This is a genomic window from Porphyromonas sp. oral taxon 279 str. F0450 (assembly GCF_000292995.1).
GTDB classification, from domain to species: Bacteria; Bacteroidota; Bacteroidia; order Bacteroidales; family Porphyromonadaceae; genus Porphyromonas; species Porphyromonas pasteri.
This window is the reverse complement of the sequence record NZ_ALKJ01000016.1, coordinates 1-57,671: the sequence shown is the minus strand read 5'-3', so window position 1 is coordinate 57,671 and position 57,671 is coordinate 1. Positions and strand designations below refer to the sequence as shown.

39 protein-coding genes, 1 tRNA gene and 1 riboswitch (1 of these 41 running past the window's edge) are annotated in these 57,671 nt (G+C 57.8%); of the genes, 10 read left to right on the top strand and 30 right to left on the bottom strand.

The window, feature by feature from the left end:
• The 3 genes in view from HMPREF1323_RS03155 to lpxA are tightly spaced (at most 12 nt apart) and all read left to right on the top strand, a layout consistent with a single transcriptional unit that may run on beyond the window.
• A protein-coding gene (locus tag HMPREF1323_RS03155; RefSeq protein WP_009432789.1) for an efflux RND transporter permease subunit crosses the window boundary here: on the top strand, positions 1-575 show its 3' portion. 2,629 nt of this gene lie to the left of the window's left edge; only the last 575 of its 3,204 coding nucleotides appear in the window; the start codon falls outside the window, past its left edge; its stop codon occupies positions 573-575.
• On the top strand, positions 559-1,935 hold the full coding sequence (locus HMPREF1323_RS03150; RefSeq protein WP_009432695.1) for an efflux transporter outer membrane subunit: 1,377 nt from the start codon (positions 559-561) through the stop codon (positions 1,933-1,935). Before HMPREF1323_RS03155 ends, HMPREF1323_RS03150 begins: the two co-directional genes overlap by 17 nt.
• Positions 1,936-1,947: 12 nt before the next feature.
• Positions 1,948-2,715 (top strand): acyl-ACP--UDP-N-acetylglucosamine O-acyltransferase, encoded by a 768-nt coding sequence (gene lpxA, locus HMPREF1323_RS03145; RefSeq protein WP_009432682.1) that lies wholly within the window; start codon positions 1,948-1,950, stop codon positions 2,713-2,715.
• Between the two features lie 742 nt (positions 2,716-3,457).
• Here the strand turns inward: lpxA and HMPREF1323_RS03140 are convergent.
• From HMPREF1323_RS03140 to spt, 6 genes are all read right to left on the bottom strand, one after another.
• On the bottom strand, positions 3,458-4,213 hold the full coding sequence (locus HMPREF1323_RS03140; protein WP_009432722.1) for a succinate dehydrogenase/fumarate reductase iron-sulfur subunit: 756 nt from the start codon (positions 4,211-4,213) through the stop codon (positions 3,458-3,460).
• A 19-nt stretch (positions 4,214-4,232) separates the two neighbouring features.
• A complete protein-coding gene (locus HMPREF1323_RS03135) occupies positions 4,233-6,176 on the bottom strand; it encodes a fumarate reductase/succinate dehydrogenase flavoprotein subunit (protein ID WP_044123974.1) in 1,944 nt (647 codons plus the stop codon).
• 43 nt (positions 6,177-6,219) lie between these two features.
• Entirely contained in the window at positions 6,220-6,927 is a 708-nt protein-coding gene (locus HMPREF1323_RS03130; protein ID WP_044123973.1) for a fumarate reductase, read from the bottom strand.
• A 320-nt stretch (positions 6,928-7,247) separates the two neighbouring features.
• Entirely contained in the window at positions 7,248-8,276 is a 1,029-nt protein-coding gene (locus tag HMPREF1323_RS03125; RefSeq protein WP_009432814.1) for an acyltransferase family protein, read from the bottom strand.
• A 260-nt stretch (positions 8,277-8,536) separates the two neighbouring features.
• Positions 8,537-8,770, bottom strand: a riboswitch (cobalamin riboswitch).
• A gap of 4 nt (positions 8,771-8,774) precedes the next feature.
• Positions 8,775-9,746 carry an ecotin family protein gene (locus HMPREF1323_RS08955; protein ID WP_009432794.1) on the bottom strand — a complete coding sequence of 324 codons (972 nt, stop codon included), beginning with the start codon at positions 9,744-9,746 and terminating at the stop codon, positions 8,775-8,777.
• A 105-nt stretch (positions 9,747-9,851) separates the two neighbouring features.
• Positions 9,852-11,051, bottom strand: a complete 1,200-nt coding sequence (spt, locus tag HMPREF1323_RS03115) for a serine palmitoyltransferase (RefSeq protein WP_044115721.1) — start codon at positions 11,049-11,051, stop codon at positions 9,852-9,854.
• A gap of 697 nt (positions 11,052-11,748) precedes the next feature.
• Between spt and HMPREF1323_RS03110 the strand changes: the two genes are divergently transcribed.
• From HMPREF1323_RS03110 to HMPREF1323_RS03095, 4 genes are all read left to right on the top strand, one after another.
• On the top strand, positions 11,749-14,958 hold the full coding sequence (locus tag HMPREF1323_RS03110) for a S41 family peptidase (protein WP_044123989.1): 3,210 nt from the start codon (positions 11,749-11,751) through the stop codon (positions 14,956-14,958).
• 95 nt (positions 14,959-15,053) lie between these two features.
• Positions 15,054-16,166, top strand: coding sequence for an A/G-specific adenine glycosylase (gene mutY, locus HMPREF1323_RS03105; RefSeq protein ID WP_083845338.1), 1,113 nt, complete (start codon positions 15,054-15,056; stop codon positions 16,164-16,166).
• A 617-nt stretch (positions 16,167-16,783) separates the two neighbouring features.
• Positions 16,784-16,930 (top strand): 50S ribosomal protein L34, encoded by a 147-nt coding sequence (gene rpmH, locus HMPREF1323_RS03100; protein ID WP_009432805.1) that lies wholly within the window; start codon positions 16,784-16,786, stop codon positions 16,928-16,930.
• Positions 16,931-17,138: 208 nt separating this feature from the next.
• Positions 17,139-18,710 carry a transporter Ompp1/FadL/TodX family gene (locus tag HMPREF1323_RS03095; protein WP_009432721.1) on the top strand — a complete coding sequence of 524 codons (1,572 nt, stop codon included), beginning with the start codon at positions 17,139-17,141 and terminating at the stop codon, positions 18,708-18,710.
• A gap of 83 nt (positions 18,711-18,793) precedes the next feature.
• Here the strand turns inward: HMPREF1323_RS03095 and purL are convergent, their stop codons facing one another.
• The 11 genes from purL to HMPREF1323_RS03040 form a co-directional block, all read right to left on the bottom strand.
• Positions 18,794-22,507, bottom strand: a complete 3,714-nt coding sequence (gene purL, locus HMPREF1323_RS03090; protein ID WP_009432747.1) for a phosphoribosylformylglycinamidine synthase — start codon at positions 22,505-22,507, stop codon at positions 18,794-18,796.
• Positions 22,508-22,703: 196 nt separating this feature from the next.
• Positions 22,704-23,717, bottom strand: coding sequence for a peptidoglycan DD-metalloendopeptidase family protein (locus tag HMPREF1323_RS03085; RefSeq protein WP_052312352.1), 1,014 nt, complete (start codon positions 23,715-23,717; stop codon positions 22,704-22,706).
• Positions 23,718-24,017: 300 nt separating this feature from the next.
• Complete coding sequence (locus HMPREF1323_RS03080; RefSeq protein WP_009432756.1) at positions 24,018-26,039, bottom strand: TonB-dependent receptor; 2,022 nt, start codon at positions 26,037-26,039, stop codon at positions 24,018-24,020.
• A 698-nt stretch (positions 26,040-26,737) separates the two neighbouring features.
• Positions 26,738-27,190 (bottom strand): hypothetical protein, encoded by a 453-nt coding sequence (locus tag HMPREF1323_RS03075; RefSeq protein WP_009432741.1) that lies wholly within the window; start codon positions 27,188-27,190, stop codon positions 26,738-26,740.
• Positions 27,191-27,204: 14 nt separating this feature from the next.
• Positions 27,205-27,621 (bottom strand): hypothetical protein, encoded by a 417-nt coding sequence (locus tag HMPREF1323_RS03070; protein WP_009432813.1) that lies wholly within the window; start codon positions 27,619-27,621, stop codon positions 27,205-27,207.
• Between the two features lie 61 nt (positions 27,622-27,682).
• Entirely contained in the window at positions 27,683-28,252 is a 570-nt protein-coding gene (locus HMPREF1323_RS03065; RefSeq protein WP_009432686.1) for an RNA polymerase sigma factor, read from the bottom strand.
• Between the two features lie 2 nt (positions 28,253-28,254).
• Entirely contained in the window at positions 28,255-30,921 is a 2,667-nt protein-coding gene (locus tag HMPREF1323_RS03060) for an AAA family ATPase (protein ID WP_009432781.1), read from the bottom strand.
• Positions 30,922-30,933: 12 nt separating this feature from the next.
• Positions 30,934-32,790 carry an ABC transporter ATP-binding protein gene (locus tag HMPREF1323_RS03055; RefSeq protein WP_044123969.1) on the bottom strand — a complete coding sequence of 619 codons (1,857 nt, stop codon included), beginning with the start codon at positions 32,788-32,790 and terminating at the stop codon, positions 30,934-30,936.
• A 246-nt stretch (positions 32,791-33,036) separates the two neighbouring features.
• Positions 33,037-34,473, bottom strand: coding sequence for a hypothetical protein (locus HMPREF1323_RS03050; protein ID WP_044123968.1), 1,437 nt, complete (start codon positions 34,471-34,473; stop codon positions 33,037-33,039).
• Positions 34,474-34,753: 280 nt separating this feature from the next.
• Positions 34,754-36,190 carry a pyruvate kinase gene (gene pyk, locus HMPREF1323_RS03045; protein ID WP_009432768.1) on the bottom strand — a complete coding sequence of 479 codons (1,437 nt, stop codon included), beginning with the start codon at positions 36,188-36,190 and terminating at the stop codon, positions 34,754-34,756.
• Between the two features lie 19 nt (positions 36,191-36,209).
• Positions 36,210-36,656 (bottom strand): type II 3-dehydroquinate dehydratase, encoded by a 447-nt coding sequence (locus HMPREF1323_RS03040; protein WP_009432697.1) that lies wholly within the window; start codon positions 36,654-36,656, stop codon positions 36,210-36,212.
• A 70-nt stretch (positions 36,657-36,726) separates the two neighbouring features.
• On the opposite strand from HMPREF1323_RS03040, the gene HMPREF1323_RS03035 reads away from it, so the two are divergent.
• Positions 36,727-37,635 (top strand): site-specific tyrosine recombinase, encoded by a 909-nt coding sequence (locus HMPREF1323_RS03035; protein ID WP_009432807.1) that lies wholly within the window; start codon positions 36,727-36,729, stop codon positions 37,633-37,635.
• A gap of 89 nt (positions 37,636-37,724) precedes the next feature.
• Here the strand turns inward: HMPREF1323_RS03035 and HMPREF1323_RS03030 are convergent, their stop codons facing one another.
• From HMPREF1323_RS03030 to HMPREF1323_RS02965, 13 genes are all read right to left on the bottom strand, one after another.
• The gene (locus HMPREF1323_RS03030; protein ID WP_009432764.1) at positions 37,725-38,600 is read right to left on the bottom strand and encodes a hypothetical protein; all 876 of its coding nucleotides are present in this window, start codon (positions 38,598-38,600) and stop codon (positions 37,725-37,727) included.
• A gap of 884 nt (positions 38,601-39,484) precedes the next feature.
• Positions 39,485-40,885 (bottom strand): tRNA (N6-isopentenyl adenosine(37)-C2)-methylthiotransferase MiaB, encoded by a 1,401-nt coding sequence (gene miaB, locus HMPREF1323_RS03020; RefSeq protein ID WP_009432792.1) that lies wholly within the window; start codon positions 40,883-40,885, stop codon positions 39,485-39,487.
• Positions 40,886-41,111: 226 nt separating this feature from the next.
• Entirely contained in the window at positions 41,112-41,744 is a 633-nt protein-coding gene (locus HMPREF1323_RS03015) for a polysaccharide deacetylase family protein (protein ID WP_009432691.1), read from the bottom strand.
• 15 nt (positions 41,745-41,759) lie between these two features.
• Positions 41,760-45,056 carry a glycosyltransferase family 117 protein gene (locus tag HMPREF1323_RS03010; protein WP_009432760.1) on the bottom strand — a complete coding sequence of 1,099 codons (3,297 nt, stop codon included), beginning with the start codon at positions 45,054-45,056 and terminating at the stop codon, positions 41,760-41,762.
• Between the two features lie 280 nt (positions 45,057-45,336).
• Positions 45,337-45,864 (bottom strand): hypothetical protein, encoded by a 528-nt coding sequence (locus HMPREF1323_RS03005; protein ID WP_156795187.1) that lies wholly within the window; start codon positions 45,862-45,864, stop codon positions 45,337-45,339.
• Positions 45,865-45,965: 101 nt separating this feature from the next.
• Positions 45,966-46,041: transfer RNA gene (locus tag HMPREF1323_RS03000), tRNA-Lys, on the bottom strand.
• Between the two features lie 576 nt (positions 46,042-46,617).
• Entirely contained in the window at positions 46,618-49,116 is a 2,499-nt protein-coding gene (locus HMPREF1323_RS02995) for a bifunctional UDP-N-acetylmuramoyl-tripeptide:D-alanyl-D-alanine ligase/alanine racemase (protein WP_009432770.1), read from the bottom strand.
• Complete coding sequence (locus tag HMPREF1323_RS02990) at positions 49,104-50,099, bottom strand: GSCFA domain-containing protein (protein WP_009432727.1); 996 nt, start codon at positions 50,097-50,099, stop codon at positions 49,104-49,106. The genes HMPREF1323_RS02995 and HMPREF1323_RS02990 overlap by 13 nt, the downstream gene beginning before the upstream one ends.
• Before the next feature lie 29 nt (positions 50,100-50,128).
• On the bottom strand, positions 50,129-50,536 hold the full coding sequence (locus tag HMPREF1323_RS09070; RefSeq protein ID WP_009432765.1) for a YraN family protein: 408 nt from the start codon (positions 50,534-50,536) through the stop codon (positions 50,129-50,131).
• Complete coding sequence (locus HMPREF1323_RS02980; protein ID WP_009432698.1) at positions 50,494-51,492, bottom strand: GNAT family N-acetyltransferase; 999 nt, start codon at positions 51,490-51,492, stop codon at positions 50,494-50,496. The genes HMPREF1323_RS09070 and HMPREF1323_RS02980 overlap by 43 nt, the downstream gene beginning before the upstream one ends.
• Positions 51,492-52,367 carry a 1-acyl-sn-glycerol-3-phosphate acyltransferase gene (locus HMPREF1323_RS02975; RefSeq protein ID WP_009432703.1) on the bottom strand — a complete coding sequence of 292 codons (876 nt, stop codon included), beginning with the start codon at positions 52,365-52,367 and terminating at the stop codon, positions 51,492-51,494. Before HMPREF1323_RS02975 ends, HMPREF1323_RS02980 begins: the two co-directional genes overlap by 1 nt.
• A 10-nt stretch (positions 52,368-52,377) precedes the next feature.
• Entirely contained in the window at positions 52,378-55,002 is a 2,625-nt protein-coding gene (locus HMPREF1323_RS02970) for a valine--tRNA ligase (RefSeq protein ID WP_009432779.1), read from the bottom strand.
• 225 nt (positions 55,003-55,227) lie between these two features.
• Positions 55,228-55,521 (bottom strand): hypothetical protein, encoded by a 294-nt coding sequence (locus HMPREF1323_RS02965; protein ID WP_044123961.1) that lies wholly within the window; start codon positions 55,519-55,521, stop codon positions 55,228-55,230.
• A gap of 592 nt (positions 55,522-56,113) precedes the next feature.
• Here HMPREF1323_RS02965 and HMPREF1323_RS02960 point away from each other — a divergent pair.
• Positions 56,114-56,983 carry an RsiV family protein gene (locus HMPREF1323_RS02960; protein ID WP_009432723.1) on the top strand — a complete coding sequence of 290 codons (870 nt, stop codon included), beginning with the start codon at positions 56,114-56,116 and terminating at the stop codon, positions 56,981-56,983.
• 6 nt (positions 56,984-56,989) lie between these two features.
• Positions 56,990-57,619 (top strand): 16S rRNA (guanine(527)-N(7))-methyltransferase RsmG, encoded by a 630-nt coding sequence (gene rsmG, locus HMPREF1323_RS02955; RefSeq protein WP_009432699.1) that lies wholly within the window; start codon positions 56,990-56,992, stop codon positions 57,617-57,619.
• The last annotated feature ends 52 nt before the right edge of the window (positions 57,620-57,671 follow it).

Genomic DNA, 57,671 nt, shown 5'->3' with positions numbered 1-57,671 from the left:
TCTGTCTGCTCTTCGTCTACCTCATCCTGAGTGCGCAGTACGAGAGCTACCTTCTGCCCTTCTCGGTCATCCTCTCCATCCCCTTCGGGCTCTCGGGTGCCTTCATCTTCTCGAATATCTTCGGGCATACGAACAATATCTATATGCAGATCGCTCTGATTATGCTCATCGGTCTCTTGGCAAAGAACGCCATCCTCATCGTCGAATTCGCTCTGGACCGCCGCCGCACAGGTATGACGATCACGTGGAGTGCGATCCTCGGGGCGGTGGCTCGTCTGCGCCCCATCTTGATGACCTCGCTTGCGATGATCGTGGGGCTCCTCCCGCTGATGTTCGCCAGTGGTGTCGGGGCTAATGGGAACTCCACGCTCGGTGCCAGCACCGTCGGCGGGATGCTCATCGGGATGATCCTGCAGATCTTCATCGTCCCCGCCCTCTTCGTCGTCTTCCAGAGCCTGCAGGAGCGCTTCAAGCCCCTACGCTTCGACGACATCATCACCTCGAAGCCCTCGGGTGAGATCCTTCAGTTCTCCAACACCTCCAAGACCGAATCACAAGATGACGCTCAAGCATAGCCTTCCCCTCCTCGCCCTCAGCCTCACACTCACAGGCTGTGGCGTCTACAAGAAGTATCAGCGTCCCACGGTAGACACCTGCGTCTACCGTGGCGACAAGATCGACACGCTGAGCCAAGACACGACGTCCTTCGGGCAGACGCCCTGGCGTGCGCTCTTCACCGATGCGCCCCTGCAGGCACTCATCGAGAAGGCCCTCCAGCAGAATGTCGACCTACTCTCGGCGAACCTCTCCACCCAGCAGGCAGAGGCCCAGCTCAAGGCCGCCCGCCTCTCCTTCTTCCCCTCGCTGACGCTCGCCCCCTCGATCTCGGCAGGTAAGACCGAGGGCGCACCCGCCAGCTACAGCTACACGCTGCCCGTGCAGGCCAGCTGGCAGGTGGATCTCTTCGGCTCGCTGCTGAATGCCTCCCGCTCGACGCAGGCCCAGCTCCTCCGTGCTCAGGCCTACCAGCAGCTCGTCCGTGGCCGTGTCATCGCGAGCGTGGCGAATAGCTACTACACGCTGCTGATGCTCGACCGCCAGCTCCAGCTCACCCGCTCGGCTGCCGAGCTCGCCGCCCACACCCTCGAGGTGATGCAGGCGCAGAAGGACTTCGGCCGGGCTATGGAGTCCTCCGTGCAGTCCGCCCGTGCCAACCTCCATCAGGTAGAGGCCTCCATCCCCGAGATCGAGCGCCAGATCACCACGACGGAGAATGCGCTGGCCCTCCTCCTCGGCGAGTCGCCTCGCACCTATAGCCGCTCCACGCTCGAGGCGCAGCAGCTCCCCAGCACCTTCGCCGTCGGTGTACCCGCTCAGCTACTCTCGGCACGCCCCGATGTGCGCGTAGCGGAGATGGCTCTGGCCAGCTGCTACTATCAGACGAATAGTGCACGTGCCGCCTTCTACCCCTCGCTCAACATCTCGGGGAGCGCAGGCTGGACGGGCGCCCTTGGGCAGGCCGTATCGAACCCGATGAAGTTCATCGCCTCGGCTCTTGCCTCACTGGCACAGCCCATCTTCGCCAATGGTAAGCTCGTCGCAGGCCTTCGCGTAGCTGAGGCGGAGGAAGAGAAGGCACGTCTGGCGTTCCAGCAAAGCCTCTACAATGCCGGTGCTGAGGTAAGCAATGCCCTCGCCCTCTATGAGGCCTCCGAGGCGAAGATCAAGGCCGAGACCCTACAGATCGAGAGCCTCGAGAAGAATGTCGAGATCGTCGAGACCCTCTTCAAGACGGGGAAGACCTCCTCTTATCTCGAGGTCATCACCGCCCAGCAGGCACTCCTGCAGGCCCAGCTCTCGCAGATTCAAGACCGCTTCAGCAAGATGCAGGCCGTCGTCAACCTCTATAATGCCCTCGGCGGAGGCGCCCAGTAATCCCCTATCGCTATGATCAGTCCACAAGCCTTCATCGCACCTGGCGCCCAGATCGGCGCCCGTGTGACGATCTATCCCTTCGCCTACATCGAGGACGACGTCGTCATCGGTGACGACTGCACCATCTACCCGCACGTCAGCCTGATGAATGGCACACGCATCGGTAGTGGCAACACCATCTATCAGAATGCCGTGCTCGGTGCCTCGCCCCAGGACTTCTCCTACAAGGGCGAGAAGTCCACACTCATCATCGGCGACAACAACGTGATCCGTGAGAACGTAGTCATCAGCCGTGCCTCCCGCAGCGACGTCTCCACCGTCATCGGCAGTGGGAACATCCTTATGGAGGGCACCCACATCTCGCACAACTGTCAGGTAGGTGATCAGAATGTCTTCGGCTATGCCGTCAAGATCGCCTGCGACTGCACTATCGGTAGCCGCTCGATCTTCAGTAGCGGCGTCACGGCCAAGCCCCGCTGTCGCATCGGTGATCTGGCGTTCATCCTCACGGGCTGCCGCTTCGGCGAAGACGTACCGCCCTTCATCACCGTCAAGGACAACCCCGCCGTCTACGCTGGGATCCATGCGGGCATGCTCTCCAAGGCAGGTATCGACGAGCGCACACAGCGCCATCTCGCTATGGCTTATCGCCTGGTCTTCAATGGTAAGATCAGCCTCTACGACGCCATCCTGCAGATCGAAGAGCAGGTACCTGACGGTCCCGAAGTCCAGCAGGTCATCGCCTTCCTCCGCTCTTCCGAGGGCCTTATTATGAAGTAAGGCCCCGCTGCTCTCTCCCCGTCGGGCAGGCTGAGATATGCCCTACCCATACAGTCCGAGACCCTGCCGTGCGATGCACAGCAGGGCCTCGGACTATCTATGTAGCCGTGTACAGGGACGGAGATTCACCTGCCGACCAATATAGCTTCGCACTACCCTCCTCTATGGAGACTGTTGCTCCGCGTAGGGATAAAAGTTGTGGACGAGTGGCAAATAAGTTTGGGCTACGTACGTGGCTCTAATATCTACGTACGTGGACATTTGGATTTACGTGCCTAGTCTTTAAGACTACGTGCGTAGACAGAGGAAAACCACTATATGAAGGCGCTTTTTCCTTCACGAGAAGGACACTTTTCCCTTCGCAGGATAAGAGGAATACGCGCAATAAGGCGAAGGGCTTGCGTGTCGCTTCGGAGAGGTGTATCGGGGAGCTGGGCGCACGATGCCTTAGCACTCTAAATGGAGGGCAGGACTCTACCGCAACTGTCTCCTATGGGTATGGTCAGCGCCTTTCGGGAAAACAAAGAAGCCTCCCCGCAGACGAAGTGCAGGGAGGCTATAATGCGATCGCCCGTCCTCAGGAGCCGTGGGCTCAGGAGGGCGGGCGATACTACACCAATCTAACCTATTCAATCCAGGAGGTGAATCCTGAAGAGAGCGATGGTAGTCGGCTCCGAAGGACTTCTCCCGCGAAGGGGAGAAGCCGCCACAGGAGGCCGAAGAGAGGGATTCGTCTCGGAGCTTAGTCCTTGAACTTAGCAGCGAGGAACTCGCGGTTCAGACGAGCGATATTGGAGATCGAGATATTCTTGGGGCATTCGACTTCGCAAGCACGAGTGTTCGTACAGTTACCGAAGCCCAGCTCATCCATCTTAGCGACCATAGCCTTAGCACGGCGGGCAGCTTCGACACGACCCTGTGGGAGGAGAGCCAGCTGGCTGACCTTAGCAGAGACGAAGAGCATAGCCGAGCCGTTCTTACAAGCTGCTGCGCAGGCACCGCAACCGATACAAGCAGCAGCGTCCATAGCCATGTCGGCGTTAGCCTTAGGGATGGGGATAGCGTTAGCATCGGGTACACCACCTGTATTGACCGACACGAAGCCACCAGCCTGGATGATCTTGTCGTAGGCCGAGCGGTCTACCATGAGGTCACGGATGATGGGGAAGCCAGCCGAGCGCCAAGGCTCGATGGTGATCGTATCACCATCGTTGAAGCGACGCATGTGCAGCTGACAGGTCGTGATGCTATCATCGGGCCCGTGGGGATGCCCATTGATGTAGAGCGAGCACATACCGCAGATACCTTCGCGGCAGTCGTGGTCGAAGACAACGGGCTCCTTGCCTTCGCGTACGAGCTGCTCGTTGAGGATATCGAGCATCTCCAGGAAGGAGCTACCCTGAGAGATATTCTGCAGGTCGTAGGTTTCGAACGCACCCTTTACCTCGGGGCCACGCTGACGCCAGACCTTAACCTTGATATTTATATTCTTGTCCATTGTGGATGTTGGCTTGGGGTTAGTTCTTATAGTTACGCTGCTGACGTACGACGAACTCGTAGTCCAGAGGTTCCTTCAGAAGGACGGGATCCTGATCTTCGCCCTGGTACTCCCAGCAGGAGACGTAAGCGAACTGATCATCGTGGCGCAGGGCTTCACCTTCGGGCGTCTGGTGCTCGAGGCGGAAGTGACCACCGCAGCTCTCTTCACGGTCGTGAGCGTCACGAGCCATAAGTTCGCCGATCTCGATGAAGTCAGCCAGACGAAGAGCCTTCTCGAGCTCCACGTTGAGGTCATCAGCCTTACCAGGGATACGGACGTCGCTCCAGAATTCCTTCTTCAGAGCCTTGAGCTCGACGATAGCCTTCTCGAGGCCTTCGCGCTCGCGACCCATACCTACGAAGTCCCACATGATGTGACCGAGCTTCTTGTGGAGGCTGTCGACGGACTGCTTACCCTTGATGCTCATCAGGCGAGCGATACGATCCTGGATACCCTTTTCAGCTTCGTCGAACTCAGGACGGTCCGTGCTGAAGCGGGGCACCTGAATCTGGTCAGCCAGATAGTTCTGGATCGTGTAGGGCAGTACGAAGTAGCCGTCAGCGAGCCCCTGCATCAGAGCCGAAGCACCGAGGCGGTTAGCACCGTGGTCGGAGAAGTTAGCTTCACCGATAGCGAAGAGGCCAGGGACAGAGGTCATGAGCTCGTAGTCCACCCAGATACCACCCATCGTGTAGTGGATAGCGGGATAGATCATCATCGGCGTCTCATAGGGATTGTCGTTGGTGATCTTTTCGTACATCTGGAAGAGGTTACCATAGCGAGCTTCTACGACATCCTTACCAAGACGCTTGATAGCGCTGGAGAAGTCGAGGAAGACAGCCAGACCCGTGTTGTTGACACCGTAGCCAGCGTCGCAGCGTTCCTTAGCAGCACGGCTGGCGACGTCACGAGGCACGAGGTTACCGAAGGCGGGATAGCGACGCTCGAGGTAGTAGTCACGATCCTCCTCCTTGATATCGGTAGGACGAAGCGTACCTGCCTGGAGCTTCTTAGCGTCTTCGATATTCTTGGGGACCCAGATACGGCCGTCATTACGGAGCGACTCAGACATCAGCGTAAGCTTAGACTGGAATTCGCCGTGGACGGGGATACACGTGGGGTGGATCTGTGCCATACAGGGGTTAGCGAAGTAAGCACCCTTCTTGTAGCACTGCCATGCAGCTGAGCCGTTAGAGGCCATAGCGTTCGTGGAGAGGAAGAAGGCGTTACCATAGCCACCGGTACCGATGACGACAGCGTGAGCGGCGAAGCGCTCGATCTTACCCGTGACGAGGTTACGGGCGATGATACCACGAGCACGGCCATCGATGATGACGACGTCGAGCATCTCGTGGCGGGTGTACATCTTCACCGTGCCCTTACCGACCTGGCGGCTCAGTGCAGAGTAAGCACCGAGGAGGAGCTGCTGCCCCGTCTGACCACGAGCGTAGAATGTACGAGAGACCTGTGCCCCCCCGAAGGAGCGGTTGTCGAGAAGGCCGCCGTATTCGCGAGCGAAAGGCACACCCTGAGCGACGCACTGGTCGATGATGCTATTAGCCACTTCGGCCAGACGATAGACGTTTGCTTCGCGAGCACGGTAGTCACCACCCTTGATCGTATCGTAGAAGAGGCGGTAGACGGAGTCACCATCGTTCTGGTAGTTCTTAGCAGCATTGATACCCCCCTGAGCAGCGATCGAGTGTGCACGACGGGGAGAGTCCTGGATACAGAAGTTCAAGACGTTGAAGCCCATCTCAGCGAGCGAGGCAGCAGCGGAGGCACCAGCCAAGCCCGTACCGACGACGATGATGTCGAGGCGGCGCTTGTTTGCAGGGTTGACGAGCTTCTGATGGTCCTTATAGGAGGTCCACTTCTCGGCCAATGGGCCGGCGGGGATCTTCGAATCTATCTTAGACATAATCTTAGAGGTATGGATAGCTTACTTGTGGGATGAACTGTGGTTAGCAATACCACAAGGAGCCCCCGCAGAGGGCTTGGATGAAATAATAGATCACGACGACAGCGAAGCCGAGGACGATGATCGTCGTATAGATGTTGGAGATGCAACGCAGACGCTCGAACCAGACGCGGTTGTTGAAGCCGATGGTGTGCAGTGAGCTCCAGAAGCCGTGTGACAGGTGGAACCACAGTGAGCCCAGCCAGATGAGGTAGAGGACTACGAAGATGGGATTAGAGAAGGTGTAGCGGATCAGGCCAGCACCATCCGTAGGACCAGTGACGCCATCGATACCGAGGTCATGCTGACCGATGATCTCTGCGAGCTGCATCTTTGCCCAGAAGTTGAAGAGGTGCAGGAAGATCCCGAGGACGATGATGACACCGAGAGCCATCATGTTCTGCGACGCCCACTCGACCCCCTTAGGCTTGTCGACGACATCATAGCGGTCGTTACCGCGAGCCTTGCGATTCTGAAGCGTCAGGATGAAGGCATAGACGATGTGGACGATGAAGAGGACTGCCAGCCCCATCGAAGCGACCAGAGCATACCAGTTAGCTCCGAGGAACTCACACACGGCGTTGTAGGCTTCTTCAGAGAAGAGCGCCACAAGGTTCATCGACATGTGGAAGGTCAGGAACAGGATAAGCGCAAGGCCTGAGATGCTCATGACCAGCTTACGCCCGATCGAAGATTTAATTAACCACGACATAAAGTTGCTATTTAATTGATTCTATGTTATTGCCTTCTTGTGGAGATATATTGCTATTGTGCAAGACATTAGGGCGCCCCATAGCTGTGTCGGGACACACCTCCTCATGCAATGCACGCTACAAAGATAGCTTAATTAGGTATATGCCGTACTAACATTAGCGAAAAAAAGGCATAATCCTACCACTGCATATACCTCATAGTAGGTACATACACCACAAAACTGACGCACCACAGCGCGGCTACCTACCTATATATAGCTAACCATATCGCTGTATCAGCGAGAAGAGAAGAGGGGGAGAAAGTAAAAATGAGACTACCTCAAGCACGCACCAAGACGCGGAGATAGCGAGCAATGAGATAGGCGCCGAATATAGTGGCAGTATAAACCACTACAAGGTAAAGTAGTGGCGACTGAATATAGATGACTGGGCTCCTAAAGAAGTTCACGAAGGACATATGCAGAAGGTAGGTCTCAAGCGATATACCACCGAGCCACATCAGAGCACTCCCAAGGGGGCCGTGCGCACGTCGCATAAACAAGTCCGTCATCCCCCAAGCTTTGCTAAGAGCCGTGAGCATCACAGGCAGGGCGAAGTAAGCAAGATGGCTGATGAAGATCAGCACTATAGACTGATTCGGGAAGGTCAGCACACTCCATGTATATACCCCCATCAAGAGTAGTACTGCAGGAAGGCAGAGGATGCGATACGACTTTATCTGCTTATATATACTCCTCTCGTAGATAGCATAGGCCACACCCACCGAGAAGCAAAGAGGATAGCGGAGCCAGTAGTATCCGAAGCTGGCCTGCCATGCGGCTAACATAAGGAGGAGCGTAAGCAAGATGAGCACGAGTACAGCCCTACCCCAACGTCGGACATATCGGAAGGAGAAGTAGAAGAACACATAGAGCAGTATCAATTCCAAGAGATACCACGCAGCCGTCTCAGGGCCAGGAATGCCAAACTTCCAAATCAAGAGGTTAAACTTAAGTCGCTCCAGCGCTTGAGGAATATGATTAAATCCCTCTCCGGCAAAGAGGAAGAAGAGTGCCACAGCATAGAAGAAGAGGAATGGCTTAATGAGCCCCCAGAGCCTCCGAGGGAGCCAACCCGTCCAAAGAGCAGACGGTGTAGGAGTAGGTGTACGAAGGGTACGCAGACGCAGCTGGGTCATCAGCCCATAGCCCGAGAGGAAAAAGAAGAAGACCAGGGCAAGCGGTGTGAGGAAATTGCACACACGTAGCCACAGGAGCGCCTCATCAGGCTGGCACAGTGAGCTGATATGCGTCCCTACAATAAACAAGGAGAGGGCTCCCTTTAGAGCTACCGAAAATTCCTTGGGCAAAGTCGAATCTACCACGTCGATGATTACTTATTAGACATCTGCTATAGTACAAAGATATAGCATCCGGAGGCATCACAACGAATAAGCCTCAGGCAGGAGTCCTGACCCGCGAGTTTCCCCACCGTCCTGGACGCCACCTGAGGCATATCCACTAAATCATTACGGCAAAAGTACCACTGCCCACTTTATTCAAAAGAGCGGACATCCTCTTTGGGGAATAAATTCCAAGCATAGAGACCCACACTTGTAGCTTTCCTCGAAGCATTTTGAATGAGCGTTGCAGGTCTTCTGACTCGCGCACCTTGTCTCCCAGCCACCCTTCCCAGAGACACAGAACCTCCAGTGGTCAGGGCTTCGACATAGCCCTCGGCAGGGAGCAGTATGATGCACATACAGCAGCGGGACTGTTCGAGATTCTCACTCGATTCCCTTTTAAGCCCGACACACAGCACACAGATCTTCGCGTGTCAGGCACAACGCCTTTACAAAGATACGATATTATCTCTGATCACCATCCATCTGCGCACTCAGATTGCGCTGTGGCTGTCTGTCGCTGGTCAACAGCTCGCGCTTGCCCTCTGGACGGTAGCAGCGAGTGAGCAACGTGAAGCGATCGGGTATATACACCGTGACCGATTCGCCAGCATTACGCAGGACCACGAGGCCCATGTGCCGGATGAGTTTTTCTTCCAGTCGAGCATCAGGGCAGCCCATGCGAGTGGACATGGTCTTGCCATCACTCTTGAAGATGTAGGGAAGGTTCAGCCCTTCAGCTTCCATATCGAGCTCGAACTTTCCGCTCAGTACATGGATATTGCAGTCGACCTTCTTCCGTATGCACGGGATCAGCTCAATATAGTAGTCTGGGCTATTGCCCTTATGACGCTCGGGAGCGGTGATGACGTAGGCCGTATAGCCTCGCTTGCGGGGAAGCTTACTGGCCGCGGAGTCTGGGCTGACCTTCGTCGCCTTGCCCATAGCGCGCCAGATACGGTAGACGACACGCACACTATCATTGATCGTGATAGCCAGCTCCTTATTACCACGGAAGGGCAGAAGGAGGGGCTCACCATAGAGGAAGGGCTTAGGATCCAGACCCTTGATAGGCTTGTCGAAGGCTGAGATAATCCCCTCGCCATGCTGATAGCGGTAGGAGGAGAAGACATCCACCTGGGTACTGGGTACGAAGCGCCCATCGAGGCTGGTGTGCGTCGGGTCGGTATTGGGAAGAGCCGGTACGATCTCCACTCGGAAGTCCTCGAGGGGGCTGGCATGTGGGAGCGTCAGGCGGTAAGTATGCGGGGGGAGCGGGACCTTAGAGTAGTCTTCGGTATAGCTGACGACTCCCTCGCGAGCCTGATCACCCTCTTCACCATTCTGCCCATCGTGGGCAGCTCGACAGCTGGGGCTAAGCAGGACAAGAGCAATAAAAGCTAAGAGGGAGGTTAGGTGGGCGCTTGAAGTAGTCATACATCGTCGATAGATGAGCTATCTACTAAGATCAACGGGTATCCCCCCGAATTTATTTCGATAGGATACCCGTAATAATCTTTTTCTTCTGAGCGACGCTTGTTTCTAAGCCTGAGGATGGAGTGGAATGTCCAGGGCCTTGAAGACCTTGACGAGCGCCTCGATAGCGCGGTCAAGCTGCTCATAGGTATGGGTAGCCATGAGCGAGAAGCGGATCAGCGTATCGCCAGGAGCGACAGCTGGAGCCACGACGGGATTGACGAAGACACCTTCCTCGAAGAGCAGAGCTGTCACGCGGAAGGTCTTCTCATTATCACGGATAAAGAGGGGGATGATAGGCGTCGAGGTATTACCGATCTCGAAGCCCAGCTTACGGAAGCGATCCAGGCAGTAAGCCGTCTTCTCGCGGAGCGATGCTACACGCTCGGGCTCACGAAGCATGATCTCCAGAGCCTTGGAGGCAGCAGCCGTCGAGGCAGGCGTACAGCTGGCGCTGAAGATATAGGAGCGAGCGTGGTGGCGGAGATAGTTGATGAGTACCTTGCTACCAGCGATGAAGCCACCGAGAGAGGCGAAGCTCTTACTGAAGGTACCCATGAGGAGGTCGACCTGATCAGTCAGACCGAAGTGGTTACACGTACCGCGACCGTGGTCACCGAGTACGCCGAAGCCGTGAGCTTCGTCGACCATCACCGAGGCGTTGTACTTCTTCGCCAGACGCACGATCTCGGGGAGATTGCACAGGTCACCCTCCATGCTGAAGACACCGTCGACGACGATGAGCTTGATGCGATCGGGGTCGCACTGCTTGAGTCGACGCTCGAGAGCTTCCATATCATTGTGCTTGTAGCGGAGGCTCTTAGCGGGAGAGAGGCGGATACCCTCGATGATCGAAGCGTGATCGAGTGCATCCCAGATGATATAGTCTTCACGGCCAAGGAGGCAGGAGATGACCCCGAGGTTGACCTGGAAGCCCGTGGAGAAGATGATGGCATCTTCCTTGCCGACGAAGGCAGCCAGCTGCTTTTCCAGCTCGAGGTGCGTATCGAGGGTACCGTTGAGGAAGCGGCTCCCTGCACATCCCGTACCATACTTCTCCGTAGCGGCGATAGCAGCAGCCTTGATCTCGGGATGGTTCGTCAGTCCGAGGTACGAGTTCGACCCGAACATGAGGACCTTACGGCCATCGATGACGACCTCGGTATCCTGGTCGCTTTCTATCTTTCGGAAGTAGGGATAAATCCCTGCAGCCTGAGCCTTCTGGGGCTCGGTAAAGGATGCTAATTTCTGCTCAAGTAAGTTCATCTTATATCGGTCAAGCATCCGCCCATAGTGCGAAACGGGCACCTCACGGGCGCTCTCACCATGGAGTGCGCGATGGGCGGACTGGGTCGGGGAGCTGCGATCGCAAGGAGCGCCACAGCCCGGACACCTATAGTAATAGAGCTCTTATTAGAGGTGGAGGAAAGGCCTCCACACGAGCGTTATAAATACGGGCAAAAGTACACATTTTCCCCTAATTCGTGCACCGCACATTCACCTAAGCCGCTTTTCCAGTGCAAATGCGGGACAAACAGCGCCCTCCAAACAGCCTGAAAAGCCATAACCTCTCCCCTACTTCCGCAGCCGAAATCACGATGCCTTGGCACCACTGCTTAGGCCACTATCACACAAGCAAATCGCCACGCTCACTGCCCCTGTCCACCGAGGAGGGAAAATGAAGTAGTACTGGTCACTGCATCGACCAGTACTGGTAGGCATTAGTGACCAGTACTGCTCCGCGGTGTGACCAGTACTGGTCCGATCGCTGACCAGTACTGGTTACTTTCCCCCCTTCACGAGCCCACTCTCCACGCGCTTCTGCAGAGTGTTCCTTGCTCACCACTTGGGATGTGCACCATAGACACATTCGCCTCCTTTACGCCTTCCCTCTATTTATCGTATCTTTGAGCATATACATGGTATCGAACCACATACACAATCATCACTATAAGTAATGGATATAAAGAAACCCCTTCTCTGTGGGCTTCTCCTCGGTGCGGCGGCACTCTCCGCCTCTGCACAGGAACGCCCGCTCTGGCTGCGCTATCCTGCTATCTCCCCCGATGGCAAGACGATCGCCTTCGCGTACCAAGGCGATATCTACACCGTGCCCACCGTGGGTGGTGAAGCCCGTCGCCTGACCTCGACCGAAGCCTACGAGTGCTACCCCGTCTGGTCACCCGATGGCAAGCAGATCGCCTACACCTCCGACCGCAACTCCTCTGGGGTCAACATCTACATCATGCCAGCAGGTGGCGGTAAGGCTCGTCAACTGACGACCCACTCGGGGCGTGAGATCCCCCAGGCCTTCACCCCCGACGGACGCTATCTCATCTTCAAGGCACACATCCAGGATCCTGCCAGCTCCGCCCTCTTCCCCAACTCCCTGCTCACCGAGCTCTACCGCGTGCCCGTCACCGGCGGTCGCCCCGAGCAGATCCTCGCTACTCCCGCCGAAGCTGTGAATGTCAGCCGTGATGGCCGACGCATCCTCTATCAGGAGATCAAGAGCTTCGAGAACGAGTGGCGTAAGCACCATACCTCCTCCGCCTCACGCGACCTCCTTGAGTACGACTTCGACAAGAAGACCTACCGCTTCGTCGCCCGCCACGATGGCGAAGACCGCGATCCCGTCTACTCCCCCACGGGTAAGTCCTTCTACTTCCTCAGCGAGCGCAATGGTGGCTCGATGAATGTCTACGAAGGCAACCTCGCTGGCCCCGCTACCGAAGCCAAGGCACTCACCCAGCTCAAGGGTGACCCCGTGCGCTTCCTCTCCAGCTCTGCCGACGGCCTGCTCTGCTTCGGCTATGCCGGTGAGATCTACACCCTCGTCCCTGGTCGCAGCGAGCAGCGTGTACCCATCCGCATCTCCAAGGACCAGGCTCCCGACGAAGAGCTGCACCTCGCGATGAGCCGTAGCCTCGGCTCATCGGCTGTCTCTCCCGATGGCAAGCAGATCGCCTTCCTCTCGCGTGGTGACGTCTTCGTCACGGCTACCGACTACACCACGACCCGTCAGATCACGAAGGGCTCACAGGCCGAGCGTGGTGTCACCTTTGGCGCGGACAACAAGTCCGTCGTCTACGCCAGCACCAAGGACGGCTCATGGGATCTCTACATCGCTAAGGTCGAGCGTGGCGAAGATCAGAACTTCCCCAACGCCATGGCTATCAGTGACGAGAAGCTCATCCCCTCGCTCAAGGGCGAGAAGATGTACCCCTCCTTCTCCCCCGATGGCAATGAGGTAGCCTTCCTCTACCAGCGTGAGAAGCTCATGGTCTATAACCTCAAGACCCGCCAGACTCGTCAGATCACCGACGGCAAGCAGACGCTTGATCCCGACTTCGTATGGTCACCCAATGGGAAGTGGATCGCCTTCTCCTACGTCTCCCGCGGCCGTGGCCCCTACACCGACGTAGGTATCGTCAGCGCTCAGGGCGGTCAACCCATCCAGAACCTCACGAACAGCGGTTACTTCAGCAGCAATCCTCGCTGGTCCACCGACGGGAACATCCTCCTCTACGCTACCGATAAGTATGGTATGCGCAACCACGCTTCGTGGGGCTCTATGAATGATATTATGGCGGTCTTCCTCAATCGTGCGGCTTATGAGAAGTTCCGCATGAACGACGAAGACCTCGCTCTCCTCGAGGAAGCCGAGAAGCAAGCCAAGGCCGACACCACGAAGACGAAGAAGGCTCAGCCCGCTAAGAGCACCAACGGTGTCATCGAATGGGACAACCTCGACCTGCGCACCGTACGCATCACCCCCGCCTCTTCGCGCCTCGGTGACTACATCCTCTCGTCCGACAACAAGAAGCTCTTCTACTTCTCCGCTACCGAAGCAGGCGAAGACCTCTGGGTCTACGATATGCGCAAGCACACGACGCAGCTGCAGAAGAAGATGAACCTCTCCTCTCCCTTCTTCGCTTCGGACAAGAAGGGCACGAAGCTCTTCATCCTCGGCGCTTCGCCCATGACACTCGATCCCAAGACGGATGCCACGAAGCCCATCACGATGGCTGGCTACCGCCACATCGACCGCATCCGCGAGCGTGAGGTCATGTACGAAGAAGTCGTCCGCGAAGAAGAAGCACGCTTCTACCGCAAGGATATGCACGGCGTGAACTGGAAGAAGCTCACCGACCACTACCGCACCTTCCTCCCCTACATCGACAACAACCAGGACTTCGCCGAGATGCTGAGCGAGCTGCTCGGCGAGCTGAACGTATCCCACACGGGCTCGGGTGCTCGCAGCTCATCATCGGCCTTCCCCACGGCTGAGCTCGGCGTCTTCGTCTCACCTGTAGCAGGCTCTGGAGCCCTGCACGTCGACGAAGTCGTGGCAGGTGGTCCCTTCGACAACTCCCGCACGAAGCTGCAGAAGGGCAGCCTCATCACCGCTATCGACGGCGAGAAGCTCGAGGCAGGTAAGGACTACTTCCCTCTGCTGAATGATAAGGTAGGCAAGCGCCTCCTCGTCTCCTTCCGCACCGCCTCAGGTGAGCAGGTCGACGAAGTCATCCGCCCCATCTCCTCCTCTGCCCTCAATGACCTCCTCTACAAGCGCTGGGTCAAGCAGCGTGCCGAAGAGGTAGAGCGTGTATCGAAGGGTACACTCGGCTACGTCCACATCCCCTCGATGGGTGACCCCAGCTTCCGCACGGTCTACTCCGACGTTATGGGCAAGTACTACCAGAAGAAGGGTATCGTCATCGACATCCGCTACAACGGCGGTGGTCGTCTCCACGAGGATATCGAAGCCTTCTTCACGGGTAAGCACTACGCTGACCAGGTCGTCCGTGACCGCCAGTACTCGGAGATGTCCTCTCGTCGCTGGAATCGCCCCTCCGTCCTCGTCACCTGCGAAGCTGACTACAGCAACGCCCACGGTACGCCTTGGGTCTATCAGCACCTCAAGGTCGGTAAGGTCGTCGGTATGCCCGTAGCTGGTACGATGACCAGCGTGAACTGGGTGACGCTCCTCGACCCCAGCGTCTACTTCGGTATCCCCGCCGTAGGCTTCCGCCTCTTCGATGGTCGCTATCTGGAGAACACCCAGATGGAGCCCGACGTCGTCGTGCCTCTTGACCCCACGAAGGTCCTGCAGGGCGTCGACACACAGATCGATAAGGCCGTCGAAGTCCTCCGTGCTGAGACGAAGTAATTCCCCGCACTTCACTAATCGTATTTATATAAGCGTAGCCCCTGCATCCCGTGTGATGCAGGGGCTACGTGCGTAATGGCGTATCTTTGCGCCCGATGAAGAAGACCCATCCCACCCCATCCACCGAAGGCATCGACCTTTGTGATGTGCAGCGCCGCCTCGGTAGCTGGTACGACGAGCATGCCCGTGCCCTCCCCTGGCGCGAAGATGTATCGGCCTACCACGTCATGCTCTCCGAGATCATCCTCCAGCAGACGCGCGTGGACCAAGGGATGACTTATTATCATCGCTTCACCGAGCGCTTCCCTACCGTACAGGACTTAGCCGCCGCGAGCGAAGACGAGGTACTCCTCCTCTGGCAGGGCCTCGGCTACTACTCCCGTGGGCGCAATCTCCTGCGTGCCGCACAGATCATCGTCTCGGACTTCGGCGGAGAGATCCCCCACAGCCCCGAGGGGCTGAGCCGCTTGCCAGGCGTCGGCCCTTATACGCGCGGTGCGATACTCTCCTTCGCCTACAACCTCCCTTACCCCACTGTGGACGGCAATGTCTACCGCGTGCTGAGCCGCCTCTTCGGCTCTACTGAGCCCATCGATACGACACGTGGCGCACGCACCTACTGGGATCTGGCGGAGGCCCTCCTCGACAAGGCGCATCCCAGCCGCCACAACCAAGCCGTCATCGAGCTGGGCGCCCTCTGCTGTACGCCCCGTCGTCCGCACTGCGACGAGTGCCCCATCGCTATGCACTGTCTCGCCCATCGCGCCGGCATCGAGGAGCAGCTACCTATCAAGCAGGGCAAGACGAAGGTCCTCCCCCGCCACATGGACTACTTCCTCATCCGCCTTCCCCACACATCAGGGGGCGAAGGCCTACTCATTCGCCGTCGTGGTGCTGGCGACATCTGGCAGGGGCTGTATGAATTCCCCCTCATCGAGACGGGAGAGACGGGGGGCACCGTCGAAGAGCTGACGAAGCTCCCCGCCTTCGGTGACCTCATCGCCGCACTCAGGCGCCCAACCTTCCACCCCACGCCCATAGCACAGTGCTCGCACAAGCTCTCTCACCGCACTATCTATGCTCGCCTCTTCCTCATCGAAGCCGAGGGGCTCAGTGCGGAGCTTCCCTACCAGCGTATACCGAGCACGGAGCGCAGTAGCTACGCCTTCCCCGTACTCATCGAGCGCCTCTTAGAGCAAGTGCCATAGCAAGGAGTACGACGCACCTATAGCCCTACCTGAGTCAACCTATATTGGTCGGCGGGCGAAGCTATATTGGTCCGCGTCGTGACCTATATTGGTCGCAACGACGACCTATATAGCTTTTTGAAGTGACCTCTATTAGGTTGTTGCTCCGCGTAGGGATAAAAGTTACGGACGAGTGGTAGATAAGTTCGGGCTACGTACGTGGTCCTAATATCTACGTACGTGGATATTTGGATTGACGTGCCTGGTCTTTAGGACTACGTACATAGATAGAAGAAAACCACTACGTGAAGGCGCTTTTTCCTTCACGAGAAGGATACTTTTCCCTCCGCTGAATAATAGGAATACTCACGATAAGGCGAAGGGCGTGCTTGCTCACTTCGGAGAGGCGTATCGGGGAGCTGGGCGTGCGATGCCTTAGCAGGACAAATAGAGAACAGGACTCTCGGCAACAGTCCCCGATATAGGTTGACTCGATGACCAATATAGGTCACTACCACCCCCTGATATTGTGGGTCAGACGCCCCCCGCGAATTATGGTTGGATAAAATTCCCTATCTTTGTGGCTCAAATTGCAGAACATAGCAAAGTATAAGCAACTAATATATTAGACAAACGAGATGAAAAGAACGTTCCAACCATCGAACCGCAAGAGAAAGAACAAGCACGGTTTCCGTGCACGTATGGCTACGGCTAACGGTCGTCGCGTACTGGCTGCTCGCCGTGCCAAGGGCCGTGCTAAGCTGAGTGTCTCTGACGAGTACTAGGCCAAGCCTCTTGCATTTAGGTCACTGACCTACCCCTTAGAGGGCTCCCGTAGTGCGCACTACGGGAGCCCTTTTCTTTGCCTTGATACGATGAACACGCCGAGAGACACGCACACATCTGAGCGAAGTGTGCATATTTCTCTATCTTTGTCCTGCCTCCCGTGAGACAAGCACCCCACTTCGGGGCGACAAATCATCCTATATAGCAATGAAGAAAACGCTACTCCTGGGCCTCATCGCCCTCACCGCCGCCCCCGCAGCACACGCTGGGGGTCTGCTGAACAATACCAGCCTCCACGCCCTCTACCTGCGTAGCCTCGCGCGCAATGCCTCGCTCGCTATCGACGCGACCTACTACAATCCCGCTGGCCTCGTCTTCGCTAATGACGGCTGGCGCTTCTCGGTCAATAGCCAAACGGTCCTCCAGCGCCGTGACATCACAGCCTCCTTCGCACCCTTCGCCTACTCAGCCAACTACACGGGTCCCTACTCCAGTCAGGAGCCAGTAGCGACCAAGCGCTTCGAGGGGAAGGCCACCGCGCCCATCGTCCCCACGCTCATGGCTTCGTATAAGAAGGGTGACTGGGCATTCTCAGCTGTCGCAGGCGTCTTCGGCGGTGGTGGTAAGGCCAGCTTCACGAGCGGGCTCCCTCAGTTCGAGGCGAACGTAGCACTCGTCCCCACGATCACGCAGGCCATCGCTCAGAAGGCTACCGCCATGATCGCTACCCTCCCCGCAGGGGCTCTCTCCCCACAAGCTCAGGCAGGCTTTGCCAAGTTCATCGACCCGCTCAAGGCTGCCAACACGTACTCCGTAGATAGCAAGCTCGAGGGGCTCCAGTACGTCTTCGGCCTGCAGGCTGGTGCGAGCTACAAGATCAACCAGCACCTGAGTGCCTACCTCGGTGCGCGCCTGAGCTATGCCTACAATACCTACACGGGCTACATCCGCAACATCCAGGTCAGCGGTGCTGACGGCGCCATGCACCACGCCCCTACCTACTTCGGCGCTATTGCTGCGGGGGCTAAGGCAGCCGAGCCTATCGTCAACAACCTGCCCGACGCCCTCAAGCAGAAGGTACAGCCCGTCCTCGCCGTCCCTGGTCAGCTGGCACAGAAGACCCTCGACAAGCGCATCGAGGTCAAGCAGACGGGTATCGGTCTGGCGCCTATCGTCGGGCTGAACTTCAACTACGAAGGGCTGAACGTAGGGGCACGCTATGAGTTCCGCACCGCTATCCGCGTGAAGAACACGACTGAGGCCAATGACTCCGGCATGGAGCAGTTCGCCGATGGTGCCAAGGTCGCCAACGATCTACCCGCCGTACTCGGTGTAGGGGCTTCGTACCGCATCCTCCCCACGCTGACGGCAGCAGTCAGCTACAATCACTTCTTCGAGAAGTCTGCGAATATGGCTGGCGACAAGCAGAAGACCCTCAAGGGCAACACGAACGAATACCTCTTCGGTGTCGAATGGAACGCCCTCGACTGGCTCGACGTCAGCGGCGGTGTGCAGATCACGCGCAAGGGGGTGAGCGATGCTTATCAGAGCAACATCCACTTCGACATGAGCTCCACGTCCTACGGTCTCGGCGTCGGCCTGCACCTCACGAAGGAAGCCCAGCTGAACCTCGCCTATATGATCTCCAGCTACGGCGATCACAAGAAGGCCGTCAGCACCTACGCGGCTCAGCCCGCCCTTGGCATCGCACTCCCTGGTAGCGAGGTCTACACCCGCAAGAATCAGATCTTCTCCATCGGCCTCGACTACACGCTCTAAGGCCGAGCGAGTCCCGCTAAACGACCGAGCCCCGACCTCCCACATGGGAGATCGGGGCTCGATCGTTTGGTAGCTACCGTAGCCTAACGGCTGTGCTCACAGCACCAGTCGTAGGCATTGCGGAAGGCCTTCATCCATGGAGTCACCTCGTGCTCACGGCGGTCAGCCTCGGGGTAGTAAGCGCACTGCCAGGGGAAGATCGCACGCTCGGGGTGAGGCATGAGGGCCAGATGACGGCCATCAGCACTGCAAAGCCCTGCGATAGCGTCGGGCGAGCCGTTGGGGTTCGCGGGGTACGCATCATAGGCGTAGCGTGCGATGACGTGGTAGCGGTCGCTGTCGTAGGGGAGGTCGAACTTCCCTTCGCCGTGAGCTACCCACACACCGAGTGACGCACCAGCCAGATCACGAAGCATCACCGAGTGGTTCTCGGGGATCGTGAGGCTGACGAACGAGCTCTCGAACTTGTGCGAATCGTTGTGCGCCATCTTATGCTTCAGCTCGTGCTCAGGATAGAGGAGCTCTAGCTCGGCCATCAGCTGACAGCCATTACAGATACCGAGGCTCAGCGTGTCGGGGCGAGCGTAGAAGCGATCAAGCGTAGCCTTCGCCTGCTCGTTGAAGAGGATACCTGCTGCCCAGCCCTTAGCCGAGCCGAGGACGTCAGAGTTCGAGAAGCCACCGCAGAAGACGATGAGCTGTACATCATCGAGCGTCTCACGACCCGAGATAAGGTCGGTCAGATGCACGTCCTTGACATCGAAGCCAGCGAGATAAAGGGCGTAGGCCATCTCACGCTCACCATTCGTCCCCTTGTCGCGGAGGATGGCGGCACGGACAGGCGCCTTCGCCGTGCGGTTGGGATCGAGACCGAGGTCAGCGAGCTTACCCGTGAAGCCCTTAGGAGCCGTGAGGCGGAGGGGCTGATTCTTATAGCCTTCGTAGCGAGCCTTAGCCAGCTCTTCGCCGCTCTGATACTTGTCCATCAGATAAGAGGAGCGGTACCAGAGGTCGCGCTTGGCATCGATATCGAGCGTGAGCGTGGACTTCTTGCCGTAGCTTACCGAGAGCGTGCGCCCGTCAGTCGTAGGAGTAGCGATGCGAGCGAAGCCGATGCTGGCATCACGCAGTACTTCTTCGAGGACTTCGGGCGCCGAGGTCTGCACGAGCACACCTGGGTTCTCGGCAAAGAGGAGCTTGACGATATCGTCCTCGGGGAAGGCCGTGAGGTCGACCGACAACCCACCCTTCGTAGAGGGGAAGCACATCTCTAAGAGTGCCGTGATGAGACCACCGCCCGAGATATCGTGACCAGCAGTCAGCACACCGCGCTGGATGAGCTCCTGCACAGCGGTGAAGGCTTCGCGGAAGTACTCAGGCTCCTCGATGCGGGGCGTCTCGTCACCGAGCTGACCGAGGGCCTGCGCGAAGGCTGAGCCACCGAGCGCCAGCGGAGAGAAGCTGAAGTCGATATGATAGACAGGGTATGCGGGGTTCGCGACGAGCACAGGTGAGAGGATCTTCTTCACATCAGAGACCTCACCGATAGCGCTGATAATGACGGTGCCTGGGCTCAGGACCTTCTCGCCATTGGGGTACTTCTGCGTCATGGAGAGCGAGTCCTTACCCGTGGGGATATTGATGCCGAGCGAGATCGCGAGGTCCGAAGCAGCCTCTACCGCGTCGTAGAGACGAGCATCTTCGCCCTCATTGCGGCAGGGCCACATCCAGTTGGCGCTGAGGGAAACACCCTCGAGGCCGTAGGTAAGGGGCGCGAAGACGATGTTCGTCAGCGCCTCAGCGATGGCAAGCTGGCTACCAGCGACAGGATCTACCAGCGCCGCTACGGGAGCGTGACCGATAGAGGTAGCGATACCAGCACGGCCGCGGAAGTCCACAGCCATAGCACCGCAGTCGCTCAAGGGCAGCTGGATCTCACCCTGACACTGCTGGCGAGCCACACGGCCCGTGACGGAGCGGTCGACCTTGTTCGTCAGCCAGTCCTTACAAGCGACCCCCTCCTGCTGCAGCACCTCATCGAGGTAGTGCTCGACGCGAGCAGCGTCATAGCTCAGGGCGGGATAAGTCTTGTCAATATGCTTGTCGACCATATAGGTCTTGGGCGCCGAGCCGAACATATCCGACAGCGCCAGGTCAATGGGCTTATCACCACCGGCCTCTTCGAAGGTCAGGTGCATATCGTCCGTGGTGCGACCGACGACGTACATCGGAGCGCGCTCACGCTCGGCGATACGAGCGATGCGCTCTACGGCGTCGCCCTTGACCAGAAGGCCCATACGCTCCTGGCTCTCGTTGCCGATGATTTCCTTCGACGAAAGGGTCTCATCACCGATGGGGAAGGTGCTGAGGTCGAAGTGTCCACCCGTCGTCTCGACGAGCTCGGAGAGGCAGTTCAGGTGCCCCCCTGCCCCATGGTCGTGGATGGAGATGATAGGATTGTCTTCACTCTCCGAGAGCGTGCGTATGACGTTCTCGACACGCTTCTGCATCTCGGGATTGGAGCGCTGTACAGCGTTGAGCTCGATAGCACCGGCATACTGCCCCGTATTCACAGAGCTGACGGCACCACCACCCATACCGATGCGGTAGTTGTCACCACCGAGCAGGACGACCTCTTCACCAGGCTCGGGAGTACCCTTCTGTGCATCGCTGCGGCGGGCGTAGCCGACACCACCAGCGAGCATGATGACCTTGTCGAAGCCGTAGGTAGGTTCGCCAGTCTTGCCTTCGTGCTCAAAGGTCAGCACCGAGCCACAGATGAGCGGCTGACCGAACTTATTCCCGAAGTCGCTCGCTCCATTGGATGCCTTCGTCAGGATCTGACGGGGCGTCTGGTAGAGCCAAGGGCGGGCAGCGCTGTGCTGCTCCCAAGGGCGATCGGCTGCCGTGCGGGGGTAGCTCGTCATGTAGACGGCCGTCCCAGCCAAAGGCACGCTGGCACGACCACCAGCCATACGGTCACGGATCTCACCACCGGTACCGGTAGCAGCGCCGTTGAAGGGCTCGACGGTCGTGGGGAAGTTGTGCGTCTCAGCCTTGAGGCTCAGCACGCTGTCGATGGACTTACGGACGAAGAAGTCGGGCTTATCCCCCGTAGCAGGGGCGAACTGCTCGAGGTCGCTGGGGCCATCGATGAAGGCCACATTGTCCTTATAAGCCGAGACTAAGTGATTGGGGTTCGCGGCGCTCGTGTCCTTGATCATCGAGAAGAGGCTACGCTCTTCTTCCTCCCCGTCAAGGACGAAGGTACCACCGAAGATCTTGTGACGGCAGTGCTCGCTATTGACCTGCGAGAAGCCGAAGAGCTCGCTGTCGGTGAGCGGACGCCCGAGACGCTCACTGAGCCCCTCGAGGTAGGAGATCTCCTCATCGCTGAGAGCCAGACCGTGGGCGTCATTGTAGGCCCGCACGTCCGTGATATGCTCAATAGGCGCTGCCGTGATGTGCGTGTCGAAGACCGTAGCATCGATCCCCTCATAGAGGGCCTGCAGCATGGGGTCGAAGGACGCATCGGGCCCCGAGACCTCGCTGAACTCCTCGATACGCGTGACCGTGGGGATGTTCATGTTGCGCACGATCTCCACCGCATTGGTGCTCCAGGGCGTGACGAGCTCACGGCGCGTCCCGACGAAGAAGCCCTTGAGGGCGGGGGTATCAAGCAAAGTAGCCCCACCAAAGAGCCAGGTGAGGCGATCGAGGGCTTCGGCAGCCAAGGGCGCCGTGCTCTCCACGACATAAAGCACGGGGGAGCTGTGCTTCCTAAAGAGAGTAATCATTCGGAGACTATAAATATTGTCGTAAGAGGGATGTGATCCTGAGGAGATCGAGGCAGAGGGAGCTGGGGCACGGAGCCCCATTCCTATGAGCAAAGATACGGAAAAAGGCAAGGCCTCACTGCCCAGAGCCGGGGGCTCTAAGCGGTGAGGCCTTGTAGTGTGTCGGCGAGCATAGCTTACGACGGTGCGGTAGGCTTTAGCTCGGGATGCGGAGGGTACGCCCGGTGGAGAGCTTGGCGCGGGCGGAGATGCCGTTGGTGCGGCAAAGCTTGCTTACCGAGACGCCATACTCAGCTGCGATAGCGCGGACGGTCTCGCCCTTCTTGATGCGGTGCGTCTTGAACTGCTCTTCGTTCGACTCGCCACTCTTCTTAGGCTTGGCAGCTGCCTTAGCTACTGCAAAAGAGCGGGGCGTGCGATAGGCACCCTTGACGAAGGCGAAGATGTCGTAGCGTGGGACACCTGCCTGGAAGTCGAAGAGATCCGATGGGTCGATGGGGATACCCATGAAGCGTGCTTCGAAGTGGAGGTGGGGCCCAGTAGAGCGGCCCGTGCTACCGCCGAGACCGATGGGGTCACCAGCGCGGACGACCGTCCCTTCGCGGACGATGGAGCGGCTCATGTGTCCGTAGACCGTCTCCAGACCATTGGGGTGGCGGATGACGACGTAGTTGCCGTAGCCTCCACCTTCGTAGGACTTGATACGCACCTTCCCAGAGAAGGCTGCACGTATCGTATCCCCGTGGCTCAGCTTGAGGTCCGTCCCGTAGTGCATACGCCCGAAGCTATGGCGATAGCCGTAGTTCGAGGTGACTTGGTGGGTGGCGATGGGCATCACGAACTCCTGCAGGTCGATGTCTTGGCGGTCGGGGATATTGACCGACATACCTGCGAAGGGGTTTACGTGACTTCCCCAGGACTCTTCGCCGTAGAGCTCAGAGGCCGGTGCCTCGAGATCTTCGTTTTGCTTCTTAGCTTTCAGATCAGCCTCGCGACGCTGCTTCTCCTTGGAGAGACGATTCTTGATCTCGAGTCGGTCGGCCAGGAGCAGGTGTTCACCAGTGGTGCTTGCCTGCTGACCGGCTGTCGTGCGTGTCTCCTTCTTTGGTGTCTGGGCCTTCCCTGAGGGGGGCGTTGCCGCCCAGGCAGGGAGTGTCGTGGCAGCCAGACACAGAGATGCGCATAACAGTCGCATTCTTTTTCTTGTCATACCAGCTTTTGATACTACATTAATGATAATACCTGGCGGGAGCGCGCCTCCCGTCGGTGTGCACGGATGCAAAGCATATACCATGCGACAAATGCAAAGATAACCAAATAGTTACAAACGCCAACACTGCACAAGCGCGCAGTATATGTGCAGTCCCCGACCTACTTTTCGCCCTTCCGAGCCTCAGGTGTTGGGTGCATTCACCTTAATAACGTGGGGCTTTTTACTCAAGGTATATACCTCGTCACTCGCACCACCTCCGACAGCTCACGGGACCGCTTTGTGAGGGAGTTTGCGGATTTACTTCCCCTTGCGGTCGATCTGCTCGATGGGCTCGTTGCCCTGTCGGGTACGGAAGCGCTTCCCGAAGCTATAAGTCAGCCCCAGACGCACGCCGCTACTATGATTATTCGTCACCCAGCGGGTCTGCGTGACATCACGGAAGAAGTAGCGGGTATCGGTGCGCATCGTCCCCCAGGGATTGAGGAGGGAGAGTGTGAGGGAGAGGCGGTCGTCGAGGAAGCTCTTATTCACCTCGAAGTATACGTAGGGCAGGTGGTCACGCTGGTAGGAGAAGGTCAGCTCCCTACCCGACCACTGCGCATAGATGGTGTACGTCCAGTCTCGGCTCGTCGTGTAGCTGAGGTTGAGCGTACCCCGATAGAAGAGCCCACTCCCGCCAGCGCTCAGGGCGGTGAGGCGATGCTCGGGCGCTATCTCCTTCGTGACATAGCCGAGAGCCGTTCCGAGGTTCAGATTCATCTTACGCTCGAAGAAGGAGCTATTCACACCCAGTGAGAGGGCGTAGGCGGTGCTCCGCCCTACGTTCGCCCAAGTCTCCAGCTGAGGATCAGCAAGCGCATGGATACGCCCGATAGCGTCCAGCGTCCGAGTGTAGGTGAAGGCCGTCGAGAGGAAGGTCTGCTTGACCTGACGCTGGTAGCGGAGTGCGAGCGTATGGGTGCGCTCATTGGCGATGCTCGCATTCCCCTCGGTGTATTCGGTGTCGGAGGTATAGTAGCGTGTGGGGTCTACGATCTCCCCCGTGGGGCGGGAGACGCTGAGGTCATAGCTGAGCTCAACGGCATCACGCTCTCCACTATAATAGAGGCTGGCGTAGGGAAGGACGTACCAAGCACGGCGCGTCAGTGTGGAGAGGCGCTGCTCATCGTACTGCATATCCAGCAGGAAGTCCCCACCCCACTGCTCGCCCCAGCTGACCTCATCGCCCAGCTTGAGGGCATGGATCAGGCTCTTATAGCGCTGGGGACTATAGCTTGAGCGGGTCTCACGGTGCGTCAGGGCGTAGCTGGTATTCAGCTTATGCCGACCCGCACGGCCCTCGAGCTTCGTCTGATAGGTCAGGTCGCCCGTGAGGCTCCGATAGGTATTCTCCGCCTCGTGCGTGGCCCTCTGGAGGCTCAGCTCTTGGCGGTCCCACTCACTCGCCAGATGCCCACGCAGTCGCAGGAAGCTCTCGCCCCACTTATAGCGGCTCGCCAGATGCCCCTGCAAGATCTGCATATAGCCCGTCTCATCCAGTCGCTGGGAGGGAAGGGCATCTTGGGTGGACTCGCTGAAGCCATCATGTCCATTGCGCGAATACATCGCGACGAGCGTATTATCCCAGTGCTTGCTGGGGAAGAAGTCAAAGCGCAGAAGCGAGCTTGCCTGCTTGGTCTTAGTCGTCGTCTGATGATGCCAGCCGTGTGCCACCCCTGCACTCTTGCGGTCGAGCTGTGAGGAGATCTCCTGCCGACTCCATAGCGCCGAGGGGACGAAGGTCAGCACGGTCGTCGGGGTCTGTAGGGTAAGGTTGGCACTCGCCGAGTAGCGGGCGGGCTGACTAAGCCCGAGGTCAATGCGTCCCTTGAACTCCCGCGTGAGACTGCGTAGCCTACGTATATTGATGCGGTCGCCATCGACGCCGCCCCGCAGGACCTCGATGCGCCAGATCGACTGCGCAGGGAGGCTTGCCAGCTCTTCGGGGCTGGCAGGCGCTCCATCTATCAGCACCTGAGCGACCTGCTCGCTACCCAAGATACTGTAGCCCGCACTCCCCATGAGAAGGCCAGGCACATAGCGTAGCGCACGGTCGGCGGAGGCACCCTTCGGCACGCCCTTCGCCTCGAGCTCAAAGATCTGCTTGTGGATATTGCCCGTATTGATCTTGCGATAGCCGATGACGCTGACGCCCTCGAGCTCGTTGTCGGGGGTCGCGATACTATCTGTCGTGGGCTGCTGAGCCGCTCCACTCAGGCGAATACCAAAGAGGAGGGCAACAATAAGGAGGCGCGTAGCCTCTGGGATGTGCTTCTTCATAAGGCCCTTGATTTGGGAAGATGTCAGTCATGCGTGCGCCCCCCATGAGGGGCGTGTGTGTACCGCAAATTTAGAAAAAGAATAGAATAAGTAGATTTCCTCTGCATCAGCTACTTTGCAAGGAGCGGATACCAACCAATAGTAGTGGGTGGTGTGGACCACTATTGGTCTGCGGTCGAACCTATAGTGGTCCGTGAGCGAAGCACTATTGGTCGGCGCGCAAACCTATATTGGTCGCATCACCGACCTATATTAGGTTGTTGCTCCGCGTAGGGATAAAAGTTGTGGACGAGTGGCAGATAAGTTTGGACTACGTACGTGGACGATAAATCTACGTGCGTGGATATTTGGATTTGCGTACCTGGTCTTTAGGACTACGTGCATAGACAGAGGAAAACCACTACATGAAGGCGCTTTTTCCTTCACGAGAACGGCACTTTTCCCTCAGCTGGATAAGAGGAATACGCGCGATAAGGCGAAGGGCTTGCTTATCACTTCGGAGAGGCATATCGGGGAGCTGGGCGTGCGATACCTTAGCTGAATAAATAGCGGGCAGGACTCTGCCGCAACAGTCTCAATATAGGTTCGCACACCCAATGAGGGAAGTGCACAGCTTGCACACGGGCACAAAAAAAAGTTGGCACCCGCAGAAGGGGTGCCAACTTCTCTATGATAATAAGGTGGGAGCGAGGCGAGCGCTATCGCTTGTGGCGCTCGAAGAAGCGGCGGGCGAAGTCCTTGCAGACCATCGGCAGGCGTACGAGCTTGTCAGCGGGAAGCGTGGAGCGACAGCGCAGGTAATAGGTGCGCTCCAGCTCAGCTTCGCGGACGTGGAAATCCAGCATCTGCTCGAGGAATGTATTCAGCTCGGCTTCGGTCAGCGTCTTGTCGCCCTGACGTACGCGGCGGCCGAGGGTCTCGGTCGAGCGCCATAGGGCGAAGCGCTTATCGTCAAGTTCGTTCAGCACGGGCATCAGTGCATCGACTTCGCCAGCGGTGAGGGAGAGCTCACGCATCAGGAAGGCACGCTTCTCAGCACGTACCTTCTCGCGCATGTCCTTACCTGGATCGGCAGGCTTCTTCTTGGCTTGCGCGGAGAGCCCACCCGTCAGGAGGAGGATGGAACAAAGGATATAAAGGATTCGCTTCATTGTCTTCGTAGGAGTTAGCGGGTGGCAGTAAAGGAGGTATTCGTCATCGTCCCGAGGTCGGAGAGGAGCGAATTGTAGTAGGAGTCATAGCCTGCTACGGCCGTCATACGCTCACCGTAGTCGGCGTAGTAGTTGGCATACTCGTCTTCGCTACTGACCTCAGTCTGGGCCGTAGCGACGGACTTATCCTCGGCAGTCTTCGGTGCGAAGGCACGGAAGATGAGGTTCATCGCGACGAACATCGCCGCCAGATAAGCGATGGGACGCAGGCGCATCCATAGGCTGACGCGAGGGACTTCGGCGACTTCCTCGGGGGTCTCCTCAGGGATCTTCGCCATGATACGCTCCTCGAGGCTATCGAAGTAGCCCTCGGGGACACTATAGTGCCCACGACTCTCGGCGGGAGTAGGTAGGTTAGTTTGCTTATTCATCTCTAATATACGAGCCCTTATCGGGGCTTCACTCTGTGTGACAACTGGTAGGGGAAAAGGTTTATTCGCTGCGCTGAAGTTCTTCTGTTACCTTCTTCATCGCGTGGTGGTAGGAGGCTTTGAGCGCACCCTCCGACGTGCCGGTAAGTGCGGCCATCTGGTCGTAGGGCATCTCGTCGTAGTAGCGCAGGCGGAAGACTAACTGCTGCTTGGCAGGTAGGCTCAATATGGCCTTCTGCAGGCGCACCTCCGCCTCATCGGCATCGAAGTACTCGTCGGCCGTGAGGCGATCCAGCAGGTAGAGCGAGTCGCCCTCCTCCGAGGGGGCGATGACGTTCTCCTCTTCGTGGCGACGCTTCTTGAGGAAGTTCAGGGTCTCATAGAGGGCGATTCGGTAGAGCCACGTGGAGACCTTCGCCTCGCCACGGAAGCCTTCGATAGCCTCCCAGGCCTTGATGAAGACGTTCTGCACGAGGTCATCGGTGTCGTCGTGGTTGTAGACCATACGGCGTATCTGCCAGTAGATCTGCTGCGAGTAGAGGCGCACGACCGTGGTGAAGGCGCTTCGCCGGCGCTCTGGGTCAGCCAGCGCACGCTGGAGCTCCTCTTCAGTGACAAGTGTTTGGGGCATCGTCAAGATTTCTTTGACTTCAGGGTAGCAGGAGCTTTCTTTGCTCGCGTCGGGCTATCGGCAGTACGGCTGGGCTGGATCGCGTAGACGAGCTCGCCGTCCTTCCCGAGGCTGACGACGAAGGTCTCACCCGCATGGAGCTTCTCCTCGAGGATGTGCTCGACGCAGGGATCCTCCACGAGCTGCTGCAGACGACGGCGCACGAGGCGGGCTCCGAGTGCGCGATGCGTCTCATCGATACCGACGAAGCGCTTAGCTTCCTCAGTGAGCGTCAGGCCATAGCCCGAGGCAGCGAGGCGCTCTACGATAGGCTTCAGCTCCAGAGAGACGATCTGCAGGAGGGACTCATCTGAGAGGCTCTCGAAGGCGATCGTACCGTCCAGACGACCCAAGAACTCGGGGCTGAAGGTGCGCTCCAGCGCCTTGCGGACAATGCCTTCGCTACGCTCCTGCCCATTGCTGAGGCCAGAGAAGCCGACGGAGCGGGCAAAGTCCTTCGCTTCGCGCGAACCGACATTGCTCGTCATGATGATGATCGTATTGCGGAAGTCCGCCGTACGCCCCTCCGAGTCCGTCAGACGGCCATCGTCGAGGACCTGCAGGAGGAGGTTATAGATATCGGGGTGGGCCTTCTCGATCTCGTCGAGGAGGACCAAGCGATGGGGGCGGGTACGCACGGGCTCCGTGAGTTCGCCACCATTGCCGTAGCCGATGTAGCCAGGAGGAGGGCCGATGAGTCGGGAGACGCTATGACGCTCGGCGAACTCACTCATATCGATACGCACCAGCGCCTCTTCACTGCCGAAGACTTCCTTCGCCAGCGCCTTCGCCAGATAGGTCTTCCCTACGCCCGTCGGGCCAAGGAAGAGGAAGGAAGCGATGGGATGCTGTCCGTCACGCAGCCCGAGACGGGCACGCTGCACGGCACGGCTGACGACAGCCACGGCATTATCCTGCCCGACGATACGGCTGCGGAGCTTCGCGGGGAGCTCACGTAGGCGCTGGAGCTCGGTCTTATCCTCGATCTGCTCCACGGGGATATTGAGGCGACGGGCAAGGCCCTGCAAGAGGTCATCACGGCTGACAGTCCCCTTGCTTCGCGTGCTGCTTGTCGTGCCATAGAAGTGGCGATGCAGGCGACGGCGGGTCTCGCTGGCGGCGGCATCGAGGATCTCACCGAGGGCGTAGAACGCAGGCTCCTGCGGGAAGTAGCGCTGAGCAAGTGCCAGCAGTTCCTCGTAGGGCGTCTGATAGCTCACCGCATGATATTCGGCGAGGAAGGCACGGCGGCGCTCGTAGGCCTTACGGAGTGCCTCGCCCTCAAGAGGCTTGATGATGTACTTTGTCGTGCTGAGCGAAGCGGCTTCACTGCGCTCGACCGACTGGCTGTAGGTAGCGGGAGTAGCGTGGGCGATGCACTGCATACGACGCTTCGCAAGCCCCACAAAGAGGGCCTCCAAGACTTCACCACCCGTACGACCGAGGGGCTTCAGGAGGCTGAGATCACCGATATAGAGGAGTACAGAGAGATCAGCCTTGAGTCGCTCAAAGAGGGACTGCAGGTACTGCTCTGCCCCACCCATCATCTGGCTCGCAGAGGCCAGACGTAGCGGATCAAGCTCCAGCACCGACTGGTAGCGGAAGCCCTGCGGCGTGGCACTCAGCTTATCGGCTACACTCGCACTGCCACCCTTAGCATCCAGCTCAGCACGGCGGTCCATATGGCGAACGAGCGCCTTGATGATCGGCTCGGGGCTGTCATGGAGCTCGTGCACCAAGACCACCGAGGGGTAGCTCTCACGGGAGAGTATCTGTATGAGGTCGCGCGCTTCATCATCGTAGGGCATCGGCTCCACCTTACCTTCAGGGGGCGTGGGGGCAGTGCTCGTCACACGGCGACCGAAGTCAGCGTAGGGGAAGCTCCCATCCTTCGGGGCTTCTTCGCCCTCGGGGAGCTTACCGAGCATGCGGTCGACTTGCGTGCTGATGCTCTCGGCAAGTGCCTGCAGGAGTTCGTCGCTGGGTGGCAGTTCGCCATCGCCACCGAGCCCAGGCCCCTTCATCTGCGCCAGATCAATGCGGATGGGGATGCGGCGGACGCGGTCTTGGGACAAGACGATCGCTTGAGCCTGCGCTGAAGGTTTATCCGAAGCGGGCTGGCTTAGCTTGGGTTCTATGGGCTTTGGTGCGCTCTCCTCTGCGGTAGTCTTACTGCCCTCGAGGAGCATAGCGACACGATGGAGCTGGGGGTCGGTATGCTCGTTGATGCGGTGAGCTACGAGGTAGTGCGTGAGGAGCGTCGGGGGCGAACAGAAGTATAGGCTATAGAGGAGGTGCAGCGCACTGATGGCCTGCGCCCCGAGGAGCGTGGAGATCTGCGCCGCACGCGCCAGTGTGCTATGCGCTTCGATGCTGTAGAAGACGTGTGCGGGATCTTCCTTATCGTCGGACTGGATATGCTCGTCCACCTCGCGTAGCACCTCCTTCACGGAGATATTACGGTCCATCAGGAAGCGGATAGCGGCGCTGGTGCCTTCGCTGAGCACGCCCCACAGGAGGAGGTCATTCGTGATCTCGCCACAGCGTAGCTCCTTGGCGTGCTCGGCAGCGAGCTCAAGAGCCGCACGGAAGGTATCGGTATAGTTGTACTTGATAGGATTACGCTTCATCTCTGTGTCCGCTTAGGATTTGACTTGGATAGCATGCAGCTTGGCGTAGTGTCCGCCGAGTGCGAGGAGCTCGTCGTGCGTCCCCTGCTCGACGATACGCCCATCATCGACGACGCAGATGACATCGGCATGGATGATCGTCGAGAGGCGGTGGGCGATGACGATGGTCGTACGGCCCTCCATAAGGTGATCCAAGGCACTCTGCACAAGGCGCTCGCTCTTGGTATCGAGAGCCGAAGTGGCTTCGTCGAGGATGAGGATCGGGGGATTCTTGTAGACGGCACGGGCGATAGAGAGGCGCTGACGCTGGCCACCGGAGAGCTTACCCCCACGGTCCCCGATATTGGTATCGTAGCCAGCAGGCATCTCATTGATGAACTCATCGGCGTGCGCAACCTCGGCGGCCTGACGCACCTTCTCGAGGGTAGCACCCTCGACACCGAAGGCGATATTCTCAAAGACCGAAGCATTGAAGAGGATAGGCTCCTGATTGACGTTCCCCATAAGGCGGCGCAGATCAGCGACCGCGACCTCACGGATATCTGTGCCATCGATGGTGATGCACCCCTCGACGACGTCGTAGAAGCGAGGGATGAGGTCCACGAGCGTGCTCTTCCCCGAGCCCGAATGCCCGACGAGTGCGACGGTCTGCCCCTTGCGGATCGTCAGATCTACGTCACGTAGCACCCACTCCTCAGCATAGCGGAAGGAGACCTTCTCCAGACGGATCGCCTCGTTGAAGACGACAGGCTTAGGCTGAGCGGGATCCGTGATCGTACTCTCGGCCTGGAGGATGCGGTCGACACGCTCCATCGAGCCCATACCACGGCGTATAGCATAGGCACCCTTGCTGAGATCCTTCAGCGGGTTGATGAGGCTGTAGAAGATGACGAGATAGTAGATGAAGGTCGAGGCATCGATGCTGCTATCTCGATTGAGGATGAGCGAGCCGCCATACCACAGCACGATAGCGATGGTCGCTGTACCGAGGAGCTCACTCACGGGGTGCGCCAGGAGCTGACGGCGGTTCACACCGATGACCGTCTGGCGGTACTCCTCGTTGGAGTCACGGAAGCGCTTATCAACGAACTCCTCTGCGGTGAAGGCCTTGACGATACGTAGCCCACCGAGCGTCTCCTCGACCTGACTGATGAGCTGCCCCCACTGATTCTGTGCCTCGAGGCTGGTGCGCTTGAGCGACTTCCCTACACGCCCCATGACGAAGCCCGCGATGGGCAGGACGAGGAAGACGAAGAGGGTGAGCTGCCAGCTGATGACGAGCATCGAGCCGAGGTAGACGAAGATGAGGATAGGATTCTTCAGAAGGAGATCGAGCGAACTCATCACGGAGTTCTCCACCTCCCCGACGTCCCCCGTGATACGGGCCAGTACGTCACCCTTGCGCTCTTCGCTGAAGAAGCCCAGCGGCAGGGCAAGGATCTTTGCATTGAGCTGATTGCGCAGGTCACGGACGACCCCCGTACGGATAGGCACGAGGAAGAAGCCCCCGAGGTAGGTAGCACCGACCTTCAGGAGCGTCATCAGCACCAGATAGATGCCGAGGATGATGAGTGTGTAAGAGGCTCCCTCGGTCTCGATGAGCTGGGAGACGAAGTAGCCGAAGTTATTCGTCACCACCTCCTTCATCTGCGACCAACCTGCTTGGGTGGTGAGGTCAAGCGAGCTGAAGGGGATATAAGTCGTCACCCGTTCCTCGATCTGGAAGAGGATATTGAGGATGGGCATCACGAGGGCGAAGGCCACCAGATTGAGCAAGGCGCTCAGGATGTTGAAGGTCACCGCAAGGCTCAAGTACCCCTTATAATAAGGAGCGATGAAGCGGCGGATCAACATGAATATATCTTTCATCTATGCATCTTAGGGCTCACGTACCGAGGGCTTTTACTGGGCTTAGCTTCGGCACGGAGTCTACTTATCCAAATGTAATAATCTTATCAAAGATACGACAATGCCGCGGCTTCCTCCCGAGCCACCGTATTCGCTATGCCGCAAAACCAATACCAACACCCACTCTCCCCCTGTTATTAGATGCACTTCACCCCCCTATAGCAAGCATAGCAATAGGGGGGTGAAGCACTATTTAGGAATGAATAATCAGCTCTTACGTATGAGGAGATTTGCCAAAGAAACCCAGCTCTTTGCACCAGTAGAAACTATAGGGTTAAGCCCCCAGAAGCGCAAATTCCCCGTATCTTCCTTATCCGTTCGCAGCACGAAGTCTCGGCACAAATACTTTGAGGATTTAAGACTCTGGAAGGTCCACAAGCCCGATGCCTGGAGGGTAGCCCTCCATCTAATTGGTGTTTGATCAGGCTCATCTAAAGTACGATAGGAGTCCGGGCCGATGTAGATATAGGCCTGCGTACTCTCATAGCGAGGCAACATAACATTCAGATAGGTCGACTGATAAGGGATCGTCTCATAGGTCTCGGGGTTAGATAAGACATACATTGTACTCCCCAGTTCGCTGGGTCGCACCAAGTCTAAGATTCCAGAGAAGTACTTTACCTTCAGCGGAATATCTGAGATAAGCGAGGGGATCGATGGATTCCCTTCTTCAAGCTCTAAGAACGTCGTGTGCGCATTGGCATTGATCTGCTCTTGGAAGAGACGCTGATCATACCGCCCCACCGTATGATCTGGATCTATGACCGAGCTGAGGTTTGGCTCGTACTTACTTCCAGACTGTAGATAGGTTACCCCCAACTGCGAAAAGTTGTTGCTCACCTTCTTCTGGAGCTCAGGAAATAGGGGCATTCCTCCTACCCAAAGCGCACCATGAATAGCCATGACTTCACTCTCAGTGAATAGTGATGAGTTAGCAGCCACGGCCAAGTCTTGAGAGGCACCCGTGGAATATGAAGTCACGACATGCGTCCCATATTTCTCCACCAGCGCAGCCGCCGAGAGCACTTTAAGATCTCTCACGAAACGCTTACTTAGATAGAACTCATAGTCCATCGGATCTGCTACTTCATATCGCTCGTAGAGATATTTATATCCCGTGGTATAGCGATAGACATATCGCTGCAGGCTCCCTACAGAGTATCTTCTATTGCCATAAGAGCAAGTTACCTTCTCATAGCCCGTACCTACCGCTACGACCATTGAGTCACTGAATGGCTTATCCACGGAGGACTGATAAGTCCGCTTAAAGGAGCGGTCCTCAGGCTGGACACTAAGCTCGGTATGCCGTGGCACACGAAGCGTAGGGGTAATAGCCCGACCAAAAGGAGACCATGGATCATTAGAAGCGATGCGCTTCTCATCCAAGACACTCCACCGCGTGAAGCCCCCAGCATCATTAGCCGTATGCTCTACAAGGTTGAAGCACTGCCCCAGATAGCGCTCTGCTGGCAAGGTCTTAGGCTCTACCCCATGGAGGCGCATGAAGGTGGGGTAAGTACCCTCGGATGCGATCTTCCGATCTGGTGACGGACGATCTGGATCATCCTTCTCCTTACAGGAGCTAATGCCGAGAGCCATCAAGGCAACCAAAGCCAAATAGGAGGAGTTCCTTAGTGCTTTCATCTCTATGAAATGGGGGGGACTTAATATATATATGTATTGGACATGCGAGGCCGCTCCTCATAGGGAAGGCATAACTCTACTTTTCTCGACGCAAATATAGTACATACTTGAATACATCGGAGCGTAGTACCTACGGCTTCCCCTAAAGCGGATCATCGGGCTATCCACAGCACGGGACTATAGCACCTAAACGGCTACTCACAGGGGGAGAAAGCGACGGGGCCACTACCGAAGGATATCGGTAGTGGCCCCGTAAAGAGGTATTCAGCGAAGCGCCGAATTACTTAGCGTTCTTAGCGAGGATCTCCTTGACCGTGTCGATCTCGAGCGAGTGAGCAGCACCCGACTGACCGATCGTACCGCTCATATAAGCAGCCTGTGTGTCTTCGCTGATGAGGCCTGACTCGATGAAGCTCTTGATACCTGCAGCCAGACGTGAGCCTGGGCAAGCAGCGTCTTCAGCGTAGTGAGCCGTCACACCGTAGCTGAGAGCCAGCTGACGAGCCAGAGTAGGATCGTAGCAGACAGCGCAGACGGGGACCGTGGCACGGAAGGAAGAGAGGTAGCGAGCCGTACGACCGGTGAAGCTATCGGTGATGATAGCCTGCGTATCGATCTGCTCGACGCTACGTACAGCCTGCTTAGAGAGGAAGGCCGTCGTGGTGCTCACTTCCTTAGAGTAAGGCACTTCGTCGTTGTATTCGCGCTCGAGAGCCTTCTCAGCCTCACGGATGATGCTTGCCATCGTCTGGACAGCCTCGAGGGGATACTTACCGTTAGCCGTCTCACCAGAGAGCATGACAGCGTCGGTGCGGTAGTAGACAGCGTTAGCGATGTCGCTGACCTCTGCACGCGTAGGCAGGGGGTTGTCGATCATCGTGTGGAGCATCTGCGTAGCGACGATGACGGGCTTCTTGGCAGCGATACACTTCTTGATGATCATACGCTGGATGGAGGGGACCTTCTCAGCGGGGACTTCGATAGCGAGGTCACCACGAGCGATCATGATACCATAGCAAGAGTCGATGATCTCGTCGATGTTGTCGACACCTTCCTGGTTCTCGATCTTAGCGATGATCTTGATGTCGCTGTTGTGCTCGTCGAGGATCGTCTGGATCTCCTCGATGTCCTTCTTGTTACGGACGAAAGAGTGAGCGATGAACTCGATCTTCTGGGGGATAGAGTGCAGGATGTTGCCACGGTCCTTCTCGGTGAGTGAGGGCAGGTCGATGCGTACGCCGGGGACGTTGACGCTCTTGCGGCTACCGAGCTTACCATTGTTCTGACAGGTCGTGAAGAGCTTGTCGCCTTCCTTCTTCTCCACGTCGAAGGCAAGAGCACCGTCGTCGAGGAGGATGCGAGCACCTACGGGTACGTCGTGGACGAAGTTCACGTAGTTCACGTTGATGACTTCGTTGTTGGTCTTGGCCTCGGGGTTAGCCTGGAAGATGACCTTGTCACCAGCGTGGAATTCGCGCTTGACTTCTGCGTCACCTTCGAGGACCGTCGTGCGGACTTCGGGGCCCTTCGTGTCCAGGAGGACAGCGACGCTGGGCGATACAGCACGCGTATTGTTGATGACCTGGGTGATACCCTCCTTCGTCATGTGGGCGGTGTTCATACGTACGACGTTCACGCCAGCTTCGACGAGCGGACGGATGAATTCTACGTCGCAGCGCAGATCCGAGATAGTAGCTACAATCTTAGTTTTCTTCATAATGCTTAATTGGGGTAATTTATTCGTGGGTCGGTAGAGGTAAGCCCCCACACACGGCTTCGATGGCTAAGCGGTATCCATCGAGACCGAAGCCCGAGATCGTCCCTCGGCAGGCCTCTGCGATGAGGGAGCGCTGGCGGATAGGCTCACGCTTATAGATATTGGATATATGGACTTCGATAGTGGGGGGAGTGATAGCCCGGAGGGCATCGGCCAAGGCCAAGGAGGTATGGGTATAGGCACCGGCATTGAGGATGATGGCGTCAGCACCGGCATCGTGCAGCTCATAGAGCCTGTCAAGGAGCGCCCCCTCATGGTTCGACTGGAAATAGGTCAGACGAAGCTGGTGATCATAGCGCTGGTGCAGCTGCTCTAGGCAAGTGTCCATCGACATCGTGCCGTAGATGCTGGGCTCACGCTGGCCGATCCGAGCAAGGTTCGGCCCGTTAATGATCTCTATCCACATTCGTTATTTCGGGGGTATTCCTATTGTCTTCTTACCTTTGCAAAGATAAATTAAAATTCTCACTTTTTGAATGCTCCCTGACGATATACGCACGCAGTTCCTCTCGCACCTACGCTTCGAGCTCGGCCTCTCTGAGAATACGTGTGAGGCTTACCTCAGCGACGTCGATAAGCTCCTCAGCTACATGGACGTCGAAGGGCTCAGCATCGAAGCCATCGACTATCCACGACTGCAGCACTTCATCGCCACGCTCCATGATCTGGGCATCGGCCCGACGTCCATCTCACGCATCATCTCGGGTATCCGCTCCTTCGGGCGCTATCTCCTCCTCGAGGGCTATGTAGATAGCGACCCCACGGCACTCCTCGAGGTGCCACGCAAGGGGCGCTATCTCCCCACCGTGCTGACGACTGCCGAGGTCGACCGCATCATCGAGGCCGCAGGGAGCAAGGGCGGTGTCGAGGGCCAGCGCAATCGTGCCATCATCGAGGTGCTCTTCAGCTGCGGGCTGCGTGTGAGCGAGCTGTGCCACCTGACCTTCCCCGACCTCTTCCTCGACGAGGGCTATCTGCGCGTACAAGGCAAGGGGAGCAAGCAGCGTCTCGTCCCGCTGAGTGACTCCGCCATCGCCGAGGTCACCCGCTACCTCCGTGATCCCGACCGTGCCACCCCAAAGCGTGGGCAAGAGGACTACGTCTTCCTCAGCCGTCGTGGGCAAGCCATCTCCCGCATCACGGTCTTCGTCATGGTGCGCGAAGCCGCCGAGATGGCAGGCGTAGACAAGAAGATCAGCCCCCACACCTTCCGTCACAGCTTCGCCACAGCGCTCCTCGAGGGCGGTGCGAACCTCCAAGCTATTCAGCTCCTCCTCGGCCACGAGGATGTAGCGACGACGGAGATCTACACCCACATCGACCGCACCAAGCTCCGCGAGCAGGTCGAGCGCTATCACCCCCGCAATCGCAGAGCGAGGTCGTAGCATACCACCTCACCCCGACATACGAATAGCCACGAGGCTGGAGAGCTGATGCTCTCCAGCCTCGTGGCGTGTATATCATTGGGTGAAGGCTACTCCCTCACGATCGTGACGTATAGATACTTGATAAGGTCCTTCATACGGAAGTGCCCTACCCGCTCGGCTCCCCAAGTAAAGTAGGTGAACGATACACGCTCCCCATCTTCTGACCATACCGTCGTCCCGGGCTTGATGACGATCCAATGAAGGCGGGCGATGCGGTTGCCCTTGGAGTCCGCCTTGATCAGCTTCGAGTCAATGAGCAGAAACGATCGGGTCGGCTTCCTCAGCGCTTCGATGATGGCTTTGCGATGCGCCCTCTCAGAGCCCCAGCCCACGAAGCTCAACCTCTGGACAAAGCGCTCGTGCGGGTAGATGCTCCTCAGCCAATACAGCATATCCTTCGGCGGACTAAATAGCGCTAACGGCCCAGCCTTGCCATCCACCCCGAAGAGCATATTCCGCCCCTCTCGCATCGCGCCTAAGAACATCCAGTCAATGCCCGAGATCCCTTCACGGGAACTCCCTCGCAGTCCCTTGCTTGCCTGCAGATAGAGGTCCCCGACAGCACATATCCCCGTCTCGTAGAGGGAGAGCATAGCGGATATATAAGCCACAGGATCCGTGAGCATCAGATCGTAGGCAATAGCTGCAGGGCCGCAAAGCTCAGTAATACCTTGATTGGGGAAGGGATAGGACAAGGTAGTCCCAGCGTATGGGTAGGACCGCAAGCGATCCGCCTCCTCTCGGGACATTTCTTGCCGACAAAAGCGTGCCTGCATCTCCAGCTTCACCTGCTCACGGCTATAGCACTCCCATACGCGCGGGGAGGGCTCTGGGCTCTCAGCCAAGTATGTCAGGACCTTCCGCCCTACCGCAAGGGCATCAAGGGGCTCTGGAGATGGATCTGTCGGCTTCATTGTATTCATAGGACGCTCATCATACGACCTTGTATCATCGCCCAGGTGCGGTAGGCGCCCCAGGCGAATAAATATCGACCGCAAACATAGCGATATTATCCGTACTACTATATGCCTCTCGAGCAAAGCAGGCAGTAGCCAGCCGTCTTGTAATGCCTTATGCACTTCGCCCCACATTGTGTCGGGACAATGTGGGGCGAAGCTGTTTCTTTTGGGCGGCTATTTAGCCATTCCTATACGCTGTCCATTCTTTGCCAAGGCGCTGAAGGAAACGCTGGGTCAGGAGCGCGGCCTTAGGGATGCCTATGACAAGGACTACCAGAACGAGAAGACTTTGCAGTGGATTCATCGACGCCACATCCTGGGCATCTGCAAAGAAGAGTAGCCAGGCGAGGGTCGTATAGGCGACCATTAGGAGGATTCTACTCATCGCTTACCATCGTGCTAAAGGGTTAGTAATCGGTTTACTCTCCAAAGGAACGCCTTTTTTCGCATTTAGCAAAGGCGTCCACTCCCTACGGCGACGCTGTCCATTCCTGCTGTCACTCGACTACAAACAAGCACAGGACTTCTTGCCATAGAGCCGAAGAAAAGCTGTCCACGACTACGCCTAATCCTCCGTCCACGTACGTGGTCATAAAGTCTATGCACGTAAATCCTATGATCGACGTACGTAGATTTAACGACCACGTACGTAGACAAGGGTTTCTCTGTAGTGGTATGCAGTTTTCCACGAGGTGCGTGGGAAGTGTTCCTTCGCGCATTGGGAGAAATCCGAATAGTCAAGCAAAGCCGCTTGCACTACGGAAGTAAAGCGACATCGCCCCCACAGATTCAGCGGAATCTGTGGGGGCGATGCTTGATTCTTTGCTTCGTGGAGAAGCTGGAGGCGCTTACTCGGCTTCGGGCGTATAGCCTTCGGCAGGGCACACGGGCTTCCCGATGAGGGTCGCTGCCGTGGCGGACTCGATGCGTACGTCCACGTACTGACCGACGCGGTAGCCTTGCTTGTCGAAGACGACGACCTTATTCTGCTGGTTACGGCCGAAGAGCTGTTCGCGGGAGCGCTTGCTGAAGCCCTCGATGAGGACCTCGAAGGTCTTCCCCACGTCACGCAGGTTGCTCTCGAGCGAGAGCTGGGTCTGCAGCTCGATCATCTCGTTGAGGCGGCGGATCTTCTCCTCCTCGGGGATGTTGTCGATGAGGTACTTGGCAGCATACGTCCCGGGGCGCTCGGAGTACTTAAAGAGGAAGGCATTGTCATAGACCACCTCACGCATGAGGCTCAGCGTATCCTGGAAGTCCTCCTCGCTCTCGTCGTGGAAGCCGCAGAAGATATCCGACGTGATGGCGCAGTCGGGCATAGCACGGCGGATAGCTGCGACACGCTCGAGGTACCACTCACGGGTGTAGTTGCGCTTCATGAGCTTGAGGATGCGGTCGTTGCCCGACTGCGCTGGCAGGTGGATATGCTTGCAGATATTCGGGTACTTCGCCATCATAGCGATAGCCTTGTCGTCCATATCCTTGGGGTGAGGCGAGGTGAAGCGGATACGGATCTTAGGCACAGCGAGGGCGACCTGCTCGAGGAGGTCACCGAAGTCATACGTGCGGTCCCCATCCACAAAGCGGTAAGAATTCACATTCTGCCCAAGCAGCGTGATCTCACGATAGCCCTTGGCCTCGAGGTCCTTCACCTCACGGATGATGCTCTCCAGCTCACGGCTACGCTCGCGGCCACGGGTGTAGGGCACGATGCAGTAGGAGCAGAAGTTATTGCACCCACGCATGATGGAGACGAAGCCCGAGAGGTTGAGCCCGCCGATCTTCAGCGGGAGGACATCCTTGTAGGTCTCGGTGGTGGAGAGCTGTACGTTGATCGCCTTTTCCCCGCGCTCGACAGCACCGACGAGATTCGGCAGGTCGAGGTAGCTATCGGGGCCGACGACGAGGTCGACGTGGTGCTTCTCGATCAGCTCCCCCTTAGCACGCTCCGCCATACAGCCGAGGACGCCGATGATGATACGGCGGCGCTTCTTGCGGCGGATGGAGTGATAGTAAGCGATGCGGTTGAGGACTTTCTGCTCGGCATTGTCGCGCACAGAGCAGGTATTGAGGAAGATAGCATCGGCCAACTCAGGGTCTTCGGTCAGGTGAAAGCCGTCCATCTGCATGATGGATGCGACGACTTCGCTGTCGGCGACATTCATCTGGCAGCCATAGGTCTCTATATAGACGCGGCGGGCGGTGGCGGTCGAAGGCTGAGCGCTCTGGGCGGGCTCGATCTTGGTCATGAACTATATGAATTGCTTAAGTGATGGTGGGAGGTGCGTAGACCTTCTTAAGAAGGGACTTCTCCCGCAGTTGGAGATAATATATTTATCTGTATATTTGCAATGAAAATGTAAGATTTTTCATAGTTAAGGTTTTGGTTAATAGGTTGGAGCTGGCTGGGAAGTCAGCTCCGCTTTTTTTATACCCTTACCAAGACCTTCTACGATCTTCATCCCATGCTATATATCAAGGGGCATCGCCGATACGCAGGAAGTGATAGCCCTCACTCTGGAGCCAGCGCACGGCTTCGGGCATCGCTACGCGCATATTCTTCTCCGCCTTGAGCGAGTCGTGGAAGACGATGATCGAGCCGTTGCGCGCATAGCGCTTCACGTAGCCGACGATGGTCTCCGGGCTGAGCTCGGCATTGTAGTCACGTGTCACGACATCCCACATCACGATCTCGAAGCTATGACTAAGCTCCCTATTCTGCGAGAAGCGTAGGTGCCCATGCGGCGGACGGAAGTAGCGTGAGTGGATGAGCTCATGCGCGTCATACACATCGCGCATGTACTCCTTCGTCGAGTAGAAGATACCCTGGATATGATGATAGGTGTGATTGCCTACCATGTGACCACGGCGACGTATCTCCTCGAAGAGCTCGGGGTAGCGTCGCACATTGTCCGCCACGCAGAAGAACGTGGCCTTGATCCCTAACTCATCGAGCTGATCCAATACCCAAGGTGTGACCTCGGGTATCGGACCATCATCGAAGGTAAGGTAGATACTCTTGCCCTTGAGCGCGGGGATACGCCAGCGCGCTCCAGGCACGAGCATGCGGTACCACATAGGTACCCGACAGAGGATGCGCTCGATCATCGGCGGAAGAGCGGACTACTGAGCTACGCCCAGACGGCGGAGCAGCGTTGCGATCTCCTGCTCATAGCGGGAGAGCGCCTGCGAGTTGTAGTCCTTAGCGAAGTCGAGAGCGTAAGAGATAGCCGTATAAGCCTCCTGCAGCTCACCGTGGCGCGAGACCTCCTCGAGCTTCTCAGCGGGGAGCTGTACCGCCCAGGTCAGCGTACTCAGCGCACGGCGGGCGATAGCCTGCAGCACGTGGTCAGCCTCAGCACGCATATCGGCACGATAGAGGGCATCAGCGAAGTAGAGTGCGCTCGTCTCATAGGGGACGTTCTCCTCGAGGATGACGGAGAGACACTTCTTCAGTATGGCCTGTGCCTTCTGCTTATCGCCACGCTCGAGATAACCATTCGCCAGAGGCGTGAAGATCTGATTGCGCAGGGTCGATACGATGCCACGGGCGTTCTCATCGAAGTACGTACCCGGGCGATCAGCACCGCACCAGCGGAACTTCGTCATCACCGTCTCGTACATACGATCCAGATTGCCGATGCCGTAGTCGATAGCACGGCCCGTGCTGTCGACACGTGGAGCGAGCGGGAGGAGCTGCGAAGCCATACCCGTCTGCACCATGCTGGCGGTCATTCCATTGAAGGCATTGCGGGGCGAGGTGATCGCCCAGTAGATAGGACGCTCCCACTTATTGCCCGCGATGAGGTCGAGGACGCTGAGGCCACCGATATCGAGGAACTGACGGCCGTGCAGGCTCAGGGAGAAGTCGGGAGTGATATGCCCCGCGAGTGCGGGGAAGCTCTTCGCGATGCGCTGAGCGACAGCAGCCGAGTCGACGGCGACGTAGAGGTCGGGCGAGGGCAACATAGCAGGCGAACCAGGGCCATGACCCTGGAGTGCCTTATAAGCCTCCTCGACGCTCAGACGCTCACCGCCATTGGGACTCACGAGAGCGTAGTTGTTGTAGTAATAATAGGACTTGGGCAGGAGACCGATGGGCAGAGGCTTGCCTTCGTAGGCCTGCTTCTTCATCTGGTCGATGTACCAGTCACCCGAGAGATAGGAGAGGTTGACGGTGCGGACGTCCGTGCGGATGCCCTCGACTTCCTGTGCGTACCAGAGGGGGAAGGTATCGTTGTCGCCGTAGCAGAAGAGGATGGCATTCGGCTCACAGCTCTCGAGGTAGTTGCGGCCCATGTCGCTGGCGACGGTACGACCCGATCGGTCGTGGTCATCCCAGTTCTGCCCTGCCATCTGTATGGGGATGAGCAGGAGCACCAGCGAAGCGACACCTGCAGCAGCCGTAGAGATGGTGACAGGTGCGTCCTCATCACTGGTCTTCTTCGCAGGCTGCTTGGAGAGGTAGCGGCTGGCGGTCGTAGCGATAGCAGCCACACCGAAGCCCACCCAGATAGCGAAGGCGTAGAACGATCCCACATAAGCGTAGTCACGCTCACGAGGCTGACCAGGATACTGGTTGAGGTAAAGCACGATGGCGATACCCGTCATGAAGAAGAGCATGAAGGTCACCCAGAAGCTCTCCACACCACGACGCCCGCGACCGATCTGGAAGAAGAGGCCGATGAGCCCGAGGATCAGCGGGAGGGCGTAGTAGACATTGTGCCCCTTATTGGCGGTCATATCCTCGGGGTGCGTATCGCTATCCCCGTAGAAGAAGCTATCGACGAAGGGAATACCCGTAGCAGCGCCACCACGCAGGAGGCCACCGTCACCCTGAAGGTCATTCTGGCGTCCGGCGAAGTTCCACATGAAGTAGCGCCAGTACATGTAGGTCAGCTGGTAGTTGAAGAAGTAGGTGAGGTTGTCCCCGAAGGTAGGCTGCGACATATCATCGGCAGCACGCCCCATCCACGTATTGTACATCTGTGCGTGACCACGGTCATAGACACGGGGGAAGAGCATCATACTCGAGCCCTCATAGACGGGCTCATCCTTGGGAGCACGTGCTACATAGCGGTCGGGGTCAGAAGGCTGAGCCTTATCGACACGGCCGTAGGTAGGCTCACCTTCGTCGAACTCAGGACGTCCGTCGGCGCCATACTTATAGGGCGACGCGAAGGTAGGGCCGTAGAAGAGCGGAGCCGAGCCATACTGCTCACGCGCCAGATAGTAGCGGAGCGAGAAGGCATCAGCAGGTGCATTCTCATTCATCGGAGGGTCAGCCACCGCACGCACGAGGATCACCCCGTAGGAGGAGAAGCCCATAGCGATAGCCACGAGCGACATCTGTACCGTCTGGACGGCACGTGCGCGAAGCCCCTTATATAGGTAGAAGAAGGCAATGATACCTGCCGCCAGTGCGAGGGCGACGATACCATTCCCGATGAGGGGGATCCCCATCAAGATCAGCGACAGAGCGATAGAGATACGGAAGCGATGTGAGCCGAGGAGCTTGGGATCCTGCACCGCACGGTCGGCTTCGTAGACACCCCAGATGAGGACGGCGACGAGTACCGCGAGGTAGATATACAGCCCTTGGTTGTAGCTGAGGCCGCAGGTATTGACGAAGAACATATCCCACTTCCCTGCGAGCTTAGGCACACCCTGCACGACCCCGTACATCATCAGCCCGACGAGAGCGAAGGAGCCGAGGAGCGCCAGAGCGCTACCCTTGAGCGTGGGTGTCGTGGCACGGCGGTAGTAGTAGACCAGCGCCATGGCGGGCAGACAGAGCAGGTTCAGCAGATGCACCCCGATACTGAGACCCATCAGATAGGCGATCAGCACCAGCCAGCGGTCCGAGCGCTCGTACTCGCTGCGCTCCTCCCACTTAAAGATCAGCCAGAAGACCACCGCTGTAAAGAGCGAGCTGAAGGCATACACCTCCGCCTCGACAGCGCTGAACCAGAAGGAGTCGGAGAACGTGTACACCAAGCTACCCACCAGACCTGAGCCGAGGATAGCTATAGCCTGCCCCATCGTCATCACCTCACCAGCAGGCTCAAAGCCCTGCTTGCCGAGATGCGCGCGAGGCGTCAGCACACGGCGCACCATATGGGTGATCGTCCAGAAGAGGAAGAGGATCGTGAGGCCACTCAGCACAGCACTCGTGGCATTGGTCATTAGTGCCGCACGCTCAGGGCTACCACCCAGATGCGAGATCACATTATAGACCAGCATGTAGAAGGGCGCGCCAGGAGGGTGCCCGATCTCGAGCTTGTAGTCACAAGCGATGAACTCCGCACAGTCCCACAGGCTCGCTGAGGAGCCGATCGTGAGCAGATAGGTGAGCGTAGCGACTGCGAAGATCGCCCAGCCCAGGAGGTTATTTGCTCGGTTAAATTGCTTCCAATTCATGTATATCTCTATTAGATGTGCGACCCGCCACGAAGGATCAGGACACACTACAATGCCTACAAAGATAGCTATATAGGCTGATACCTACCGCGCTGCGGCAGGGCCCTATACAGCGAGAGCGGGTACTACTATGACGTAGCACTCCATTCGGGATTCGCCCCATGGGAGCATTGGCATCAAAGATTTACAAGCGCTCCCATCGCTCAAGGCTCCAAGTCCGATCGATGAGTTTGTACTGAGCGGACAATGTGGTCTCTGCATCGATAGCCCAGCGTAAGTCCTACACCTTGACACCGTCAACCTCTGTGAACTCCTTGAGACTGGGTGGACCAAACTGCTGGATCGTCTGCTCATACGTGTAGTCCTCGATGACAGACAGCCTCAGATGACCATCCTCATCAGGCAGCCATAGATGCTCGATCAAGAACGCCTCCATATCTGCAATCACCTCCTCTAAGACGGGAGACAAGGCGGGTAACTTACGCTTATATCCCCTGACCTTATCACAGAAAAAGGGGAAGAAGTATCGCCCCATGATCAACCGCTGCATCGTCTTATTCTGCTTGTAGGGAAGAAAGTCCTCCTCTGGCATCATCAAGTCAAGCTCCAGAATACGATCTTCTTTATCGAAGCGCACTCTGGAGCGGATGCCACTCAAGGTATCCAATACTCTAAAGCAGAAACCAAAATCAAAATCCAGCTGAGGATACTTGGCATTCAACACCGAGGTGAAAGCCCCCTGTTCTTCAGCAATATCACTAACCATCAAGAATCCAGGGGAGTCTGATGTAATTCTCACTTCGCTCATCAGTCCAATCTTTAACGACCTTATTTTTGCTGCAGACATTCCACAGTACCTACGATTATACAACGAGAGCGGGTACTACTGAGATGTAGTACCCGCTCTCTTGGTGACCCCGGTGAGGCTCGAACTCACGACCCAGTGATTAAGAGTCACTTGCTCTACCAACTGAGCTACAGAGTCATTTTCCCTTGTTCGGCTCACCACCTTGGTGCGTGGGAGCGTTTTCAGAACGGGTGCAAAGGTAGTGCAAACATTTGAATTACACAAGACACCAGCCGCAAACTCGTCAAACAATCCCCGACAGACCTCTCCAAAGTGACACGCAAGCCCTTCGCCTTATCGCTCGTATTCCCCTTTATCCAGCGGAGGGAAAAGCATCGTTCTCGTGAAGAAAAAAGTGCCTTCACGTAGTGGTCTTCCTCTGTCTAGGCACGTAGTCTTAAAGACCAGGCACGCAAACCCAAATATCCACGTACGTAGATATTAGAGCCACGTACGTAGTCCAAACTTTTCTGCCACTCGTCCGCAACTTTTATCCCCTACGCGGAGCAACAACCTACGTATAGGTCACTTCGCAAAGCTATATAGTTTTCTTCGCCATCCTATATAGGTTGGTGATGCGATCAATATAGGTTCACACGACCCTCCCCCATACATCGTCCCCCCTCTCCCCCGATGATGGAGAAAAGTAAGCCCCACGGCAGGTCACTTAAGTGACGAGCCGTGGGGCAGATACTTAATATATGGGGTGCAGACTTACTCGCGCCAGTAGCGACGCTGGATGCGCGTCGAGAGGGTCGTGAGGATCTCGTAGGGGATCGTGTCGCAGGCTTCGGCAAGCACCGTGATGGGGCGCTCTTCGCCACCGAAGATAAGGACTTCGTCCCCCACCCGTGCTTCGGGGACGTCGGTGATATCGATCATACAGGCATCCATACAGACATTGCCGATGGTCGGGCACAGGCGGCCGTGCAGGAGCACCGAATAGGCACCACGGCTCAGACGGCGCGAGAAGCCGTCGGCATAACCGATAGGGATGACCGCGATGCGTGAGGGGCGGGAGGTGATGCCACGACAGCCATAGCCGATAGCTTCGCCTGCGGGGAGCTCACGGATCTGCAGAAGGACGGTCGTCAGGCGAGCGATAGGCTCTACCCCAGGGCGCCCCGTAGCACTCACCCCATAGAGGCCGATGCCGAGGCGTGCCATATCCAGAGCGTATTCGGGGAAGCGCTCGATACCTGCCGTATTCAGCAGGTGACGCTTCGGCTGGTAGCCGAGGGCAGCCGTAAGGGCTTCGGTAGCGGCGATGAAGGTCTTCGCCTGACGCTCGGTGAAGTCACGCTTGTCAGGCTCGTCGGCAGCGGCCAGATGCGAGAAGACCGAGCTGACACGCAGCTCGGGATGCTCACGGAGGTAAGCTCCTACCTCAGGGAGGTCGGCAGGTGCAAAGCCCAAGCGGTGCATGCCGCTATCGACCTTGAGATGGATAGGGAAGGCGGTGATACCTGCGATGCGTGCACGTTCGCACAGCCCCTCGAGAAGCTCCATACTATAGACCTCGGGCTCGAGGCGGTGCGAGAAGAGGGTATCTGCCACCGACAGCTCGGGGTTCATGATCATGATGTGCGTGCGGATGCCCTTGTCACGCAGCTCACGTCCTTCGTCCGCCACAGCTACGGCAAGGTAGTCGACACGGTGCTCCTGGAGCGTGCGCGCCAGCTCGAAGGCGCCCGTCCCGTAGCCATCGGCCTTGATCATACAGATGAGCGGATGTTCGGGCGGCAAGAGCGAGCGGTAGTGATTGAGGTTGTGCACGACAGCGCTAAGGTCGATATCCAGCACCGTCTGATGCTCACGGGAGGAGAGACGGCGGTAGACTTGGTCGAGGGCGAAGCGGCGTGCGCCCTTGATGAGGATGCAGGAGTCGTGCAGACGCGACAGGAGGGGCGAAGCTAAAAGCTCGCTCGTCGTCGCGAAGAAGTGCGTATGCCTAGCGTCAAAGAGTGCAGCCGAAGCCGTGAGATGCTCACCGACAGCGAAGACTTCGTCCACGCCATAGCTCTTGACAAGGCCTGCGACCTCGGCATAGAGGTCGGCATCACTCCGTCCGCTCCCCTCGATATCGGAGAGCAGGAGCACGGGGCGAGCGCCTGTAGCCGAAGCACGACGGCGCAGGAAGTCCAGCGCGATAGAGAGCGACTGCAGGTCGCAGCTGTAGGCGTCATCGATGAGGGTATTACCCTGCAAGCCGTCCTTGACCTCCAGACGCATCGAGATGCTCGTGAGGGCGCGCCACGCTTCGGGCACAGCGAGGAGCTGGGGAGCGAGAGCCGCCACGAGAGTCAGACAGCAGGCGACATCCTCAAGGTAGGCGGCATCGGTGAAGGGGACAGTCAGCGGATATTCTTCGCCAGCCACCACGCAGACGAGCGCTGTCGTGGTGCTCGTCGTCTCGGTCGTGCGGACGTAGACCGTGGCGGCAGGGTCCTGATGACTCCAAGTGTAGTGGGACTTCGTGGGGAAGCGCTCACGCATCGCCTCAGCGACCAAGGGCGTATCGAGGCTGTAGAAGAGCGAGGTAGAGCGCTCGAAGAGGCGGAGCTTCTCCTCCAGCTTCTCCTCCAGCGAGGCGAAGCCCTCCTGATGTGCGCTACCGAGCGAGGTGAAGACACCGAGCTGAGGCGCGATGACTTCCTCCAGCGCAGCCATCTCACCAGGGCGGGAGATCCCCGCTTCGATGAGGGCGACTTCGTCCGTAGCCGTGATACTCAGCACAGAGAGCGGTACGCCGATCTGCGAATTATAGCTGCGGGGTGAGCGCATCGTATGGAAGCAGGGCGAGAGGAGCTGATAGAGCAGTTCCTTGACGACGGTCTTCCCGTTGCTCCCCGTGATACCGATCGTATGGAGCAGGGGGAAGCGCTCGCGGTGCGTGCGTGCCAGCGCCTGCAGTGCCGTGATAGAGGAGCTGACGACATACCAGTTGCACCCGCTGTACTTCGCCTCCGTCTCGCTCGAGAGTTGCTCGACGACGAAGCTCCTTACCCCACGCTCATAGAGCGACTCGATATAGCGGTGCCCGTCACCCGACTCCGTGCGGATGGCGAAGAAAAGCGTCTCCTCGGGCGTGAGGAGCGAGCGGCTATCGGTGAGTATATGGCTCACAGCTCGGTCGTGCGACAGATGCGGCGTGACCGCAAAGGCCGTAGCGAGGGTAGCGGGAGAGAAGGATGGTGAAACTAATCTATCCATGAGGGTAAGTCGTGAAGCTGAGCGGAGGGGTACTGCGAGCGGAAGGCTGCGATGCGCTCACGGAGAGCGGCGAGGCGCGCCGTATGCTCGGCTCCCTCAGCGTGTAAGGGGCGGTGACGAAGCTCTTGATGCAGGCGGTGCGCTAAGGGCAAAGCCTTCTGCACCGCTTCGTCGACTGCCCACGTGGTGAAGCGCTCGGCGACGATACGCTGTGCCAAGGGGGAGGGATGCACCATATCCTCGGCATAGAAGCGGTAGTCGCGGAGCTCGTCGAGTACCAATTCGTAAGAGGGGAAATAAAAGCAAGTCGCAGGGAACTGCTCCGTGAGTGCCTCGGAGAGAAGCAGGAGCGTCGCCTTGCTGAGGGCATTGCCGTGGGCGCCGTCACGTAGATGACGCACGGGGCTCACCGTCTGAATGATCGTCAGCTCGGGGAAGCGCTCACGAAGACGCTCGATGAGTGGGCGCCAAGTCTGAAGGAGCGTCTCTAAGCTCACACGCTCACGGACGAACGTCCGCTCGGGGAGCTTGTGGCAGTTGCTCACTACCCTACCCGCTACTCCGCGATATTCGTCACCCGCAAGGCGGTAGACATAGGCCGTGCCGTAGGTGAGGAGCAGGTAGCGTAGCTGAGGTAGCGCCGTCTGCACCGCTTCGTACGAAGCATTCATCAGACGAAGGGCTTCCTCCGCTGCTCGGGCAGAGAAGCGCCCATGATGAAGGAAGGAATGGTAGAGCCCGCCATGCTCGAAGAGGTCCGCTTCGGTGAAGGGCTCACCAAAGAAAAGGCGCTCGATGCCGGCTGCTATCGAGAGGGGATTGTACTGGATGCCTAAGGGATTGACTTGGAGCTGCAGGCCTCCATCACGGAGGTAAGCGCCGATATGCTCACTGAAGCACGAGCCGAAGCTGAGGGCTGGCTGCCCGTAGCCCAAGCGTGGAGGCGAGGGCGGTAGCGTGACGGGAGTATGGAGCTGAGGCATAGAGAGAGCGAATATCTATGAGCGAAGGACTACCGATGAGGGCGCCCCGACTTGCGCCCTGTACGATGCCCCGCAAGCTGCAGGTAGAAGGCCGAGGGGATATGCTCTATCGTGTAGCTCCCATCAGCCTCTATATCGAGGGCAAGGATATCGTAGCGCACCTCCAGATCAAGGGCACGCTGACGGATGTAGGCATTGGCTGCGGAGATGAGGAAGGCTTGCTTCTCTCGGGTGACGGTCGTGCGAGCTTCGGCGAAGCTCCCGACGCCGCGCGTCTTGACCTCGGCGATGACGAGCGTCTCACCCCACTGGGCGATGATATCGATCTCACGGTGCTGGTGGCGCCAGTTCCGCTCGAGGATGGAGTAGCCGTGGCGCTCCAGATAGCGACAGGCTAACTCTTCACCAGTCGCACCCGTCTTGAGATGTTGGTCCATAGCAGATCGCTCTGTGCCTTGTCGGGGTCGAAGGTCTCGATATGGCGCACACGCTTGTCGGGGATGATCTCGTCGATAGCGATGAGGATACCCGTCTCCTCGACATGGCCGAAGTCCTCGTTGATCGCCGTGCCGAAGACACGCATCTCGGGCGAGAGTGCCATGTAGGCATTGACCAGCGGAGGGATGTTCAGCCCGATCTCACGTACCGCCTTGTTCAGCGCACGGTAGCTCTCCAGACGGTCATCCGTGGGGAAGAGCTCGCGGATCTCGGCTTCGTCGACGACGATGGGCAGCGGATCGGTGGGGCGAACTAAGTGATCGGGATCGGGAAAGTGCTTGTCGAGAAAGTAGAGGATGAGGTTGCGCGCATGGGGATCGTAGTTCTCATACATCGTGACCTTGCCGTAGAAATACTTCATCGCGGGATTGAGTACCGTCAGCGCACCGAGGCCATCCCAGAGGTTGTCCAGCGCGAAGAGGCTCTTAGCACCCATACGCGTAGACTGATAAGGCAGAGAGACGAAGGAGCGTCCCAGCTCGATCGTCACGGGAAGGTAGTCTGTGAGGAAGCGGGGACTGAACTCAAAGAGCTCTGCCGTCGCCAGGCGTGGACGCCCCGTGGCTTCGTCCATCTGTACCTCATCGCCGAACATAAAGCGGTAGCCACCGAGGATAGCTCCTTCGGCGGGGTCCCACACGATGAGCTGACGATAGCCGTCGTCGGCGAGGTCAAACTCATCGACGTCGCAGTCACGCCCCGTACCGCCGCCGTAGAAGCGGAAGGCCTCTTCGCGCAAGCGCCCGATCTCACGCATCGTCTCGGGAGCCGTACTCGCGTGGAAGACGTAGATCTCGTTCCCACCCTTATTCGTCGCGCGAAGGAGCTTGTCGGGGGTGAGTTCTTGGCGGATGAGATCCGCAGAGACAGGGGCGATGATCGGTGTGATAAACATCAGCGCTTGGTCAGTGTAGCATCATACTCATCGCGCAGCTGGTAGCTCAGCGCACGGATACGCTGAGCCTCCTGCTGAGGCGTAAGGCCGCTGTCACGCAGGCTCTGCCAAGAGATCGGCTCCCCGACGATGACCTTGAAGTGACTGCCGTGAGCACGGAAGAGCTCATCGGGAAGGAGGGCCTGCCCTGGGTCGAACTTCATCTTCAGCGCCTCCTTGATGTGCCAGATCCAGTAGAAGTGGCGGCTATTCTGCCCGACGTAGTGCAGCGGCACGATGTCGCGCTCGTTGGCGATGGCCTGCGAGACGAAGGTCTTATGCCAAGGGCGGTCCTGCAGCTTGCCGTCGAAGATACGTGAGCATGAGCCTGCGGGGAAGGTGCCGATAGGCACATCGGAGCGCATCGCCTCCTGCAGCATCGTGATCGACTCACGGCCCTGCGAGCCCTGGCGGTTATTCACCGGCAGGAAGACCGACTGGAGCGGGCGGAGGTAATACAAGAAGTCCGTGACCATGTAGCGCACGTCGCCGTAGCGCTTCCCCAGCATGTAGGAGAGGGAGATGCCGTCCATACCACCCAGCGGATGGTTGCAGACGAAGATGCAGCGCCCCGACTCGGGCAGACGCTCGGGGTGTACCCATTCGGTCGTGACAGCGAACTCCCCCATCAGGGCTTCAAGGAAGTCCATACCATCAAGGTGCCCATAGCGGTAGAGGACATCATTGATCTCCCGCTGATGGATGATGCGCTCGAGGAGGCGCAGGACGAATGGGGGGAGGCGCTTACCCACCTTCTCCTCCAGCACCTTCCCGATATGGATAGCCAAGGGATGGTCCTGCGAGGAGTATTGGGGTTGCTCGGTCAGTGGTTGCATCGGGATAGGATTAGTTGCCAGAGAGCTGGCGGATGCTCTGCTCGATCGTGGCGATACGGCTCTCAGCGTCGGCCTTCTTCTTGCGCTCGAGGCTGATGACTGCCTCGGGAGCCTTGCTCACGAAGCTCTCATTGCTCAGCTTCTTCTCTACGCCAGCGAGGAACTTCTGCTGATACTCGAGGTCGGCGCGGAGCTTCTTCAGCTCTTCCTCCACATCGATGTAGGCAGCCATAGGCACGGCGAATTCGTCCGTCCCGATGACGAAGGTCACAGCACCCTCGCTACGCACGCCGCTGCGGTCGATAGCAGAGAGGCCTGCCATCTTGATGAGGACTTCATCGAGCTCGGTGGGGTAGCTGGGGCTTGCCTCGAGGCCAAGGGCTTCGCGGGGCGAGAGGTTCTTGCTGGTACGCAGGCTCCGTACGGTGGTGATGATCTCCTGAGCAGCAGCGAAGCGCGCGAGGAAGGCTTCATCGTAGGCCTCGGCAGGGCGCTGCTGAGCGTTCATGATGCTCTCGCCATCGGCACGCTCGGCGAGGTTCTGCCACAGCTCTTCGGTGATGAAGGGCATGAAGGGGTGGAGGATACGCAGGATCTCGTCGAAGAAGTCCAGCGCCTCACGGCAGGTCGTCTCGTCAATGGGCGAGCCGTAGGCAGGCTTGATGAGCTCGAGGTAAGCGGAGGAGAAGTCGTCACGGATGAGCTTGTAGACGAGGGTCAGAGCTTCGCTGATACGATACTTAGCGAAGAGGTCATCGAGCTCGGTAGCCGCCTTGTTGAGCACCTGACGCATCCAGTAGGAGGCCAGACGCGAAGCCTCGGGCTGAGGCGTAGCAGCAGCTTCGCCCGTCCAGCCCTTCACGAGGCGGAAGGCGTTCCAGATCTTGTTACAGAAGTTACGACCCTGCTCGCAGAGTGATTCGTCGAAGAGGATATCGTTCCCAGCGGGGGCGCTCATGATAAGGCCCATACGCACGCCGTCAGCGCCATACTTATCGATGAGCAGCAGGGGGTCGGGCGAGTTACCGAGGGTCTTCGACATCTTACGGCCCTGGTTGTCGCGGACGATACCGGTGAGGTAGACGTTCTCGAAGGGCTTCTTCCCCTGGAATTCGTAGCCCGCCATGATCATACGCGCTACCCAGAAGAAGAGGATATCTGGCCCCGTGACGAGGTCAGAGGTGGGGTAATAGTATTCGAGCTCCTTGTTGCCTTCGCTCAGTGCGGGAGCAAAGACCGTGATAGGCCATAGCCAAGAGGAGAACCAGGTGTCGAGGCAGTCGCTCTCACGGCGCAGGTCTGCGGCGGTGAGATCAGCGTTCTTCTCCTGTGCCAGACGAAGCGCCTCTTCATCACTTGCAGCGACGACGAAGCTACCATCGGGCAGGTAGTAGGCTGGGATGCGATGGCCCCACCAGAGCTGGCGGCTGATGCACCAGTCCTTGATGTTCTCCATCCAGTGGCGGTAGGTATTCTTGAACTTCGCAGGGTGCAGACGGATCTCGTCGTTCATCACCGCATCGAGGGCGGGCTTAGCGAGGCCATCCATCTTGAGGAACCACTGCATCGAGAGCTTAGGCTCGATGGGCACGAAGGTACGCTCGGAGTGACCTACCTTATTTGTGTAGTCCTCGACCTTCTCCATCAGACCAGCAGCGATGAGGTCAGCCTCGATCTTCTTACGCACGTCGAAGCGGTCCATGCCAGCGTAGGCGCCACCATGCTCGTTGAGCGTGCCGTCGTCGTGGAAGATATCGATCGTCTGGAGCTGGTGCTTCTCTCCGAGCATATAGTCATTGACGTCGTGCGCAGGCGTGACCTTCAGACAGCCCGTACCGAACTCGATGTCTACGTACTCGTCCTCGATGACGGGGACTGCACGGCCGACGATAGGCACGATGAGCTTCTTGCCACGGAGGAAGTGATAGCGCTCGTCATTGGGGTTGATACATACGGCGGTGTCCCCCATGATGGTCTCGGGGCGGGTCGTAGCGACGACGACATACTTGTCGGCCTCGCCCTCGACGAAGTAGCGCAGGTAATAGAGCTTACCCTGCTGCTCCTGATAGATGACCTCCTCGTCGCTGAGGGCGGTCTGTGCCTTGGGGTCCCAGTTCACGACACGCACGCCGCGGTAGATGAGGCCCTTGCGGTAGAGGTCGACGAAGACGTCGATGACGCTCTGGCTACGCTCATCGTCCATGGTGAAGGCGGTGCGCTCCCAGTCGCAGGAAGCACCGAGGCGCTTAAGCTGCTCGAGGATGATGCCCCCGTGCTCGCGCGTCCAGTCCCAAGCGTGCTCGAGGAAGGCTTCGCGCGTCAGGTCGTGCTTCTGGATGCCCTGAGCAGCCAGACGGCCGACGACCTTCGCTTCGGTAGCGATAGAGGCGTGGTCGGTACCAGGTACCCAGCAGGCGTTGAAGCCACGCTGACGTGCACGACGCACGAGGATATCCTGGATACTATTATTGAGCATGTGCCCCATGTGCAGCACACCCGTGACGTTGGGGGGAGGGATGACGACGGTATAGGCAGGGCGATGATCGGGGGTCGAGTGGAAGAGCTTGTGCTGCATCCAGTACTCATACCATCTATTCTCCACAGCCTCGGGGCTGTACTTGGTTGCTAACTCCATAATAGTGGACTTCGTAATGTATCTATATAGTTTATTCTGTTGACTGCTTTGCACCCTAAGACGGACACCCTCTCGTGAAGGGAGCCACCTATGGGAGCTACAAATTTACATCAATCAGACGGATTGCGGGCGCACGAAGCCTCTGCCATGCCCCTTTGGGGCACAGCACAGTGCGTAGAGAGCGTGACTTCGCTCGGGGGGATGTGTAGGGGGGGAAGGGGTGTATTAGATGCTAAAGTAAAGACAGGCGATACCAAAAAGGCCCATGAATAAAAAGCTAACTCCTGCGACACCGAGGAGGATGATACCACGCTCCAGACCACGACGATCCGCAAGGCGTACGCCCCACGTCAAAGCGATGAGATTCGGAACAAAGAAGGAGAGAATAAACAGCCAACGAGGATGTGAAGCAATGACATAGCATGCCGCCTGGATCCCAATGAATAGGAGCAGCGAAACGACAGACAGCCAAAGGACCAGAGCTCGGTGGCGATACCTCCGCACGAGTGGGTGATTCATTGGTAGGGTGCAGTTGATGATATGTTATGATTCGCGTGTAATTCGGTAGTACAAATATATAAAGATTTCAATATATATAACAAGCCTCCCCTCACGACCCTACGCCACACCCTTTTTCCTGATATAAAATATCTTAACGCCCCGCCCTATCTACAGCAAGAGCATACCATGAGCCGACACCAAGCTGACGCACGCAGTACCCCCCATCCCTCCCACAGTAGTACCTTATCTCACCACAGCGATTTTGCTTATTCAGCAGAGAGAAAAGCCGTATTCCTGCAAAGAAAAATGCAGCTCCCCATAGTGCTTTTCTCTATCCACGCACGTAGTCTTAACGACCAAGCACGTAAATCCATAGGTCTACGTACGTAGATTTTAGAGCCACGCACGTAGACGGAATTTATCTGCTACTCGTCCGCAACTATTATTCGCGCACTTCGGCAGTCATTCCACTACTGCTCCCCGCTTTTCTCTCCGAGAAAGGGAATGAGGCTGAGGAACAAATAAGTATCTTTGTGATGCGAAGTGCGAGACGCTCACCGCTGATGGTGCGCCCCCGCCTTCTACCCCCAAGGAAGCTATAGCTACGGCAATGAAACAACTCTACACACTCACCTCTCTCTGTCTCCTCTTTGTATGCCTCGTAGGCGCTACCCTCTCCAGCTGTACTGGTCGTAGTGGTAGCGCACAGAGCGCTGACTCGACCCTCGCAGAAGGCACACAGGATCCCAATGGCCCCTTAGACTGGGACTCCATCGTGGTCTCCACGACCTACTTCGACAATCAGGTAGCACGCAAGGGATCGTCCGTAGAGGTAGAGCTCTACTTCCGCTACCCGACGAATGACTCCGCGCTCCTCAAGGCCGTCAGCGGTGCGTTCTTCGGTGAGACTTATGCGAACATGAGCCCGAAGGAAGCCACAGAGCACTATCTGCGCGAGGTGCGTAGCGAATACCTCTTCGGAGCTGACTCCCTCGGCTTCTCCGCTAAGGAGCTGGAGGATATGAAGAGCGAGATGACCCTCTCCAACCACATCACCTATCACGACAACCACATCATCACGATGCAGAAGGACGTGTACACCTACTCTGCTGGGGCTGCCCATGGTCTGCCCGCTACGGGGAATTATACCTTCGACCGCAAGAGTAAAGACGTCATCAGCGAAGGAGACCTCTTCATCGACGGCTATGGCCCCGAGCTGAACAAGATCCTTCAGCGTGCGCTCATCAAGGAGTTCGGTCGCAAGAGCGCTCAGGAGATGGAGAGCAAGGACGGCATCTACGCTGCCGACCTGACGAGCAATGATAACTTCCGCCTCGATGACAAGGGCATGACCTATACGTACAACCCCTACGAGATCGCCCCCTTCGCTATCGGGATCATCGAGGTCTTCATCCCCTACGAGGAGGTACGTCAGCTCCTCCGCCCACAGAGCATCATCTTCAACTATATCCAGCCCTAAGACCGCATGGCCGCTATCGACATCATCACCCGCTACTTCCCCCAGCTCACCCCCGAGCAGATCGAGCTCTTCACCCAGCTCGACACCCTCTACCGTGACTGGAATGCGAAGATCAACGTCATCTCCCGCAAGGATATTGATGCGCTCTATGAGCACCATGTACTCCACTCGCTCGGCATCGCCCAGATGATCCGCTTCAAGCCTGGCACGCACATCCTCGACTTCGGTACGGGCGGTGGCTTCCCAGGTATCCCCTTGGCGATCCTCTTCCCCGAGTGCGAGTTCCTGCTGGTCGACAGCATCGGGAAGAAGGTCAAGGTCGCAGCAGCCGTCGCCGAAGCCCTCGGGCTGAAGAACGTGCGCACGCTACACGGGCGTGGCGAGGACGTGAAGGAGCAGTTTGACTTCGTCGTCAGCCGTGCCGTCATGCGCCTCGATGAGCTGGTCGGCTTCACCCGCAAGCTCGTCCACCACGAGCAGCACAACGGCATGCCCAACGGACTCATCTGCCTCAAGGGCGGTGAGCTACAGGCGGAGATCCGCCCCTACAAGCGCATCGTCGAGGTGCAGGACCTCTACCCCACCTTCTCGGAAGAGTTCTTCAAGACGAAGAAGGTCGTCTACCTCCCCCTCTAAGCGACCTCACCAGACCATATACAGCGCGCCCCTGCTACCGACTGGTAGCAGG

Coding starts and splice junctions, on each gene's coding strand:
- lpxA (WP_009432682.1), top strand. CDS start 1,948: ATGATCAGTCCACAAGCCTTCATCGCACCTGGCGCCCAGATCGGCGCC.
- HMPREF1323_RS09070 (WP_009432765.1), bottom strand. CDS start 50,536: ATGGACCAACATCTCAAGACGGGTGCGACTGGTGAAGAGTTAGCCTGT.
- HMPREF1323_RS03085 (WP_052312352.1), bottom strand. CDS start 23,717: ATGACAAGAAAAAGAATGCGACTGTTATGCGCATCTCTGTGTCTGGCT.
- HMPREF1323_RS02965 (WP_044123961.1), bottom strand. CDS start 55,521: ATGAATCACCCACTCGTGCGGAGGTATCGCCACCGAGCTCTGGTCCTT.
- HMPREF1323_RS02975 (WP_009432703.1), bottom strand. CDS start 52,367: ATGCAACCACTGACCGAGCAACCCCAATACTCCTCGCAGGACCATCCC.
- rsmG (WP_009432699.1), top strand. CDS start 56,990: ATGGCCGCTATCGACATCATCACCCGCTACTTCCCCCAGCTCACCCCC.
- HMPREF1323_RS02980 (WP_009432698.1), bottom strand. CDS start 51,492: ATGTTTATCACACCGATCATCGCCCCTGTCTCTGCGGATCTCATCCGC.
- HMPREF1323_RS03050 (WP_044123968.1), bottom strand. CDS start 34,473: ATGAAAGCACTAAGGAACTCCTCCTATTTGGCTTTGGTTGCCTTGATG.
- miaB (WP_009432792.1), bottom strand. CDS start 40,885: ATGACCAAGATCGAGCCCGCCCAGAGCGCTCAGCCTTCGACCGCCACC.
- HMPREF1323_RS03075 (WP_009432741.1), bottom strand. CDS start 27,190: ATGAAGCGAATCCTTTATATCCTTTGTTCCATCCTCCTCCTGACGGGT.
- HMPREF1323_RS03010 (WP_009432760.1), bottom strand. CDS start 45,056: ATGAATTGGAAGCAATTTAACCGAGCAAATAACCTCCTGGGCTGGGCG.
- HMPREF1323_RS03040 (WP_009432697.1), bottom strand. CDS start 36,656: ATGTGGATAGAGATCATTAACGGGCCGAACCTTGCTCGGATCGGCCAG.
- mutY (WP_083845338.1), top strand. CDS start 15,054: ATGAAGAAGACCCATCCCACCCCATCCACCGAAGGCATCGACCTTTGT.
- HMPREF1323_RS02995 (WP_009432770.1), bottom strand. CDS start 49,116: ATGGATAGATTAGTTTCACCATCCTTCTCTCCCGCTACCCTCGCTACG.
- HMPREF1323_RS03130 (WP_044123973.1), bottom strand. CDS start 6,927: ATGTCGTGGTTAATTAAATCTTCGATCGGGCGTAAGCTGGTCATGAGC.
- HMPREF1323_RS03060 (WP_009432781.1), bottom strand. CDS start 30,921: ATGAAGCGTAATCCTATCAAGTACAACTATACCGATACCTTCCGTGCG.
- HMPREF1323_RS03135 (WP_044123974.1), bottom strand. CDS start 6,176: ATGTCTAAGATAGATTCGAAGATCCCCGCCGGCCCATTGGCCGAGAAG.
- HMPREF1323_RS03095 (WP_009432721.1), top strand. CDS start 17,139: ATGAAGAAAACGCTACTCCTGGGCCTCATCGCCCTCACCGCCGCCCCC.
- HMPREF1323_RS03065 (WP_009432686.1), bottom strand. CDS start 28,252: ATGCCCCAAACACTTGTCACTGAAGAGGAGCTCCAGCGTGCGCTGGCT.
- HMPREF1323_RS08955 (WP_009432794.1), bottom strand. CDS start 9,746: ATGACTACTTCAAGCGCCCACCTAACCTCCCTCTTAGCTTTTATTGCT.
- HMPREF1323_RS03080 (WP_009432756.1), bottom strand. CDS start 26,039: ATGAAGAAGCACATCCCAGAGGCTACGCGCCTCCTTATTGTTGCCCTC.
- HMPREF1323_RS03030 (WP_009432764.1), bottom strand. CDS start 38,600: ATGAATACAATGAAGCCGACAGATCCATCTCCAGAGCCCCTTGATGCC.
- rpmH (WP_009432805.1), top strand. CDS start 16,784: ATGAAAAGAACGTTCCAACCATCGAACCGCAAGAGAAAGAACAAGCAC.
- HMPREF1323_RS03035 (WP_009432807.1), top strand. CDS start 36,727: ATGCTCCCTGACGATATACGCACGCAGTTCCTCTCGCACCTACGCTTC.
- HMPREF1323_RS03005 (WP_156795187.1), bottom strand. CDS start 45,864: ATGAGCGAAGTGAGAATTACATCAGACTCCCCTGGATTCTTGATGGTT.
- HMPREF1323_RS02990 (WP_009432727.1), bottom strand. CDS start 50,099: ATGCCTCAGCTCCATACTCCCGTCACGCTACCGCCCTCGCCTCCACGC.
- spt (WP_044115721.1), bottom strand. CDS start 11,051: ATGAACTTACTTGAGCAGAAATTAGCATCCTTTACCGAGCCCCAGAAG.
- HMPREF1323_RS03015 (WP_009432691.1), bottom strand. CDS start 41,744: ATGATCGAGCGCATCCTCTGTCGGGTACCTATGTGGTACCGCATGCTC.
- HMPREF1323_RS03055 (WP_044123969.1), bottom strand. CDS start 32,790: ATGAAAGATATATTCATGTTGATCCGCCGCTTCATCGCTCCTTATTAT.
- purL (WP_009432747.1), bottom strand. CDS start 22,507: ATGATTACTCTCTTTAGGAAGCACAGCTCCCCCGTGCTTTATGTCGTG.
- HMPREF1323_RS03150 (WP_009432695.1), top strand. CDS start 559: ATGACGCTCAAGCATAGCCTTCCCCTCCTCGCCCTCAGCCTCACACTC.
- HMPREF1323_RS03140 (WP_009432722.1), bottom strand. CDS start 4,213: ATGGACAAGAATATAAATATCAAGGTTAAGGTCTGGCGTCAGCGTGGC.
- HMPREF1323_RS02960 (WP_009432723.1), top strand. CDS start 56,114: ATGAAACAACTCTACACACTCACCTCTCTCTGTCTCCTCTTTGTATGC.
- pyk (WP_009432768.1), bottom strand. CDS start 36,190: ATGAAGAAAACTAAGATTGTAGCTACTATCTCGGATCTGCGCTGCGAC.
- HMPREF1323_RS02970 (WP_009432779.1), bottom strand. CDS start 55,002: ATGGAGTTAGCAACCAAGTACAGCCCCGAGGCTGTGGAGAATAGATGG.
- HMPREF1323_RS03070 (WP_009432813.1), bottom strand. CDS start 27,621: ATGAATAAGCAAACTAACCTACCTACTCCCGCCGAGAGTCGTGGGCAC.